Consider the following 57671-nt stretch of genomic DNA (forward strand, 5'->3'; position numbering starts at 1 on the left):
GCCCGCCGGGGATTTTGGTGGCGTGCATGAACACGGCTCCAATCATGATGATAATGAGGCCCATGGCTGCTAGGCGCACCGTGCGCGGTACCAGCAGCCCAATGCCGCCGAGTACCTCGGCCCCACCGATGAGGCCGGCAAACCAGCCCGGCATGCCCAGGCCTTCGAACATTTTCATGGTGCCGGGCAGGTCCAGCAGCTTGTGGGCGCCCGAGAAGATGAACATGGCGGCCAGCAAGGCCTGCAAAATCCAGGCAATGATGTTGCGTACGGAAGGGCTCATAGTGAAACGGGAAAAAGTGAAAAAGGTGATTGAGATGGTTTTGGGCAGCCAATGCTTCGCGCTAGCGCCGGCCCCGCCGCCAAGGTCGGCAGAATGGAGACGGTTAGCGGGAAAAGATATTTTGGCTAGCCTGGGATTGAACGGAATTTTCGCACTGGTTGATTGTATAGAAAATTAAAGATATTATATATTATTTTTGATGTACTATTCGCTCTTGCGCTGAAGGGCGAGGCAATGAGCGAGGCAAAGGGTAAATAATGGAATTTATCCCAACGATAGTATAAGTATTTATACATAGTAAAACCCGTATTTTAAGCCTGTTGTTGTTTTCTGTCATCGGCGAAATTTGTATCAACATTATGCGATGAGCTGCCGCTTGATAGTGGAATATATCGTTTTTGTCTGTTTTACTACTACCTAAGTGCTATTTGCGATGCACGTTATATACCATGAACTGCTGCCGGAGAGCTATCTGCTCATCCTGGCACCTGGCCGGCACAGCAAGTCGGAAGCGGTGCTGGCGCGCTGGCTGCGCCGGGCGCAGCGTAGCGGCAAACACTCCGTATGGGTCGATTGCGGCATGTTGGAATCGTTGTCGGCCGAAGCCGCCCGGCTGTTGTGGAACTCGCACTTCCAGCTTCAGGAACAACGCGCGCAGCTGGTGCTGGTGCACGTGCCCGAGCGGGTGAAGCGCGAACTGCTGGAGCAGGAGCTTGGCCCCGCGCCCTGCATCGTGCCCACGCTGCTGGACGCCGCCCGCCAGGCCAACTGGCACGACTGGAGCCTGGAGGCCTAAGCCTGCCCACCCCTCGCCAACCCACTCACCTACGTGCCCTTAGTCTTCGGGCGTGGCAGCGGTGCTGGAGCCAGTGCCATTGAGCAGAAATTCGCGCAGGCGGTTGATGTGCTTTTTGATTTCGTCCAGCTTCTCTTCCTGTTGAATGGAGTAGGTGCCCGCGCCGCGCACGGCCATGCCGGTGAGCAGGTTTTTGCGTTCCTCCATCATGCGCAGGGCCACCCAGAGGGTTTCTTCCAATTGCTGTTGCGAATTATGCAGCAGACTTTCGGCGTTGAAGGCGTGGCCGGTGTGGCAGCGGTAGCGCAGCACTTTGCCTTGGTCCACTTCCCAGAGGTTGCCGCCGCAGTCGGGGCAGGTGAGGGGCACGGGGTGGCCCAGGCTGGCAACAGCCATGCTGTCTCCCACCACTCTTTCCGCAATAGCGGCCTCCTGTTTCAGGTCCTCGGGAATATCGGGCTGGCGCTGAGGCGGGGGGGTATGGGTAATTTCGTCGAGCAGGAAGGCCATCTGGCTCAGGGGGACTACGTAGTCCACATCCACGTTTTGCAAGGCCGACTCCGGCATGCTCGGAAACTCCGCTTCTTGCGGGTCCTGCACGATGGCAATGCCGCCGCAGCGCTTGATAAACTCCAGACCGGCCGTGCCATCGTGCAGCATGCCGGTGAGCACCACGCCCACCACGCGCGTCCCGTAGGCCACGGCCGCCGAGCGGAACAGGGCGTCGGCAGCGGGGCGGTAGTGGTTTTCGCGCGGGCCTTTGGTTACCAGCAGGTGGGGCACGCTGCCGTCCTTGGCCAGCAGGTGGCGGTCGGGCGGGGCCAGGTAGAGGGTGCCGGCCATCAGGTGTTCGCCGTCGGTGGGCAGGCGGCAGGGCAGGGCGGTGTGGCGGGCCAGCCGTTCCACGAGCTGCTGGCCGTTGGAGTCGGGCGCGAAATGCTGCACTACCAGAACGGCGGCGGGTAGCGTGGCGGGCAGGTGGGCCACAAATTCGGCCAGGGCGGGCATGCCCCCGGCCGAAGTGCCAACTACAATGAGATAAGCCGGAGCGGACATAAGCAGTGCGGTAATGTAGAATTTACTACGGCAAATCCGGCGGAACGGCGAAGGCCCCGGGCTTTTTCCGGTAAATTTGCTTCGGACCCGCCCGGTTGGGGTAGGAGGCCGTTTTATTCCGTTGCCCTATGACCTCCTCTGATTCGGCCCCGGCCGCGCCCGATGCACCCGGCATCCCCGTCACGCCGCCCGCCGAAACGCCCCGCGACGGCGATGAGCCCATCACCGGAACCCTGGCCCCCGAGGCCCGGCAGCCGGACTATTCAAACGACAAGTTTCCGATGGTGGCGCTGGGGGGCTCAGCAGGGTCGTTGGCAGCGTTCGAGGGTTTTTTTCGGGCCATGCCGGCCGATAGCGGGATGGCCTTTATGGTGGTGACGCACCTCATGCCCGACCAGCCGTCGGAGCTGGCGCAGGTGCTCCAGCACTTCACCAAAATGCCGGTGTGCGAGGCTACCGATGGTCTTCGGGTGCGCCCCAACCGCGTGTATGTGATTCCGCCCAACCGCGACATGAGCATCCTGCACGGGATGCTGCTGCTGTTTGCGCCCACCCAGCCGGCGGGGCATCGGCTGCCCATCGACTTCTTTTTCCAGAGCCTGGCTAAGGATGCGCGCGACCGAGCGGTGTGCATTATCTGTTCCGGGCTGGGCTCGGATGGCACGCTGGGCCTGAAAATGGTGATGGAAAACTTTGGGATGGTGATGGTGCAGGACCCCGAAACGGCCGAGTTCGACTCGATGCCGCGCTCGGCGCTAGCCACCGAGTTTGTGGATTTTGTGCTGCCTGCCGAACAGCTGCCGGCCAAGCTGCTGGACTACGTGCGCCACCCCGACACCCGCCCCCGCCGCGAGGAAGCCGACAACAGCGCCCGCCCGGCCCACGCCCTGCAAAAGATTTTCCACCTCATCCGGGCCAAAACCGGGCACGACTTTAGCTTCTACAAGCGCAACACGGTGTTCCGGCGCATCGACCGGCGCATGAACTCGCACCAGATTCGGGAGTTTACGCAGTACGTGCGCTACCTGCAGGAAAACCCGGCCGAAGTGGAGGCCCTGTTCAAGGAGCTGCTCATTGGCGTGACCAAGTTTTTCCGCGACCGCGACGCGTTTGAGCAGCTCAAGGTGCGCCTGCTGCCGCTGCTGCGCCAGAAGCCCGCCGACAGCACCGTGCGGGCGTGGGCCCCGGGCTGCTCCACGGGCGAGGAGGCCTACAGCCTGGCCATGACCCTGCTCGAATGCCTGGACGGGGTGGAACCGACCAACTACCTCAAGCTCCAGGTTTTTGCCACCGACATCAACCCCGACGCCATCGACTTTGCCCGCGTGGGGCTGTACCCGGAAAACGTAGCGGCCGATGTGAGCCCCGAGCGGCTGCGGCGCTTTTTCACCAAGGACGAGAATGGCTACCGCATCCGCAAGGAGGTGCGCGACGTGGTGGTGTTTGCCGTGCACGACCTGAACAAGGACGCGCCCTTTACCAAGCTCGACCTGCTGGTGTGCCGCAACCTGCTTATTTACCTGAGCGCCGAGCTCCAGAAAAACCTCATCCCCATCTTCCACTATGCCCTGAATCCGGGCGGGCTGCTGTTTCTGGGGCCCAGCGAAAACCTCGCCGGCTTCCAGGACCTGTTTCTGCCGCTGGACGTGAAATGGAAGATTTCGCGCCGCACCGATGTGCCGTCGTCGCTCACGCGGCTGGCCAACTTCCCCTTTGCGCTGGCCCGGCGGCACGCCCAGTCCGCACCTGTTTCTACCACTGGTCCCATGATGTCCCTCGCTTCCCGCAAAGAAGGCCCGTTTGCCGCGCTGGTCCAGCGCGTGCTGCTGCGCCAGTACACGCCGCCCGCCGTGGTTATCAACCCCAAGGGCGAAATCCTGTACGTGAACGGCCGCACCGGCCGCTACCTGGAGCCCGCCCCCGGCCTGGGGGCCATGAACGTGTTTGAAATGGCCCGCGAAGAGCTCAACTACGAGCTGAGCGAGGCCGTGCACAAGGCCGTGGCCAGCCGCCAGGACGTGGTGACCGACGGCGTGAAGCTGCGCCTCGACACCGGCGTGCAGCTGCTGCGCGTGACGGTGAAGGTGCTGGAAGAAGGCGAGCCACTGGCCGGCCTGCTACTGGTGGTGTTTGAGGAGCAGCCCACGCCCCGCAAGGTGCGCCTGGGCAAGGCCACCCTGGCCCCCGACCACGACGCCCAGGTGCACGTCCTGGAAAAGGAGCTGCAGTACACCAAGCACCGTCTCCAAACCACCATCGAGGAGATGGAAAGCAGCGTGGAAGAGCTCAAAAGCACCAACGAGGAGCTGCAAAGTGCCAACGAGGAGCTGCAAAGCACCAACGAGGAGGCCATGACCAACAAGGAGGAAATGCAGAGCCTGAACGAGGAGCTCATGACCCTCAACATGCAGTACCTCTCCAAAACCGAGGAGCTGAGCCAGGCCGCCAACGACATGAAGAACCTGCTCGACGCCACGGAAATTGCTACCATCTTCCTGGATAACGACATGGTGATAAAGCGGTTTACGCCGCCCGTGCACCGCATCGTGAACCTGCTGCCCAGCGACGTGGGCCGTCCCATTCTGCACTTTGCCACCACCCTGCGCCACGAAACCCTGGCCCGGGACGTGCGCCAGGTGCTCGACAAGCTGGTGACCGTGGAGGCCAACATCCAGACCACCGAGGGCCAGTGGTACGTGATGCGCATCTTGCCCTACCGTACCCTCGACAACTACATCAGCGGGGCCGTCATCACCTTCACCGACATCACCGACCTCAAGGCCCTCGAAGCCCAGCTCCAGGAAAGCGCCCGCTTTGCCGAAAGCATTGTGGAAACCTTGCGCGAGCCCCTGCTCGTGCTCGATGCCGAGCAGCGCGTGCTGGCCGTCAGCCAGGCCTTTGCCCAGTTGTTTGGGCTCGATGGCGACCGCAGCAAGGGCCTGCTGCTGCGCGAGCTCGATGGCGGCGCCTGGCAGCAGGCCGCCCTGCGCGAGCGCCTCGAAACCACCCTGCGCCACCCGGAGCAGCCCTTTGCCGACTTTCCCTACGCGGCCGACTTTCCCGGGGCCGGCCCGCGCACGCTGCGCCTGTTTGGGCGGGCCATCACTAGCGGCGGGGCGCGCACGGGCCGCCTGCTGCTGGGCGTGGAGGTGGTGCCGGCGTAGGAAAGGCCGGACGCGCTGAGGAGAAATATACTTGCTTAGCTATATTGGGCCATGGAAGTTCTGCCTGTCATCTCCACGCCCACCTATTCGCTGGCCTACCACCAGCGGCTGAACACCATCGTTTTGTGCTGGCTGGGCCCTTACACCCCGGCCGAGGCCCGCCGCGCGTACCGGGCGGCCCTGGTGCTGGCCCGCCGCCACGGCTGCGCCCGCTGGCTGCTCGATGCCCGCCGTACCGGTCCGCTCAGCGTGGAGGTGACGGAGTGGCTCAGCCACGAGTTCTTTCCGGTGGCGGCGGCTCGGCTGGCCCCGCAACCGCTCCGGCTGGCCGTCGTCAGCTCGCCCGACCGCATCAACCAGATGTATACCGACCCCGTGCTAGCTCCCGTCGTGGGGGCCGCCCTGGCGGCCGAGCACCCCTACCAGGCCGGCATCTTCTACGACGAGGGGGCGGCGGTGGCCTGGCTCATGGGCGTGCCCGCGTAGGCGGCCAGCTGGTCAAGCTGTTGGCGCAGGGACGTAAAGACCGCCGTGCCGGCGGTGTCCTGCTTCAGCGCGGCCACGTCCACGAAGGCAGGGCTGGTAATGAAGTAATCGGTGGTTTTTTGCGTAGGGATAGCCTAGGTCCTGGCATGCCGGAGAAGGGGTGCTTATCTTCACCGTTCATCCTGCCTTTTCGCCATGCCGCCCGACCCTTCCCCGCCGCCCCCCGACCTGCACGCCTCGCTGCTGGAGCTGCGCACCCGCGCCGAACAGCGCCGGCAACTGGTGACGCAGGCCACCGAGCAGCACACGCCCCAGGAAATACAGCGCTTGGTGCAGGAGCTGCAAGTGCAGCAGATAGAGCTGGAAATGCAGTGCGAAGAGCTGCTGCTGACCCAAACCGAGGCCCAGGCCGCCCGCAGCCAGTACGTCGACCTCTACGACTACGCCCCGGTAGGCTACTTCACCCTCACCGAGGCCGGCCTCATCGCGCAGCTCAATTTCTGTGGGGCCAAGCTGCTGGGCACCGTGCGCCAGCGGCTGGCGCAGCGGCGCTTCGCCCTGTTTGTGGTGCCGGCTCAACGGCTGGTGTTCGGGCAGTTTCTGGCCCGGGTGTTCGGCACCGATAGCACCCAGAGTCTGGAGCTGCAGCTGCAGCAGGAAGACGGCACCCCGTTTTTTGGCCAGCTCGAAGGCCTGCGGGTCGACACGCCCGCCGGCCCCCAGTGCCGCCTGGCCGTGCTCGACACCACTGCCCGCCAGCAGGCCACAGCCGCGCTGGCCGCCAGCGAGGCCCGCTTCCGCAAGCTTTTTAGCGACAGCTACACGGCCATGGCGCTGCTGCAAGGCTACCACTTCGTGGATTGCAACACCGCCGCCCTGCGCCTGCTAGGCCTTACCAACCAACAGGAGTTGGTGGGCCACCCCGCCTGGGTCCACACCCCCGAATACCAGCCCGACGGCCGCCGCACCATCGACCTGTTTCACCAAACCATGGCCGATGCGCTGCGTACCGGCTCGAAGTGCTGCGAGGCCGTGCTGCTGCGCGCCCCGGGCGAGGAAATCTGGGTCGAGGCCGTGCTCACACCCATTGAGCTGGGCGGGCCCACGCCGGTGGTGCACATTGTGTGGCGCGACATCACAGCTGCCAAGCAGGCCCAGCAGCAGGTCCAGCGCAGCAAGGAATTCACCGAAAGCCTCCTCGACAATACCGTCGACGGCATTGTCGCCGTCGACGACAACCTGCGCATCACGGCCTGGAATGCCCAGGCCACCATCTATTTTGGGCACGAAGCCGCCGAAGTGCTGGGCCGCCCCCTCGCCGAAGTGCTGCCTTCCCTGAACGATGATGTCCACCACCTCGTGGGCCGGGCACTGACCGGCGAGCGCATCGACCTGTTCAGCCGCGAATTTCAGCAGCGCCCCGGCCGCTACGATGCCCACGTGGTGCCCCTCTACCACAACGGCGAAGGCCGGCCCAGCGGCGTGCTCGCGGTGGTGCGCGACGTGACCGAGCGCGAACGCCTGGCCGAGGAAGCCACCCAGCAGCGCCTGCGCCAGCAGCAGGAAGTGCTGGCCGCCATCCTGGCCACGCAGGAAACCGAGCGCAAGCGCATTGCCGAAGCCCTGCACAACGGACTGGGCCAGCTGCTCTACGCCACCAAGCTCAGCCTGGCGGGCCGGGCCGGGGTGCCGGAGGCACTGCCCCGCGAGTCGCTGAAGCTGCTGGAGGAAGCCATCCGGGCCACGCGCACCATCTCCTTCGAGCTCACGCCCGGCGTGCTGGAAGACTTTGGCCTGCAAACGGCCCTGCAGGAGTTGGTAAAGCGCATTGCGCCGGCGGGCCTGCCTATTCGCCTGCACCTGTCCGGCCTGGACCACCGCTTCAGCCCGCAGGTCGAAATTGGGGTGTACCGCACGGTGCAGGAGCTGCTCAACAACGTGATGAAGCACGCCCACGCCACCGAGGCCGTGGTGCACGTGGCCCACGAAAACGGCCGCCTCGAAGTGAGCGTGGAAGACAACGGCCGCGGCTTCGAACCGGCTGCGCTGGCGGGGCAGCCGCTGGCGGGCATTGGCTTAGCCGGGGTGCGCAACCGCGTGGCCCTGCTGGGCGGCCGGCTGGCCATCAACTCGCGCCTGGGCCGGGGCACCATCGTGAGCTTTGAGCTGGACGTGTGAGGCGGCCTTCGGCCTGATTATTGCGTGGCTGGCCGCCAGCTGCCGCATTTTCGGGCGACCCGGAACCTATGCGCGGCTTCCGCGCTTCTGCAAACAACCCTTGTATATGATGAACACCTTACCCCGCAAGAAGATGAAATCCTCCACGCTTACCCACTTGCTGCTGGCCCCGCTGCTGGCGGCCACCGTGCTGGGCAGCTGCGGCAAAAAAACGGTGGAGCCTGCCGAGCCCACCAGCAGCTTCGCCATTCAGCTGGAGCCCGTGGTGGGCCCCGCCGACCTGGAGCTCAACACCAAAACCTACACCAAGGCCGACGGCCAGGCCTTCACCGTGTCGAAGTTTATGGTGATGCTCTCGAACGTGAAGCTGACCAAAGCCGACGGCTCCACCTACGCCGTGCCCGACGGCTACTACCTCTTCGACGCCACCGACCCCAAGTCGTACCAGATTCTGATTGACAAAGTGCCCTTGGGCGACTACACCGGCATCAGCTTCGCGGTGGGCGTCGACGATGCCCACAACAACGCCACCGCCAAGGGCGGGGCCCTGGTGCACACCAACGAGATGTACTGGGATTGGGGCGGCGAATACGTATTCCTGAAAATGGCCGGCACTTCGCCCCAGGCCCCGGCCAGCAGCAGCCATTTCATTACCTATGACATCAACGGGAGCAAATCATTGCGTGTGGTGACGCCCGCGTTTGGTAAGGGCGTGGTGCTGCCCGTAGTGGCCGGCCACGTGCCCGCCATCCACCTGAGCATGGACGTGCAGAGCTTGTTTGAAAACACTACCCCGGCCAAAAACATCGACTTTTCCACCACCTACATCGTGGACACGAGCAGCCCCTGGAACCCGGTGATGGCCGACAACTACGCGGCCGGCATGTTCACGGTCGAGCACATTCACGCCAACTAAGCGCCGGTATGCGGAGGATTCCGAAAACGACATTGGCCTGGCTGGGGGCCGGCCTGCTGGCCCTGGCCGGCTGCAAGCACGACAGCGACACCGTGAGCACCGTGGACCCGGAAGGCCCGGTAGTAGCGCCCACGGCTTACAACCTGGTAGTGCCCGCCAACTTTCCGCCCCTGCCCGCCCAGCCCGCCGACAACCCCCTGACGGTGGAAGGCGTGGCGCTGGGCCGGCAGCTGTTCTACGAAAAAGCCCTGTCGGTGAACAGCACGATATCCTGCGCCAGCTGCCACCGCCAGGAGCTGGCCTTCACCGACGGGCTGGCCCACGCCCAGGGCGTGAACGGCAGCACCACGCCGCGCAGCGCCATGTCGTTGGCCAACCTTGCTTGGGAGCCCAAGCTTACCTGGGACGGGGCCGCCAGCAGCCTCGAAGCCCAGGCCCGTATTCCCATCGAAAACCCGGTGGAGATGCACCAGACGCTGGCCGCCGGCGTGGCCCGCCTGCAAGCCACCAGCACGTACCCGCCGCTGTTTCGCAAGGCTTTCGGCAGCAGCACCATCACCGAGAACAATACTCTTAAGGCCCTGGCCCAGTTCGAGCGCACCCTGGTTTCCAGCAACTCGCGCTACGATAAATTCCTGGCTGGCAACCGGGCCGCCCTCAGCAGCTACGAGCAGCAGGGCCTGGTGCTGTTCGTGACGCACCCCGACGGGCCGGCCGGCATCCGGGGCGGCAACTGCAAGGACTGCCACGACGGCAGCCTGCAAACCGATAACGCCTTCCGAAACAACGGCCTTGATGCTACGCTCACCGACCTGGGCCTGGGCTTGCAAACCGGCAAGCCCACCGATAACGGCAAGTTTCGAGTGCCCTCGCTGCGCAACATCGCCCTCACGGCTCCCTACATGCACGACGGCCGCTTCCCCAACCTCGACAGCGTGCTGAACCATTATAATGAGCACATTGCCACAGCCAGCCCCAACCTCGACCCGCTGATACTGAACGGCAGCAACAACAAGCTCGGGGCCGGCCATCCGCTGGGCCTGACCAAAGACGAGAAGGCCAAAATCGTAGCCTTCCTGCAAACCCTGACCGATACCACTTTTACCCACGACCGGCGCTTCGCCAAGCCGTAGCACGGGCCTGATTGCAAAAACGCTGAGCCGGCGCGCCTGCGAAAATTCGTAGCCGCGCCGGCCTTCTGTTGCTGCCAAAAGCCGGCAGGGCACAGAATTACCACAGGTTCGTGCTGCAATTTTGTGTCGAAAGCAAGCAGCCAGGGCAGGGAAGTGGTGTCGTTTGTGCTCGTGAATTGATGATTTTCCAGGGATATGAAATTTCTACTCACCGCCTTCGTGCGGTTTTTTAGTGTCCGCACCATCGGATTGGGGCAGAAGCAACTATTGGGCGGGGTAATGTTGATGACCGGACTGGCCGGCCCGCTGGCGGCGCAGGCGCAGACCAGCGGCAACGTGAGCGGAAAGCTGCTCGACGCGGCCAACAATGAGCCGTTGCCCTTTGCGGGCGTGGTGCTGTTGCGGGCCACGGACTCAAGCTTCGTGGCCGGCGCGCAGACACTGGAAACCGGCGCATTTACTATCGAGAAAGTGCCGTTTGGCAACTACGTGCTGCGGGCCTCGGTGGTGGGCTACCGCACTGGGCAGCGCGCCGTGGCCCTCACGGCCGCCGCGCCCACGCTCCAGATGGGCGCGCTGCGGCTGCGCGTGGCCGCCACCAAGCTGGCCGAAGTGGTGGTGAAAGGCCAGCGCGCCATCGTGACCGACAACCTCGACAAGAAAGTCATTGACGTGACCAAGGACCTGACCGCCACCGGCGGCACGGCCGTGGACGTGCTCCAGAACGTGCCCTCCGTGACGGTGGACCAAAGCGGCGCGGTGAGCCTGCGCGGCTCGACCAACGTGAAAATTTTCGTGGACGGCAAGCCCACCGGCGTCACGCTGGACCAGTTGCCGGCCAGCTCCATCCAGAACATTGAGGTGGTGACCAACCCGTCGTCGCGCTATGACGCCGAGGGTTCGGCGGGCATCATCAACATCGTGCTGAAAAAAGAGCGTCAGGACGGCTGGAACGGCCAGGCCAATGCCACCGCCGGCACCGGCGAGAAGTACAACACCTCACTGAACCTGAACTACCACAAGGGCAAGTTCAACGTGTTCGGCTCCTATGATTTCCGCGACGACCGGCGCACGGGCTACGGCTCGGTACGCCAGCGCACCACCCGCCTCGATACCACCGTGGTGCTGAACCAGGACCGCACCGGCGTATTCCAGGGCACCTCGCACGCCCTGCGCCTGGGCCTGGACTACGCCCTCACGCCCGACCAGACCCTGACGCTGACCGTGCAGCCGCGCTACAACAGCCAGAGCAACTGGGAGAACATCATCTCGACCCAGACCAACCAGATAACCGGCGCCACGCCGCCGCTGGGCAACAGCACCCGCTACGTCACCAACGCCGGCAGCTCCAAGCAGGCCGATTTTAGCCTGGATTACCGCCACCTCTGGCCCGCCCAAAAGGGCCGCGAGCTGACCGCCAACGTCATTTACACGCCCGTGCAGTACAACGTCGGGGTGAACTCGAACGTGAATTACCGCGACAACACCGCCGGCAACCAGCACCAGCAGTTCGACACGCAGAATGACCTGGCTTCGGCCCAAATCGACTACGTGATGCCGGTGGGGGAGAAGGGCCGCTACGAGCTGGGCGCCAAAAGCATTTCGCGCCGCTCCGACAACGACTACAAATACACCAGCCAACCTGCGCTGGCCTTCGACCCCTCCAACCGCTTCATTTACCACGAGTTCATTCAGGCGGCCTACGGCACGTATGCCAACGCGGCCGGCGCGTTCAGCTACCAGTTTGGCCTGCGCCTGGAGCAAACCAACACCCGCGGCGACCAATCGACGGACGTGCCCAATGCCCATTTCACGCGCAGCTACCTGAGTCTGTTCCCCAGCGCCGTGCTGGCCTACGACGTGAGCAAAGAAAACCGGGTGCAGCTCAGCTACTCGCGCCGCGTGCAGCGCCCCAGCGCCGACGAGCTAAACCCCTTCACCGACCGCTCGGACCCGCTGAACCTGCGCACCGGCAATCCGCTGCTGTTCCCTGAGTTCGTGCACTCGCTGGAGCTGGGCGACCAGCGGTATTTTGGGGCCAGCAGCTCGGTGAGCGCCACGGCGTTTTACCGGCTTGAGGAAAATACGATTACCAACATCCGCGACCCGTTTTTCCGCGACCCCGTCACCAACGCCCTCGTCACGAACACCACCCGCCTCAACGTGGGCCAGGAAACCAACTACGGCCTGGAACTGGTGGCCTCGGCCCCGGTCACCAGCATCTGGAAGCTGAGTGCCAATGCCTCGGCCTTCCGGCGCATCATCAAGGGCTCGGTGCCGACGAACCTGGATTTCAACAACAGCAATATCGTGTACACGGGCCGGCTCAACACCACGGTGTCGCCCACCAAAAAGCTTGATTTACAGCTGTCGGCCAACTACCGCTCGCCGGTGGTATCGGCTCAGGGCCAGCGCCTCACGCAGTTCAGCGCCGACTTTGCCGCCAAGCAAAGCGTGCTCAAGGACAAGGGCAATATCACGCTGCGGGTGTCCGATATTTTCAACACCCTGCAATTCAATTTTAACGCCTACGGTCCCGGTTTTGAGTCGCTTGCCCGCAACAAGCGCGAGTCGCGCATCGTGTACCTGGGCTTCACCTACCGCTTCGGCAACGCGGGCGACTCGTCCCGTAGCAAGCGCAAAGACGAGCAGCCCGACGATACCCGCGGTGGCGGCTTCGATTAAGCCGCCACCGGCGCAAGCGCGCCATCTGGAACCTTCGGCGTTAAATTTGCCGTTCGGCTGCCGCCACCGGCGCAGCGGGTGCTCCATTGCTTCTTCTTTTCGTTTGCTCATGTTCTCAAAAATTTCCGCCTTCCTGCTGACTACCCTGTGCACCGCCACGCTGTTGCTAAGCAGCTGCGAAGGCCAGAAGCCCGCTGCCACCACCGCGCCCGCCGCCACGCCCGTGGCCGAAGCCCGCTACGAATGCCCGATGGGCTGTGCCGGCAGCCAAAGCAGCAAGCCCGGCAAGTGCCCCACCTGCGAGATGGATTTGGTGAAGAAATCGTAGATAAAGCCCTTTCAAGCCGGAATTCTGCAGCTTTGCGCACGAATTCTGTGCCGGCCGGTAGTGGGCGCGGTAGTAATTTTACTTAGTCGCCGCCACATCAGGCATTGGGCGCATTCCAACTACTTCACTGGTCAATTCCATGTCAACGCTTCGTTTCAAAACCACCATCAACTGCGGCGGCTGCATCAAGGCCGTTACGCCCGCGCTCAACCAAGAAGTTGGGGCCAATAACTGGCAGGTCGACACCGCCAACGCCGACAAAATCCTGACCGTGAGCTTGCCCACCGCCACCGCTGCCCAGGTAGTGAAAGCGGTACAGGAAGCCGGCTTTGAGATTCAGCCGCTGGCGGCTTAATTCATTCAACCAAAAGCCAGTAAAAAAGGCGGCTCCACACCGGAGCCGCCTTTTTTACTGGCTTTTAAGTGTGGCTACCGCTATTGCACGATGACTTTTCGGCTGGTGAGCTGGTCGCCGATTTGGAGCTTGAGCAGATAAGCGCCGGCGGGCAGGCTGCCCAGGGCCAGCTGCTGGGTGCCGGCCTGCTCGGCGCTGGCCCACGCGCGCACGCGCTGGCCCAGGGCGTTGTAGACGGCCAGCGCGACGGGCTGCCGGCCGGCCGGCACGGTGTAGGCCACCGTGGCCGAGGCCGAGGCCGGGTTGGGGTACACCTGGAAGTCGAGCCCGCTGGCCACGGCGCTGCGGCTGGCCAGCACGCCCGTGCCCAACTGAAACGTCAGGAACTGGTTGCCCGGGATGGCCGAGAGGTCGGGGTCGCTGCCCAGCGTAGTGGTGCGCCCAGCAATCTGGGGCAGCAAGTCGCTGAAAAATACGCCGTCGCCGTCGGTGTAGGCCGCCACCATTTCCAGGTTGGTTCCCGTCGTAATCGGGACCGTCGCCGTGCTCAGTGCTGCTAATGGAATCTCAAATTCGAACCCGGAATTGGTGGTATTGGCGGTGAGGGTGGCCGTATTGTTGTAGGCAAATTTACTGCCGGCCAAATCCAGCGTAGTAGGGGCTACTACCTGCCCGCCGGTCTTGGTGCCAGCTGCAATAAACGTGTCGGTTCCGGGCGTCACGGCCGTGCCGGCTACGTAGGATACCCGGCTGAAATAAACATCGTTGGCCGTGGCGGAGGCCGGGCCTACCGATACCCGAAAGCCATAGTCCGTCGGGTTGTCCATGGTGGGGTGGTGCTTGAGTGGCGACTGCGTGTCGCTGCCGCCGGGTAGGGGCGAGCCCGCGGCTGCGCCTGGCCGGGCCGGCGTATTCAGGTACACGATGAGGGAACGATACCCGCCCGATGGCGTGGTAGCCGCCGACTCAGCCGAGCCCACCAGCATGATATTCAGCGTGGTGGCCGTGTATCCCACGTAGAGCGCTTGGAGACCCCGGGCGGCTTCGAGATGGTTGCCACTGTAGGTAGCGGCCAGCTGGTACTTGCCCATGCCGGTACCAATTTCGGCGGCTGTGGCCCTGCCATCAACTACAAACTGAGCCCTGGCAGTGAGCGAGGCGATGGTGAGGATACCAATCGCAGCGAGCATAGAGAAATGTTTCATGAGGTGGGAGATTAAAGGATTTAATTGTACATTAAATATAGATTAAATTTGATTGTTGATAATGAATTTTTAATTAAGATATGCAGAAATATCATTGCATATTACAAAAAAGCCATATTGCCGCGAAAAAAAAGGCGGCTCCACATCGGAGCCGCCCTTTTGAGCAGGGGCTAAGAACAGGCTATTGCACGATGACTTTCCGGCTGGTGAGCTGGTCGCCGATTTGGAGCTTGAGCAGGTAAGCGCCGGCGGGCAGGCTGCCCAGGGCCAGCTGCTGGGTGCCGGCCTGCTCGGCGCTGGCCCACGCGCGCACGCGCTGGCCCAGGGCGTTGTAGACGGCCAGCGCGACGGGCTGCCGGCCCCCTGGCACGGTGTAGGCCACCGTGGCCGAGGCCGTGGCCGTGGCCGGGTTGGGGTACACCTGGAAGTCGAGCCCGCTGGCCACGGCGCTGCGGCTGGCCAGCACCCCCGTCCCAAGCGAGAAGGCCACCGACTGCGTGCCGGGAATGGTGGTGAAGTTGGGGTCGGTCCCCAGGGCGGTGGTACGGCCGGTAATTTGCGGAATCACATCGGAGTAGAAAATGCCGTCGCCGTCGGTAAAGGCGGCAAACAGGTCGAGGCGGCTGCCAGCTGTGAGCAGCGGCGTGCCCAAGGCCGCGAGCGGAATCTCAATCTCCAAGCCCGCATTGCCGGTGTTGGCCGTGAGGTTGGCCGTGTTCAGATAAGCAAAGCGGGTACCGGGGAGTGTGGTAGCCGTGAGCGGAGAAGTCACCACGGTACCGCTCTTGTTGCCCTGCCCAACGTAGGTGTCGGTGCCGGCAGTGGGGGCACCGGTGCCGGTCACGTACGAGACGTTGCTGAAATACACGTCTGTAGCCGTGGGGCCCACCGACACGCGGAAGCCGTAGTCCGTTTGCATGTCCAGCGTGGGGCGGTGTTTCAGGGGCGACTGGTTGTCACCCCCGCCCAACTGCACCCCGGCCGGCGCACCGGTGCGCACCGGCGTGTTCAGGTACAGCACCAGGGCGCGGTAGTTGCCCGAGGTAGCTGCCTCGGCCGAGCCCGCCACCAGAATGTTCAGGGTAGTGGCCGTGTAGCCCACGTACAGGGCTTTCAGGCCCCGGTCGGTGTCGAGGTGGTTGCCGCTGTAAGTGCCGGCCAACTGGTATTTGCCAATGCCAGTGCCAATTTCTGCGGCCGTAGCCTGGCCGTCGAGGGTGAACTGCGCGTGGGCAGTGAGCGAGGCGACCGTCAGGGCGCCCATCGCTGCAAGCGTAAAGATTTTCATGGTGATGGGAATTTGGAAAAAGGTTTAGAAAAATGATGGGAATGATGGGAACAATTGGAGTTCGTTACAGCTGCACGTATTGATGCATCGCTACCTGGTCGCCGTGACTGATTTTCAGAAGGTAAGTGCCGGGCGCGATGCCGGTTTGCTCGGTCAAAATCTGGTGCGCGCCCCGCGTCAGGCGCTGGGCCGGCGTCAGGGTGCGCACCAGCTGTCCCGTGAGGGTGTACAGAGTGAGCTGTACAGTTTCGTCGCGGTCAAGCACCAGGGCCACAGTGCGGGCCCCCGTGGCGGGGTTCGGGAATAGCTGGGCCGTAAAGTCTGGTACGGCAGCGCCAGACACAGAAGAAGTTGCAGATGAAGATACGAATTCTACGTCATCAATGCTAGCGGTTTCGCCGGCGTGGGCGTTGGAGCGCAGCCCGATTTCGCACTGCCCGTTGCTCACCACAATGCCGCTCACCTGCACCCGTGTCCAGGTGCTGGTGGTGGGCAGGGTGGTGGCCAGCTCGGTGCCGCCAAAACCGTTGGCATACAGCTGGCACTGGGTCTGGCCGCCGCTGCTTTGGGCCCAGGCGCGCAGGGTGTAGGTGCCGTTGGGCACGTTGGCAAGCAGCTGGTAGGTGCGCACCTGGTAGGCGGTGGCCTTTTGGTGGGCCAGCTGGTAAGAACTGGCGTAGCCGTAATACTGCGTCAGGTCGGCATCCGCATCGGCGGTGGAAGCGGTGCTCCAGCCCAGCGGCGTTTGGGTGGCGGCAGTATACTCGAAGCCGGGGTTGTAGACCAGGCCGGGATTGGGTGGGTTGTTCAGGAAGGCGTTGATGGCCACCGTGGGCCGGCCGTTGCTGTCCCAGATGCCCAGGCCGTAGCCCATCCAGTTGTAGGCCTGCGGCTCCCAGTAGAGCACGCCGAGGCCCTTGTTGTTGGGCACGGCGCGGGTTTTGGCCATCAGGTCGAGCAGCATTTGCTGAGCGGGGATGGGCGCGTTGGCCGCAATGCCGGTTTCCACCACCATTACTTCCTTGCCGGGGTAGCGGCTCACCATGTCGTTCATGTTGGCCTGGCACTGGGTCGTGAGGGTGGGCCAGTTAGCTGTCGTGGGGTAGAGCGACATACCAATGACATCGTACCGGGCGCCGTTGGTCCGCAGTCCATCAAACAGGTAGCGAAACAGGCTGTTGTTGAAGCCATTGGAGACGTGCACAATGACTTTGCTGGTCGGGTTCACCGCCTTCACCGCCGCGTAGCCGCGGTCCACGAGACTGGCAAAATTGGCCATGTTGGTTGAGGCGCGGCCTTCGGGCCAGAGCATGCCGTCGTTGGTTTCGTTGCCCACCTGCACCCATTCGGGCACGATGTTGTTGTCTTTCAGCGAGTCGAGGACGTCGTAGGTATGGTTGTACACGTCGGTTTGCAACTGGGCCAGGGTGTGGCCCGCCCAGGCAGCGGGCTTGGTCTGCTGGCCGGGGTCGGCCCAGGAGTCGCTGTAGTGGAAGTCAATCATGAGCCGAAAGCCCAGGTTGTGCGCCCGAATGGCCTTGGCAATGACGTCGTTTTTGCCATTCCAGCCGCCCGCCGGGTTCACCCACACCCGCAGCCGGATGGTGTTCATGTCGTGGTCGTGCAACAGCTGAAACAGGTCCTGCTGCGCGCCAGCCTCGTTATAGAAGCGGTAGTTGGAGGCCTCCATCTGGGTCACCCAGCTCACATCGGCCCCTTTGGCAAAGGGCGCAGTGCTTTGGGCTGCGGCGCGATGCGGCAGCCCCAGGAAGGCACCCGTTATCAGCAGCAATAGTAAACTTCTCAGCATATCGGGAAGGGAGGGCAGCAGTCGCATTGGCTAATTAGGAGATTTTACGGAGTTTTTTGAAAAAGTATTCGGTCAAAGCCTTTAATTTCAGGGCAGACGCAAAGTGTGGCTGGCCAAATGGCTGGCGCAAAATCGGGCCCGGGTTGGAGTAAGCGCGACTTTATCATGGTTGGAATGGCTGAAAATCGACAACGAAGAACCGGTCATGCGGCCAGCAACTCAGGGCAAATCCAGCGGGCTGTACCGGCCGGCTATTGCAGCGAAATCGACTCGATATCCACGCTCAGTAGGCTACTCGGAGCGTTGGCAGCTTCCCAGGTGAGGTGCAGCACTTCGGCCTCCGAAATTTTCAGACTGCCCGCATTGGGCGCCTGATACTGCAGAGGCAGAAACCCAGGGTAAGGCCGGGGCATCAGTAGCAGCGCCGCTGGCCGAAAGGCGCTGAGCGGCAGGCGAATTTCCCGTACCTCTGCGCTTAACGCCAGCGGCGCGGAGTAAGCTACGGCGTCCTTCGTGGTTAGGGTGAGGCTCACTTTGGCATCGGGCTGGCCGCTGCGCGCCCGCACAACCACGGTGGTAAATCCGGACAAATCAGTGGCGCGGCCGGCCACCTTATCGCTGAAAAATGCCCGCAGGCTGGCAGCCGGGCCGGTGGCGACGGGCTGGCCCGGCCGGGACGGGCCCTGCACGAGGCGCAGGGCGAGCGCGCCATCGGGCAGGGTCACGTAGTCGGTCCAAGTGTTGGGGGCCAGGCCGTGGGCTTCGGTGAGGTCCTGGTCGCGGCTGGCTTGGAAGAGGGGCAGCGGCGCGCTGGCTGCCACGATGGGCACTTCGTAGTGCTCGGCGTGGGCAAAGTCCCAGTCGCGCGGCTGGCCGCTGAAGCCGCCGGGGAACGTGAGGGTTTGCGCGCCTTTTTTCAGCACTAGCCAGTAGCGGAGCTGGCCGGGATAGAGCAGTTCGGCGGGCACGGTGGCTTCCAGCGTGGCGTAGCTGCGGGTGGCCATGGGCAGGGTGCGCGTCTGGCCGTAGTAGTGCTGCGCCACCAGAAACACGCTGTCCGTAGGTGCGAGGCCGCTAATAGTGGCGCTGATGCGTAGCGGCTGGCCGGCAGTGGCCTGTGCCGGCGCGGTGTGCCGCACCTGCGGGCCCAGGTCGGTTGGCTTAGGGGCTACAAATTCGCCCAGCTTGATGTGACTAAAGGCTGTTTGGGCCGTGAAAGCGGCCGTGGATTTGCCGGCTGCGGCCAGCAGATACACGCCGGGGCGCACGGTGGCGCGGCCGTTGGCGGCCTGGGCTTGGGCGGTGTTGCCTTCGTTCAGGCCTTTGATGGAAAAGCTGCGGCCCAGGTCGCTCAACGACACTAACAGCGGCTGGTCGTTCCACAAAATCTGGGTCACGGGCTTGCTCAGCGACGCTTTTTCGAACGGGTCGCGGATGGCCACGGCGTCGGGCATTACCTCCAGCCGCCACACGCCGGGTGCCAGCTTATCGAGAAAATATGCACCGGTGCCGCCGTAGCTCACGGCCGGCGAGGAACCCACGCCCGCCAGGTGCTGCAGCTTGGCCGGCTGCCGGGGTGCAGTGCGGGTGTTGGCGGTGTAGTAAAATTCTTCGGGCGAGTTCATCTCGCTCAGCCCTAGCCGGTAGCTGACGTGGAAATTGCCAAAAACCGAGTCCTGCGGGTAGCGTCCGAACGACTGCCCGCGCCCTACCGTCCGAAACGCCTTGCCCGCGATGAGCAGGCTTATTGCCTTAGCCGGCGTGTAGGCCAGGTTTAGGTAATGGGTCTGATATTCTGTATTAGCGTAGGCAATAGCTAAGGGGTCGTAGGCAAATTGGGTGGCCCACTGAAAACCGGCTTCGCGGAAGCTGCGGGCCATGAACGGGTACATCACCGGCTGAATAATGTCGGCCGATTCGAACTCGTACACCATCTTCGCCTTGCTCAGAAAGCGAGCATCCGTGCGGTACGGAATGGGGTACTGGTCCACGTAGGGCAGGAAATTGCCGCGCAGCATGTGGTTGCTCACCAGCCCCTGCGGGTACCACTGGTAGGTCAGACCATCAACTTTGGCGTTGAGAATGGCCTGGTACACGTCGGGGTTTTCCGACACGTTGTAGAACACCGGCTTGCGGCAGCCCGTGGCTCGGATGGCGGCGGCCATGCGGTCGGCAAAGCTAGTGACCTGAGCCTCGGGCTGGTGGTATTTCGGCTCGTTACATACTTCAAAAGCCAAAATGTCCGGGTCTTCGCGGTTGAGGCTTTTGGTGTAGGGGTTGCGGTGGTTGAGGAACTGCGTGAGGTAGCGCTCCTGCGCCGCGATGGCGCGCGGGTTGGTATAGGCCTCGCCTTTGGAATAGATGCTGGAAAAGCCGGTACCGCTGTCCTTCTCGGGGTAGCCATTATTCCAATAGGCAATGGGTGTGAGGATGAGCTTGATGCCGCGCTGCTTCAGCTCATTCACCAGGAAATCGAACAAGCGCAGGTGCTCATTTTCGAGCAGATTGCCAGTAGTGTCGGTAATCTCTACGTCCCAGACGTGCACCCGAAACGCATCGACGCCCAACCGCGCCAGGTGGTACACGTCCTGCCGGATGGCCTGCTCCAGGTTCACGCCCAGCTTCTGGTGTGCCCGGTAGGAGTAGGCGAAAGGCGCGGTGTAGTTTACCCCGAACAGGGCCACTTCCTGCTGGGTCTTCTGCCAGCGCAACACGCCTTTTTTATCTACAAACACGTCACCGATGGGTTCTTTAATGGTTTTTTGAGCATAGGCATCGGAAGCACTACAAACCTGAAAACAGAAGCTCAGCAACAGCAGAAACGAATAGCGTAAGGGCATACTTATGGAAGAGGAAAAGCGAAATGGATACGGGTGTAACGGCCGACGGTCGAAGTCAGACCATCGTTTATCTAAACTTCGGTTGTGAACTGCTGCGTACCGCCACGGTTTGTTGTCACAACCAGCGTAATTAGCGAAATCTGAATGTTATATTTAAGACAAACGATTGCGCAAATGTAACTCGTTCGCCGTACTTTTCGGGCCGCAAATGCGATGGATTGGCCATCTGGCCTGAAGTTGCGTAGTGTTGTTGCGCCGTTTGCGGCTGCTTTTCGCCCGGTTATTTCCCTTCTGATTTTCTATGCCCACTCCGCTAATCCAAGCCGTTCAGGCTGATTTTCAACAACGCTTTGGCTATGCGCCGCTGCTGGTGCGCGCGCCGGGCCGCGTCAACCTCATCGGCGAGCACACCGACTACAACGCCGGCTTCGTGTTGCCGGCCGCCGTGGATAAGGAAATGAGCTTTGCCGTGGGCCTGAACGGGGGCGAGAAAATTCGCCTCGTAGCCTTTGATTTAGGCGAGGAGTTTGAGCTGGCCAACGCCGCTGAAATCAGCCCCAGCGCCACACACTGGGCCAATTATCTGCTGGGCGTGGCGGCCCAGTTCCAGCTGCGCGGCCACGCCGTGCCGGGCTTCGACTGCGTGTTTGCCGGCACCGTGCCCATGGGCGCGGGCATGTCGTCGTCGGCCGCCGTGGAGTGCGGCCTGGCCTTCGCGCTCAATCATTTCCTGGGCACCAACCTCGATAAGATGGAGCTGACTCGCATCGCGCAGCTGGCCGAGCATACGTATGCCGGCGTGCAGTGCGGCATTATGGACCAGTTTGCCAGCACGTTTGGGCGGCCCGGCCACGTCGTGCGCCTCGACTGCCGCTCGCTTGATTACGAATACTTTCCCTTCGATACCACGGCCTGCCGCATCGTGCTTTGCAACTCGGGCGTGAAGCACAGCCTGGCCAGCTCAGCCTACAACACCCGCCGCCAGGAGTGCGAGCGCGGCGTGGCGGTGCTCCAGCAGCATTACCCCCACATCGCGGCCCTGCGCGATGCCACACTGGCCCAGCTCGAAGCCCACCGCGACCAGCTCGGCCCCACGGTGTTCCGCCGCTGCGCCTACGTGGTGCAGGAAAACACGCGCGTAGTGGACGCCTGCCGCCACCTCGAAGCCGGCGACCTGGCTGCCTTTGGCAAAGAAATGTACGCCAGCCACGCCGGCCTGCGCGACGACTACGAAGTAAGCTGCGTCGAGCTAGATGTACTGGTAGAAGCGGCCCAGAAAGTGCCCGGCGTATTCGGCTCGCGCATGATGGGCGGCGGCTTCGGCGGCTGCACCATCAACTTAGTCGCGCCCGATAAGGTAGAGGACTTCATCGCCAGCGTGAGCGCGGCGTATCAGGAGAAGTTCGGGATGAAGCTGGAGACCTACCAGACCACGATTGTGGGCGGGGTAGGAGCGGTAGCTGTTTAACTATCCGACAATAACGAAACGGCTGTCATGCTTCGCTGCGCGCTGCATGACGGACAATTAATAGCCTTCAAATAACCTCCAATGCCCTCCACTTTCGATTCCACCGAACACCCGCACCGCCGTTTCAATGCCCTTTCGGGCGAGTGGGTGCTGGTGTCGCCGCACCGCTCCAAGCGCCCCTGGCAGGGCCAGCAGGAGGAAACCGAGCAGGACCAGCGCCCCGCCTACGACCCCACCTGCTACCTCTGCCCCGGCAACGTGCGCGTGGGCGGCGAGGTGAACCCCAAGTACACCGATACCTTCGTTTTCAACAACGATTTCGGCGCGTTGACCGCCGACGTGCCCACCGGCGGCATCAACGAAGGGGGCCTGCTGCGGGCCGAGGCTGAGTCGGGCGTGTGCCGCGTCATCTGCTTCTCGCCGCGCCACGATTTGACTTTGCCGCAGATGACCACGCCCGCCATCCGCAAGGTGGTGGACCTGTGGGTAGAAGAATTCACAACCCTCGGGGCACGGCCGGACATCAACTACGTGCAGATTTTCGAAAACAAAGGCCCGATGATGGGCTGCTCGAACCCGCACCCGCACGGCCAGATTTGGGCGCAGCGCACCGTGCCCGGCGAGCCCGCCAAGGAAACGGTGCAGCAACTAGCCTACTTCCAGGAGCACGGCCGCACGCTGCTGAGCGACTACCTGAAAATCGAGCTGGAGAAAAAGGAGCGGGTGGTCATCGAAAACGAGCATTTTGTGGTGCTGGTGCCGTTCTGGGCGGTGTGGCCGTTCGAGACCATCGTCATTGCCCGCCGCCCGGTGCAGGACGTGACCCAGCTCACCAGCGAGGAGCGCGACGCGCTGGCCGACATTCTGCGCCGCCTCACCATTCGCTACGACAACCTGTTCAGCACCTCGTTCCCGTACTCGGCCGGCCTGCACCAGCGGCCCACCGATGGCCAGGCGCACCCGGAATGGCATCTGCACATGCACTTTTACCCGCCGCTGCTGCGCTCGGCCACGGTGCGCAAATTCATGGTGGGCTACGAGATGCTGGGCGACCCGCAGCGCGACATCACGCCCGAATTCAGCGCCGGGCGGCTGCGCGAGCAGTCGGAGGTGCATTACAAATCGGCCCAGTAGCTGGGCCAGGGCCGGAAATAATAATTGCGGCCAACGTTCCGCACTTCACTGGTGTTATAGGCGCACGGGGTTACATTTAGCTCCGCACTCACTAATTTATTTCCGCTTTGGCTCAAAAACGCGCCTCTATTTCGGACATTGCCAAGGAGCTTAACCTGGCCGTTTCTACTGTTTCGCGGGCGCTGAGCGGCCATTCGCGCATCAGCGAAGCCACCCGCAAGCGCGTGTGGAAACTGGCCGAACAGCTCAATTACCAACCCAATGCTCTGGCCGCCGCCCTGCGCAAGGGGCGCAGCAACACGCTGGGCGTCATTGTGCCGCACATCGACGGGCACTTCTTTTCGCAGGTGATGAAGGGCGCGGAGGCCGTGGCCAACCGCGCCGGCTTCAACGTGCTGCTGTGCCAGTCGAACGAGGACTACGGCCAGGAGCAGAAGAACGTGGACACGATGATTAACGCGCAGGTCGACGGCATCATGGTGTCGGTGGCCCGCACCACGCACGACTACAAGCACTTCGACAAGATTAAGAAGCGCGACATTCCGCTGGTGTTCTTCGACCGCATTCTGGACAGCCCGGAAGTGAATGCCGTGGAGCTCGACGACTTCCAGGGCGGCTACCAGTCCACCAAGCACTTGCTGGAGCAGGGCTGCCGCCGCATTGCCCACTTCGGCGGGCCGCAGCATTTGAACATCTACATCAACCGCTTCGGCGGCTACCGGCAGGCCTTGCAGGAATACGGCATTCCGATTGAAGATGAATTAGTGTTGTTCAGCGACATGTGGGAGGCCGACGGTCGCGTCGGCATGGAGCAACTGCTGGCCCTGCCCAACCCGCCCGAGGCCGTGTTTTCGGCCAGCGACTTTTCCATTGTGGGGGCCATGCGTGTGCTCAAGGAGCGCAAGCTGCGCATCCCGGAGGACATCGCGCTGTCGGGTTTCAGCAACGAAAGCTTCTGTTCGCTCACCGAGCCCAACCTGAGCTCGGTGGACCAGTGCTGCGAGGAAATGGGCTTGGCTGCCATGCGCCTGCTGCTGGAAATGGTGCAGGAACACGAGCAGGCCCCCCGCAAAATTGTGATTCAGCCCCGGCTGATGAAGCGCGAGTCGTCGCTCTGGCACCAGCAGCCCTAACGCTGCGCCCATCCCCGTGAACGAGTACCTGCTGTTCGTCGATACCGAAACGTCGGGTATCCCGCGCGACTGGACGCAGCCGTACGCCAGCCGCGACAATTGGCCGCACATCGTGCAGCTGGCCTGGGTGGTGTGCACGCCCGATGGCCAGGAAGTGAAGGCCGAAAACCACTACATCCGCCCCAACGACTACGACCTGAGCCCGGAGTCGGGCAAAATCCACGGCCTTACGGCGGAGTTTTTGCAGGCCAACGGCCGCTCGCGCCACGCCGTGATGCAGCGCCTGCACCGCGACCTGCTGCATTACAAGCCCCGGGTGGTGGCCCATTTCATGCAGCTCGATTTTCACATGCTGGGTGTGGGCTTCCACCGGGCCGGGCTGAAAAACCCGCTGCCCGGGCTGCCGCAGTTTTGCACCATGCGGGCCACGGGGCCGCTGCTGCGCCACAGCACGCAGGGCTTTTTGCGGCTGGGCGAGCTGCACCAGCGCCTGTTTCAGGAGCCGCTGCTGCGCGAGCATGATGCTTTGGTAGACGCCCGCGCCACGGCGCGCTGCTACTTCCGAATGCGGGAGCAGGGCGTGATTACCGACGAAACCATCGCTCAGCAGGTACCCATCGGGCTGCCCACGCCGCAGGCCCGGCTGGCACGCCGTCGGCGGCGTAAGCTGCGCATTGGGGTGGCGCCGTGGCTGCTGCTGGCCGCCGTGGCACTGGTGCTGCTGGCGGTGTTTTTACTAAGGTGAAAGATTTTAAAGACTGTCATGCAGAGCGCAGCGAAGCATCTTTACCGCACAATGCAATCAATTACTATTGAGGTAAAGATGCTTCGCTGCGCTCTGCATGACGGACTACTTTTGCCCGTTGCCGCCCAATACCAGATAACCCTTCGACACCCCGCCCCATGAGCGAAAAACTCGATTTTCTCCGCACCGTGAAGCCCTTCGACCGCCTGCCCGAAGACGTGCTGGCCGAAGTGGCCGAGGGCCTGGAAGAAGTGCGCCACCCCCGCGAGGGCGTCATCTACTACCAGGACGAGACGAAGCTGCGGGGCCTCGACATCATTGTGGAGGGCGAGTACGAAACGTTTTTCTACGACAGCCAGCAGAACCGGCGCGTGGTGGAACTCACCCGGCGCGGCGAATGCTACGGCGGTATCTCGCTGCTGCTCAATAAGAAAAAGTCACTACGCACGGTGGTGGCCAAGCGTAATACCCGCGTGTACTTCCTGCACCGGCGCGAGTTTCTGGCGCTGTGCCAGGGCTACGAGAGCTTCTTCCACTTTTTCACCACGCGCTACGGGCAGCGCATGTTGAACGAGGAATACGCCCACTTTGTGCGGCCCGCCACCAGCGCCGGCTCCAGCTACCTGGCCTCCGACCAGCTGTTTTCGCGCCGCATCGAAACGCTGGAATTGCGCCCACTCGACGTGTGCGCCGCCTACACGCCCATCCACGAAGTAGCCCGGCGCATGGCCGCCGCCCGCACCAGCTGCTACTTTATCACCAACGCCGACGTGGACGGCCACATCATCGGCTACGTGACCGACATCACCCTGCGCGACAAGGTGGTGGCTGCCTGCGCCGACGCTAACCTGCCCGTCGAAACCATCGTGGACGCGCCGGTGGTGAGCATCAGCTCGCGGGCGTTTGTGTACGAGGCTATTTTGCTGATGTTCAGGACGAAGACCCGGTATTTGCTGGTGGAAACCGATGGCGAGTACGTAGGCTTCCTGAGCCGCAACAAGCTGCTGACCGACGACCAGGCGCAGTCGCCGTTCATCTTCATTCAATCGGTGAAGCAGGCCCAGGCGGTGCCCGAGCTCAAGCGCCGCTGGGAGCAAGTGCCCGAAATGGTGTACCAGCTCCTGAACCGTGGCGTGAAGCCCGAAATCGTGAACCAGGTCATCACCACCGTATCGGATGCCATTGCGCTGAAGCTGATTGAGGGTGCCATTGCCGAGCTGGGGCCGCCGCCGGCCAAGTTCGTGTACATGGTGCTGGGCAGCGAGGGCCGCAAGGAGCAAACCCTGCTCACGGACCAGGACAACGCCATTATCTACGAAGACAAGGCCAACGAGCAGCGCGAGCTGGTGCGTGACTACTTCCTGAAATTTGCCGAGATGGTGAGCGACCAGCTCAACGAAATCGGGTTCAGCTACTGCGAGGGCGGCTTCATGGCCAAAAACCCGAAGTGGACGCACTCGCTCTCGCACTGGAAGCGCAACTACGTGGAATGGATGACCGACTCAAACCCCGAAACGGGCATGCAGTTCGCCGCCTCGTTCGACTGCCGCTACATCTACGGCGACCCCGCCATCATGGGCGAGCTGCACGATTTCCTGGCCGTGGAGCTACAAAAGCCGGTGGAGCGTTTCTTCCACCACATGGCTGTGAACGCGCTGCAATACGAGCCGCCGCTCACGTTTTTCAACAACATCCGCACCTTCGCCCACGGCGCGCACAAGGTGTTCAACCTCAAGAAAACCATGTCGCCCATCGTCGATTTGGTGCGGATGTACGCCCTCAAACACCGCATTTTTGCCACCAACACCGGCGAGCGGCTGGAGGCCCTCAAAGCCTTGGGCGTGTTCACCGAGCGCGAGGCCCACGAGCTGCTGCAATCCTACTACTACCTGATGGGCGTGCGTCTGAAAAAGCAGGCCGCCCAGATTATCAACGACAACGTGACGCCGGATAACTACCTCGACCCGAAGACGCTGACCAAGGTGGAGCAGGTGACGCTGAAGGAGATTTTCAAGGTCATTGCCGATTTCCAGCTGAAGATTAAGGTCGGGTTTACGAAGTCGTTGGGGTAGTGCCAAATTGCTTCCCGAATCTTGCCGAAAACAGGCCGACATCGCCATAAAAAAAGCCCTGACCAAAAGGGTCAGGGCCTTTTCAATAATTAAAACCGACGAGCTTATTCTTTAATAACGCGGCGGGTATCGAGGCTGCCGGCGGTTTTTACGCGCAGCAGATACACGCCTGAGGTCAGCTGGGTTAGGTTCACGGCCTGTGTGGCAGTGCCAGCCGAGGCGGGAACCGTGGCGGCAAAAACCACTTGTCCTAGAGTATTAATTACCGTCAGCTCGGCGGCGGCGTGGTAGCCGGTTAGCTCCACACGGAAGTTGCCGTCCGGGGTAGGGTTGGGGTACACGCTTAGCGAGGTGCCGGTCAGTGCTTTCAGGCTGGACGTAACCACCAGCGGAGCCGAAGGCAGCGAGATGCAGCCGTTGGCATTGGTGGTTTGCACGGTGTAGGTGCCGAACTGGGATGGCGTGCCGTTCACCACGTAGGTCTGGCCGGTAGCGCCGGGAATCAGCCCATTATTGAGGTAGAACTGGTTGCCGGTAGCCGCGCTCGATGTCAATGTAGTGGTCGAACCGTTGTACTGGACCGAGATGGTCGGGGTGGCGGGCCGGGCGTTGATGGTAACCGTCGTGGTGGCCGAGGTAGCCGTGCAGCCGCTGGCAGCGGCTACAGTGTTGGTGACGGTGTAAGTGCCGGGCGTGCTGGTGGCCACGGCAATGGCTCCCGTTGTGGCGTCAATGCTCAGGCCGGTAGTAGACGAGAACGTACCCGTCGTGCTGGTGGCCGGTACCACGGCCGGCGCATTGCTGCCCGAAGTACAGTAAGCGGCGTTGGCGTAGGTGAACGTAGCCACCGGCGCGGCCGTGATGGTCACCGAAGCCGTAGCCGACGACGGGCAGCTGCCCCCCACGCTGTAAGTGACGGTGTAGGTGCCGGGCGTGCTGGCAGCAGGATTCACGGTGCCCGTGGTAGCATTCAGGCTAAGGCCGGTGGGGGCGGAGAAGGTGCCGCCGGCCGTGCCCGTTACCGTAGGCGCGGGGGCGGTGGCGCTCTGGCAGTACGTCGAACCCGCGTAGGCGAACGTGGCCGAGGTGGCCGGATTCACCGTCACGGCAACCGGGGTGGCCGCGCCCGAGCAGCCGGCCGCGTTGGTGGCCGTCACGCCATACGAGCCGCTGGCCGAAACCGTGATGCTGGCCGTGGTGGCGCCGGTGCTCCAGCGGTAGCTGCTGCCGCCGCTGGCCGTGAGCGTGACGGTTCCGCCCGCGCAAAACGTGGTGGCCCCGCTGGCCGTGATGCTTGCTACAGGCGCGGCATTGATAACCACTTGGGCCGTGGCCGTGGCGGCCGCACATCCACCCGCAGCGGCAATGGTGTTGGTAACCGTATAGGTGCCGGGCTGGCTGCCGGTCAGCGTCACAACGCCGGTGCTGGCGTTGATATTAAGGCCGGCTGGGGAGGCAGTGAAAGTGCCCGCCGCTGCGTTGGTGCCCAGGGTAGGGGCGGCCGTGGTACCGGCATTGGCGCAGTAGGCCGTGGTGCCGTAGCTGAACGTGGCCACCGGCGGCCGGGCGATGGTGAGCTGGGCCGAAACCGTCGTCGGGCAGTTCACGATGTCGGCGTTGTAGCTCACGGTGTAGGTGCCGGGCGTGGATGTGGCCACGTTCACGCTGCCCGTGGCAGCGTCGATGCTCAGGCCGGTGCCCGCGCTGAAGCTGCCGCCGGTGGGACCGGTGATGCTGGGCGTGGGGTTGGTGCCGGACTGGCAGTAGCTGGCCGCGCCGTACGCCACTGCCACAGCCGTGGGGCAGTTGAAGGCGTAGGTGAGGGCCTGCCGGCCTGGCAATTGGTTAAAGTCAACGCCCGTCGACACGCCCAGGTTGGTGGCCCCGTTGCCGGGAATGGCCGGAATCATGTCCGACGACAGGTAGTTGCCGTTGCCGTTGTTCTGCACCAGAAAGGCCTGGATGGTGGTATTGGCTAAGGTAGCCGGTACGCCCAGGGCGGCGCGGTCGATTTCCATTTCCCAGCCATAGTTGCCGGGGTTGCCCGACAGCAAGCCCGTGGGCGAGTTGCGGTAGGCCACCAGCGCGCCATCGAACTGCGTGACGGCGGTGGAATTCAGCGTGCTGGGCGCGCCGGCGGTCGAGAGGCTCGGGAGCGAATACTGGTCGACGACGCCGCCCGCGTAGCGCGCTACCTGCACCGTGTAGCCGGGCGTGCTGCCCTGCAGGGCCAAGCCGAGGTCGGTTTCCAGGTCCAGTTTGGCCTTCATCTGCTCGAAGCTGGTGCCTGAGTTGGGATTGCCGCCCGGTAGGGCCGTGCCCCGGGGCACGCCCGTGAGGCCGGGTACGTTGAAATAGAGCTGGAACGTGTTGCCGTTATTTTCCAGCGTGCCCACCACAAACAGGTAGAGCTTGGTGGCGGTGTTGGCCATGTAGAACTTGGTGAGGCCGTAGTCGCCGAAGCCCGCCGGGTGTGGGGTGGTGTACTCACCCACCAGCTGGTAGAGGCCCTGGGTGCCGGTCCCGATTTCGTTGGCATCGAGGCGGCCGTCGATGGTGAGGGCATTGACGCGGATGGACTGCGTGCCGGCGATGGTGCCGAAGTTGGGGTCGGCCCCCAGCGGCGTGTTCAGCCCGGCTACCTGCGGAAATAAATCGGTCGTGAAGTCGCCGTAGCTGGTGGTGAAGGCGCCAAAAAGGTCGAGCGGGGTGCCGCCTTGCGCCCCAATGGCAGTCAGCGGAATTTCGATTTCCCAACCGGTGGCGGTGTTAGCCGCAATGCTGGCGGTGTTGAAGTAAGCAAACCTGGCCCCGTTCAGGCCGCCGCTGGCCACGGCCAGCGGGCCTCCCTGGTTAGTGGCCGCGCCGAGGAAATTGTCCACGTTGCGGCCGCCCACGGTGGCCGGTGTGGTGTAGTCGACGTAGCTGTAATACACGCTGTCGCGGTTGACGCCGGTGGCGGAAGTGGTCAGGCGCAGCGCGTAGTCGGTTTCCTGGTCGAGGGTGGGCCGATGGTAGAGGGGCGACTCGATGCGCGAGCTGCCCGCCAGGCGCGTGCCGGCCGGCACCCCCGCGCGGCCCGCCGCGTTCAGGTAGAGCACCAGCGAGCTGTAGTCGGTGGCCAGCGTGGGCGAGGCCACCATCATGATGTTGAGCGTGGTGGCGGTGCGGGCCACGTACAGGCTTTTCAGGCCCCGGTCGGCCACCGAGTGGGGGCCGGTGTAGGAGGCCACCAGCTGGTATTTGCCCGGCCCGATTTCGCTGGCCGAAGCGCGGCCGTCGACTACAAATTGCGCCTGCACCGGCCCGGCCAGCAGCAACGTGAGTAAAAACGCCAGCATAAGCCGGAGGCGGCCCGTGGTGATGGTTCTGAAATACAGTGGTAGAAGCTGCATCATAAAAAAACGACTTGGAAAAATGTGGGTGAAAAGGCGAAAAAACTTGGTTAATTATTGAGGGAAATGCAGAAAAATCCCGGCAAAGGTCAGCCTTTAGACCTGGGCTTTCCAATAGCTCAGAAAGTTCTTTTTTGAGCCGGCGCGGCTCTCGGCGCAGGGCCGCTGGGGAGGCGGTGGCCCGCCCCAGTTTCCGGCGTGTTGAGGGCGGAAGCATTGGCCCGCCAGTAGTGCCTATTCATCTGCCTGCGTTCAACGCTACCAGCCCGTACCAAAGACTCCGTAATTTGCGCCTCCCCGCCACTTTCGCCGCTCCTTCCCCTAATGAACCCTACCGCCCTCGCCGCTGGCTTCCTGCTCACCCTGGGCCTGCTCCCGGCCTGCCAGACCACCAAGCCGGCCGCTCCTGCCACCGCAACCGCCCCCGCCGTGCAAACTCCCATCTGGCAATCCGACGCTTATAGCCTGTACCGCGACCACGTGACGCAGGGCCCGCACGAGGCCCGCGCCCTCTCCGCCACGGAATTGGTGTCGAACTACGTGAGCCCCGCCAACGACCGGCAAAACCCGCGCATCGAGTTCAAATTCAGCATCAACGGCAAGGATAATGAGATGGCGCCCGGCCTGAACCACCTGCTGGTGGCCTTGCCCCGGTCCGGTGGCGGGGCCATCGAAACGCCGCCCATCGTGTTCGGGCAGCGCTACGTGGATGCCACACCGGCTGCTTCCGATACTTATCTGGCTCCGAATACGCCGGTACGCATCCGGCTGGATTTGCGGCCGGTGCTGGCGGCGTTCAAAAAGCAGGGTTTCTACACCACGTTCAAGGGTGAGAAGCTGTGCCAGCAGGATTTCAAGCGCGTGTACGTGGCCGGAGGCACCGCGCCGCTAAGCTGGGATTTCGACAACCTGACCAACAAGCCGGAGCTGGAAATGAAGGACCCGGACGGCGACGGCATCTACGAAGCCACGCTGACCCTGAACCAGCCCACCGCCGCCAAAACCACTGCCGCGAGCTGGAAAAAGACCATCAACACCGACGATTTTCCGCAGTATTCTTCCAATTACCCGCTGGCCGATGCCCTCTACAACCTGGCCCTGGAGGAAGCCCGCCGCGCCGTGGAGCCGGACAGCACCTTCCGCACCGGCAAGGAGTGGGCCGGCGTCTGGACGCGCGATGTGAGCTACAGCATCATCCTCGCGCAGGCTTCTTTGCAGCCAAAAGTGGCCATGAACAGCCTCCTGCGCAAGGTGAGCCCCAGCGGCCGCATCATTCAGGACACCGGCACGGGCGGGGCCTACCCGTGCTCGACGGACCGCATTATTTGGGCCACGGCGGCCTGGGAAGTGTACCAGGCCACCGGCGACGAAGCCTGGCTGCGCAAGGTGTACCCCATCATCAAGCAAAGCATTGCCGACGACGTGCAGAACGCCTACGACCCCGCCACCGGCCTGGTGCGCGGCGAGTCGTCGTTCCTGGACTGGCGCGAGCAGACTTATCCGCGCTGGATGCAGCCGGTCGACATCTACCAGTCCGAAAACCTGGGTACCAACGCCGTACATTACCAGGCCAACATGGTGCTGGCCCGGATGGCTGCCCGCCTCGGCGACCCCGGCATGGCGGCCCAGCACCAGCGCCAGGCCGCCGGCATCAAAGCTGCCATCAACGAGCACCTGTGGCAGGCCGATAAGGGCTACTACGGTCAGTTCCTGTATGGCCGCACTGCCCTTACACTTTCGCCCAGGGCCGAGGCGCTGGGGGAGGCGCTGTGCGTGCTCTTCGGCGTGGCCGATGGCGAGCGGGCGCAGCAGGTGGTAGCCAGCACGCCCACCGTGCCCTTCGGTATCCCGTGCATTTACCCGCAGATTCCGGGCATCCCGCCGTACCATAATGATGCCGTGTGGCCCTTCGTGCAGAGTTTCTGGGCGCTGGCGGCCGCGCAAGTCGGCAACGAGGCGTCGCTCACCGAGAGCATGGCCGCCATCTACCGGCCGGCGGCGCTGTTTCTTACCAACAAGGAAAACTTCGTGGCCCACAACGGCGACTACGCCGGCACCCAAATCAACTCCAGCAACATGCTCTGGAGCCTTTCCGGCAGCCTGAGCCTGGTGTATAAGGTACTGTTTGGGCTGCGGTATGAGGATGAGCGGCTGGTGTTCCGGCCCTTCGTGCCACAGTCGTTTCAGGGGCAGCGCCGGCTCACTGGCTTCAAATACCGGAAAGCCGTGCTCGATGTGGAAATGACGGGCTTCGGCAACGCCATCAAAAGCATTACGCTCGATGGCCAGCCACTGGCCGATGCCGCTATTCCGGCTGGCCTGAGCGGGCGGCACGCGGTCAGCATCGTGCTCAGCAGCAAAGCCCCGGCCGCCCAGCCGGTGAACCGCGTGGCCGATGCCGTGGCTCCGGAAACGCCTGCCGTTGCATTTGAATTTGGATGGAGTGACAGTTTAACGTGGGCACCAGTGGCTGGTGCTGAAAAGTATCTGGTGCTGAAAAATGGCGTGCCCAGTACAACAACCAGTGCCAATGGGTATCGCATGCAAATGGATGCATTTAGTAGTGAAAGCCGTTTTGCTGTATGGCAAATTATGGCCGTGAATGCCATAGGAAGTCAATCCTTTGCCAGTGAGCCTTTAGAAACCGGCCCTAAATCTTATGTTAAGGCAGTACAGCTCGAAACCATAGCCCCCAAATCCCCCCAGCCCTACAAAGGCTACTCCGGCAAGGGCTTCGTCGAAATCTCGACTACCAAAAACCCGGTCCTCACCATCCCCGTCACCGTGCCCGAAAGCGGCGTGTACGCCCTCGATTTCCGCTACGCCAACGGCAACGGGCCCATCAACACCAACAATCAGTGCGCCATCCGCACACTGCGGCGCGGGGGCGAGTTGCTGGGCACGGTGGTGCTGCCGCAGCGCGGCGTGGCCGAATGGAGCAACTGGGGCTTCTCAAACCCCATTCTGGTGCGCCTCGAAAAAGGCCCCCACGCCCTCACCCTAGCCTACGAGCCCGCCAACCAGAACATGAACGGCGCCGTGAACCAGGCCATGCTGGACTACCTGCGCCTGCGCCGGGTAGAGTAGAGGCGGGAACTGCGGCTAGCGCTGCCGGGGCAACACTCTTTCGATAGCTGCTCAGTGTCTTTTGCCGTATGCTGACTAACCGAGCCGGAGCGCCGGCCGGCTATTTCTGTTATCCTGTTTTATGAAAAAACCACTCCTCATTGGCCTGGTCCTGTTATTAATCGTGGGAGCCATCGTGGGCCGCCGCTGGTGGTGGAAATCCACCGACGAAGTGGCGGCTCTGGCCGCTGGCCCCGCGCCCGCTGCCGTCATCCCCGATTCGTCGGTCATCGTGCTCACGGGGCGCGTGGAGGCCGGCGGCACCGAGCCGGTGCTGGCCAAAAAGCGCGGCCGCATTCGCAGCGTGTACTTCAGTCCCGGCGAGTACATCCGCCGCGGGGCCGTCATTGCCAAGCTGGCCGATTATAACTTCGTGGTAGCCCCGCACGACGGCTTCCTGGGCGAGCGACAGGTAACCGTAGGCCAGTACGTGACGCCCACCACCGTGGTCAGCACCATTTCGAAGCAGGGCTACTTGCTGGTGCCAGTAGGCGTGGTAGCCAAAAAGCAGGCCCACGTCCAGCCCGGCGATTCGGTGCGGGTGTGGGCCGCCAGCCGTCCCACCCGCGTGGTGACCGGCGTGGCCGCGCCCGCCACCGACACTACCGGCGGCATAACCCTCGAAGTCCGGCTGCCCTCGCGCGCCCCGCTGCGCCTGGGCGAAGTGGCCAGCGTGCAGTTGAAGCGCTAGCGATGCGCCATCAGGACTTGCCAAATAACAGGTAAGCCACCGAAGCCTGAAACGCGCTGTTGTGGTAAACAGACGCGGAAATAGTGACGGTGGCAGCGTTGCCACTCAGGACTTGCTCTTTGCCCAGGTTGCGCAGCCCTAGGCTATAGCCGATGTGAAGCAGCGCCCGACCGTACCCATAGCCCAGCCCGCCCTGCACGCCGGCATCGAAGCGCTGGGTGTAGAAAACGTCCCGGCTGACGGTGTTGGGCCACGGGGCGTCGTATGCCGCAACGGTTCCGCTGGTTTGCGAAGAGCTGCCGCCGCCGGAATGGGGCGTTCGGTAAGCGTAGCCCAGCGCGGAGGTGTAATGCCCGCCCAGCAACAAGCTCACATAAGGCCCAGCAAATACCTGGAAGCCCTGGCCATCGGCCCGTTGGGTGTAGGCTAGGTTGAGCGGCAAGGTTAAGTAGTTGAAGCAGTAATCGTTTTTGGTGCTATTCCAGCTGTAATTGCCGTTGCTCTCCTGGGTGTACTCATCGTCGATTCTGAAGCCCTTTTGCGAGAAGAGCAACGCGGGCTGCAAGGCCCAGTGCCCCGTGCTGATGGAAGCCAGTGCGCCCACCTCAACGCCGGTGCGAGCCGTGGTGTGATAGCCGTCGGGGCGGTAGTAAGTAGCGTAGGGCGTAGCCGAAATATTGCCCCCCAGCTGGGGGCCAACGCTAACGCGAACCTGGGCCTGGACCGTGCCGGCCAGCAGCGCGCCGGCTGCAACGACGGCAGCCACAGAAGGTAGAAAATGCTTCATGGCGTGGCAGAAATGAAGTCCCAGGTTATACCGGCATGTGTTGTGGGTACACTCCGGCATTCCAAGGTAAGCCACCGACGCAGTAGCCGGCAAACTTCCCCGGCCTTAGCGGGCCGCCAGCTTGAAAGTAGCCGTCTGCACGTCGCGCGAGTTGCCGCCCACCATCACCTGGAAGTCGCCGGGCTCGGCCACGAATTTCAGGTCGTTGTTGTAGAATTTCAGCGCATCGGGGGCGAGGCGGAAGGTCAGGGTTTTGCTCTCGCCTTTCTTGAGCATGACTTTTTGGAACCCTTTCAGCTCCGCAACCGGGCGCGAGATGGAACCCACCAGGTCGCGGATGTACAGCTGGGCCACTTCTTCGCCGTCCATTTGGCCGGTGTTCTGCACGGTCACACTCACGGTCAGGGTTTCGGCAGGGCCAATGGTAGCTTTGCTCACCGTGGGCTTGCCGTAGGTGAAGCTGGTGTAGCTCAGGCCGAAGCCGAAGGGGTAGAGCGGCTCATTGGGCGCGTCCAAGTAACGCGATTTGTACTTGTCGAGCTTCACGCCGCCGTAGGGCCGGCCGGTGTTTTTGTGGTTGTAATAGATGGGTTCCTGGCCCACAGTCACGGGGAAAGTGGCAGTGATTTTGCCGCTCGGGTTGTAGTCGCCAAACAGCACGTCGGCGATGGCACTGCCTGCCTGCGTGCCCGCAAACCACGTTTCGAGGATGGCGTCGGCGTTCTGGTTTTCCCAGGGCAGGGCCAGCGGGCGGCCGTTCATCAGCACCAGCACCAGCGGCTTGCCGGTTGCTTTCAGCGCCTTCAGCAAGGCCAGCTGCTGGCCGGGCAGGCCGATGTCGGCGCGGGCGGCGGCCTCGCCGGTCATGCCCTGGCTTTCGCCCACCACGGCCACGACTACGTCGGCGCTTTGGGCCACCTGCACGGCTTCTTTTATCATGTCTTCGGCGCTGCGTTTGTCCAGCTCCAGCTCGCCGCCGTGGGCTTGCAGGCGGTCCAGCATCTGTTGGTCGTCGGCAATGTTGGCCCCCTTGGCGTAGGTGATTTTGAGGCCGGGCGCGGCGGCGCGCAGGCCCTGCTCTACCGATACGGCCTGGTGCCAGTCGCCGGCCCCGCTCCAACTGCCGATGACGTCGCGCTGCCGGTTGGCCAGCGGGCCGATGAGGGCGATGCTGCCGGTTTTCTTCAGCGGCAATGCGCTCCGCTCGTTTTTTAGTAGCACCATACTCTTGCGGGCAATGTCGCGGGCGGCGACGATGAACTCCGGCTTCATCAGGGTGCTGGTGGCGCGCTCGGCGCTCACCTTGCGGTAGGGGTCCGTGAACAGGCCGAGCTTGTACTTGGCTTCCAGAATGCGGCGGCAGGCGGCATCCAGCTGGGCCTTGCTCACAGCCCCGGACTGAATGTTTTTGGCGGTGTATTTCAGAAATTCCTCGCCCACCATGTCCTGGTCGATGCCCGCGTTCAGGGCCAGGGCGGCTACCTGTTCGGCGTTGCCCATGCCGTGTTCAATCAGCTCGGGAATGGCGGTGTAGTCCGTGACCACGAAGCCTTGGAAGCCCCACTGCTTGCGCAGAAGGTCGGTCATCAGCCACTTGTTGGCGGTAGCGGGCGTGCCGTTCACGTCGTTGAAGGACGACATGACGGAGCCCACGCCGGCATCCACGGCCGCTTTGTAGGGCGGCAGGTACTCGTTGTACATGCGCTGCTTGCTCATGTCGGTGGTGTTGTATTCGCGGCCGGCCTCGGCGGCCCCGTAGAGGGCAAAGTGCTTGAGGCAGGCCATGACGCTGGTGGGGTTGGTCAGGTCGTTGCCGGGGCCCTGGTAGCCGCGCACCATGGCCTCGGCAATGCGCGAGCCGAGGTAGGGGTCTTCGCCGGCGCCTTCCGAAATGCGGCCCCAGCGGGCATCGCGGGCAATGTCGACCATTGGCGAAAACACCCAATCCAGCCCATCGGCCGAAGCTTCTTCGCCTGCAATGCGGGCGCTCTGCTCAATGGCTTTCAAATCCCAGCTCGCCGAAAGGCCCAGCGCAATCGGGAAAATGGTGCGGTGCCCGTGAATTACATCGTACCCAAACATGAGCGGAATGTGCAGCCGCGACTCCTTTATGGCCATTTCCTGGAGCTTGCGCACCGCCACCGGCGTGTAGGTATTGAACACGCCGCCCACCAGCCCCTTGCGGATGTTGGCGTCGACGTCCTTGCTCACCACCGGCCCGGTGACATCAAACCCGACGGAAACGAGGTTGAGCTGGCCGATTTTCTCTTCCTGGGTCATTTTCGCCATCAGGCCGTCGATGTACTGCTTCATCTTCTGGTCGGAAGTGGCGGCAGTTAGCACGGGCTTTTTCTGGGCGCGGGCGGCGGGAGTAAGGGCAAGGGCGAGGAGGAGCAGGGGTAAGCGTTTCATGCGGGAGGGTATGTTGTAAGTTGGAGGCTGGACCGTCATACAGAGCGCAGCGAAGCATCTTTACCACAATAGTAAAATCAATTACTTGCGGCGGGCAAGATGCTTCGCTGCGCTCTGCATGACGTGCTGTGAGAATTTTAACAGTTGCTGCTTGAGTGTTGGGAGTTACTTCTTCAGTGCCGGACTTTCAAAGCCCAGCTTGCCCAGGCCGCGCTGCACGTCGGGCGAGCTCATGAACAGCTTCCACAAAAGTCCCGTCCGGTAGTTCTCAATCATGCCCACAATCGGGCCTTGGTCGATGGCCAGGTAGGATTTCGCCTGCCAGTTGTGCTCCTCGCTAAAGCCGTCGACGAAGCCGTACTCGCCCCAGATTTTATCGCCGAGGTCGAAGTAAAAGTGCTTCAGCGCCCGCATCGACTGCTCGGGCGTGTAGGGGAAGGCCGAGAGGGCGGCGGTGGGCGAAATCACGCTCAAATCCTCCTTGGGATTGTGGGCGGCGTAGCCCTGGTAGCTGTCGGAGGCGGTGAGGCCCCAGGTGTTGGGGCCGTAGCCTTTGAAATGCTTGGGGTTTTCGACGCAGTACTGGTAGTTGATGAGGGTGTGGTTCTGATTTTGCTGCCAGTAGTCGGCGTATTGGTCCTTGAGGCCGTGGGGGTTCAGGCCCAGGAAGGAGTAGTGCGTGAAGAACAGCGGCCCGCCGAAATCCGGCCCCAGCGGCAGCTTGATGCCGTAGTATTCCTTGCCGTTTTTAAACTCCGGCCCCACGGCCCAGCCCTGGTCATACACGGGCTTGTCGATGGCGTATTTGGGGGAGGATGCGGCCAGCACGTAAGTTATCAGGCACTCGTTCCAGCCGTGAATCTGGTGGTTCATGCTCCAGCCGTTGTTGGGGCTCCAGTGCCAGTAGAGCACGTTTTGGCCGCCCTGGGTTTGCCAGTTCCACTCCACGTTTTCCCACATCCAGAGAATGTGGTTGCGCAGGTCGCGCTCCAGGGGCGTGTCGGCGGTGAAATACTGGCGGGCGCAAATCAGGCCTTCCATCAGGAAGGAAGTTTCCACAATATCGCCGCCGTCGTCCTTCGCCCCGAACTTGATGACCTTGCCGGTTTCGCCGTTCAGCCAATGCGGGAAGACGCCGTGGTAACAGTCGGCTTTCTCCAGCCAGCGCACCATTTTGTAGAGGCGCGTGGCGGCCTGCTCGCGGGTTATCCACTTGCGGTCGGCCGCCACCACAATGGCCATGATGCCGAAGCCCGTGCCGCCGGTGGTCACCACCTCGTTGCCGTAGTCGTAGGCCACGTTGCTGCGCTCGCGCGCCATGCCCGAAACCGGGTGGCCGAAATCCCAGAAATAGCGGAAGGTCTGCTTTTGCACCAGGTCCAGCAGCTGGTCGTCGGTGAGGTTGCGGGGGCGCTGGCGCGGGTCAAATTTGACGGTGGAGGCGGGGGCTTTTTTCGGCGCGGCCTTCTGCTGGGCTTGTGCGAAGCCGGGCAGCAGGAGTAGCGCAAGGAGCAAGGGTTTTGCGTTCATTCGTTTGGTTTTGAACGTCATAAATAATACGCCGTCATGCAGAGCGCAGCGAAGCATCTCTACCGCAGTAAGTAATTCAATCGAAAGAATTAGTGGTGGCGGGCAAGATGCTTCGCTGCGCTCTGCATGACGGTCTTTTTGAGAAAAACGTCAGTACCCGCTAGTACCCCGGGTTCTGCGTCAGCAGGCCGCCGCTGAGGTCAATCTGGGGCTGCGGAATGGGGAACAACTCGTGTTTGCCCTTCACAAACGTCTTGCCCTGGGCCGCGAAAATGGGCACAATGCGGCCCGGCGTCACACTTTCCTGGCGCACAAGGTCGAAGAACCGGTCGTGCTCCAGGGCCAGCTCCACGCGGCGCTCTTTCCAGATGTTGGTCACCGTGGGGGCCGTGGGGGCGAGGCCGGCGCGGCTGCGCACGGCGTCCAGGTCGGCCTGGGCCGCGGCGGCATTGCCGAGCTGGGCGGCGGCTTCGGCGTGGATGAGCAGGATTTCGGCGTAGCGCAGCACCCGGATGTTCTTCGGCAAATAGTCGTTGTTGCCGCAGTTGGCCTCTTTGGTGCGGCTGTGGTAGGCCTTATAGCTGTAGCGCGAGTTCTCCACCGAGTCCTGGCCCGGCACGCGGAAGCCGTCCCAGAGCACCGTGGGGCCTTTGGGCTTGATGAAGATGATGCTGCCGTCTTTGCGCACGTCGTTGGGCTCGTAGGCATTCACCAGGTCGGTGGTGGGGTTGTTGAAGCCAAAGCCCAGGTCGGCCCAGCCGCGCAGGCCGCCCGCGCGGGGGCCCTGGCTCACGGTGTAGAGCTGCACCGCCGAGTTGTCGCAGGAGGCATTGGTGCCGGCCTGCACCTCAAAAATGGACTCCACGCTGTTGGCCCCGGCCGTGCGCCAGATGTCGGCGTAGGGCCGGAACAGGCCGTAGGTGCCCGAGCGGCCCTTCACGATTTCATCGGTCAGGTCGTAGGCTTTCTGGTAGTTTTTCTGGTAGAGGTACACCTTGGCCAACAGGCCCTGGGCGGCGGCTTTGGTGGCGCGGCCGGTTTCGGTGGCCCCTTTCAGCGGCAGGTTGTCCACGGCAAACTGCAGGTCGCTGATGATGAAGGCGTAGATGTCGGCCGCCGAGGCGCGCTGCTGGAGTTGGGGGCTACTGATTTCGGACACCTGCGGCACCCGGTCGAGCTTGGGCACGCCGCCAAACAGGCGCACGAGGTTGAAGTAAAAGTAGCCGCGCAGGAAGCGTACCTGGCCCAGCAGGTTGTTTTTGGTGGCCTCGGGCACGGTGGTGAGGGCAATTTTGTCGAGCGCCTGGTTGGCGCGCGAAATGCCCTGGTAGTAGCCGGTCCACGCATTGTTGACGGTGCCGTTGCTGGGCGTCAGCGTGAAGTTGTCAATCGTGAGGGCGTCGTTGTAGTCGGTCGGGGTGCTGCCCTTGTCGGCATCGTCCGAGGCAATGTCGGTGAGAATGACGAACTGCAGGCCGTGAATATCGGGACCGAAACCGCCCAGGTACATGGCATTATACACGCCATCGACGAGCTTCTGAGCGATGCCCGGGTCGTTGCGGATGGCATCTTCGCTGAGCTGGCCCTGGGGGGCCACGTCGAGGAAGCCGTTGCAGCCGCTGGCCAGGGCCAGGGTGAGCGCCAGCGCGGCCGTGCCGGCGCGGCGGGGAAAGGCGGAAAAAGTAGGTTTCATCGGCGTAGCTTATTTGAAGTTGACGTTCAGCCCCAGGGTCACGGTGCGGCTGGTGGGGTAGGTGTTGAGCTCGATGCCCGAGTCGAGCGGCCCGCCGGCCAGCTCCGGCGTGAAGCCGGTGTACTTGGTGGCCGTGAACACGTTCTGGGCGGCCGCAAACACGCGTACCGAGGCCAGGTGGGCCTTTTCGAGGGCGGTGCCGGGTACGGTGTAGCCCAGCACCAGATTGGTGAGGCGCAGGTAGGAGCCCGATTCGAGGAAGTACGTCGAGTTGGGCATGCTGGGCGTGAGGGCGCGCGGGTTGGTGTTGGAGGGGTTGCTGGTCGTCCAGCGGTCGGCTGCAAAGCTGGCTTCCACGTTGTTGGTGGCCTGGCTAATGGCTTGCTTTTTGGCGTTGTACACCTTGTTATTCAGATTGCCCGAAAACACGAAGGAGAAGTCCACGTTGCGGAAATTCAGCCCGCCGTTGATGCCGAAGTACACCGGCGGCTGGTACGAGCCGAAGTAGCTGCGGTCCTTGGCGTCAATCACGCCGTCGCCGTTGGTGTCGGCGTATTTGAGGTCGCCGGGGATGGTGGTGCCGCCGGGCCCGGTGCCGTAGGGCGATTTCGGCGAGCTTTTGATTTCGTCGGCGGTCTGGTACACGCCAATGGCATCGAGCAGGAAGAAGCTGCCGGCGGCCACGCCGTTGTCCGATTTGGTCACGTCGTTCGGCCCGCCGGGCAGGGCCTGGCCGCCGTTGAGGTTGGCAATGCGGTTTTTGTTGAAGGTTGCATTCACGCCGATGTTATAGGTCCAGTCGGTGCTGGTGCCAATGGCGGCGCGCCAGTTCAGGGCCGCTTCCACGCCCCGGTTGGTGATGGTGGCGGCGTTGGTGATGAGCTGGTTGTCGGGGTCGCCGAAAAAGCCCGGGATTTTGATGGGAATCAGTGCATCGGTGGTGCGCTTGTCGTAATAGGTCACCTCGCCGGTCAGGCGGTTATCGAGGAAGCCAAATTCCAGGGCCGCATCGTATTCTGTGGTGGTTTCCCAGCGCAGGTTCCGGTCCTTGATTTGGGTGATGGTGTTGCCCAGCACGGGCTGGCCATTGAACACGTAGGGAATGTTGGCGTTGGCCGTGAGGATGTAGGAGCTGGCCGGAATCTGGTCGTTGCCGAGCTGGCCGTAGCTGGCGCGCAGCTTCAGGAAGCTCAGGGTCTTATTTCCCTTCAAAAATTCCTCTTCCGAAAGCACCCAGCCCAGGCCCAACGACGGAAAAAAGCCGTTGCGCCGGTCCGCGTTAAACTTCGACGTAGCGTCGTGGCGCAGGTTGGTCGTGAGCAGGTAGCGGTTCTTGTAGGCGTAGTTGATGCGGCCCAGGAAGGAAATGCGGCGGTCTTTCGAAGGCAGGCCGGGGTCGGGGTTGTTGGGGTCCACGGCGTTGTTCACGGCCGACGTGGGGTCGCCGGTGTTCAGGTACCACTGGTTGGGGTCGGCGGGCACGTCCTTGCGCGAGCCCGAGAGCGGCGTGGTCATGCCTTCCTCGGTCACGGTGCCGGCCAGCACGGTCAGGTTGTGGTCCTCATTGAAAGTGCGCTGAAACGTGGCCGTATTTTCCCAGAGGTAGCGGTAGCCGTTGAGCTGGCTCACGCCCAGGTTGCTGCGCAGGTTTTGCTGGCTGCCGCCCGCCGCCAGAAACGTGTTGTTGTCGTTGCGGTATTGGTAGTCGTAGGTGCGGCTGTTGTTGGAAATCAAATCCACGTTGATGGCCGAGCGCAGCGTAAGCCACTCCACGGGCCGCACATCAACGCCAATGTTGCCCTGCAAGCGGTTGTCGAGGGCTTTATTGTCGTTTTTCTCGATGTCGAGCACCGGGTTGCCCACGTTGCCAAAGGCCGAGGTGTTACCGTACAAGCCATTCTGTTTGGCCGGAATCACCGGCGCGGCGCGGTAGGCGTTGTTGTAGGCCGCGCCCAGGTTCACCGACCGCGTATCGGCGTGGCTGAACGAGGCCTGCGAACTGATGGTCACCGCGTCCGAGAGCCGGAACGAGGTGTTGGAGCGCACCGTCAGCCGCTGAAACTTGTTGTTGATGACCGTGCCATCGTCCTGCAGCAGGTTGCCCGAGAAGTAGTACTTCACGTTATCCGTGGCGCCCGACACGGCCAGGTTGTGGTTCTGGTAGGTGCCGCGCTTCAGAATCTCGTCGTACCAGTTGGTCGAGGCCCCGTAGGTGGGCAGCACCGTGGTCGGCGACGTGTCCTTGATGTAGCTGGTATACTGCCCGGCATCGGCCATTTTCACCAGATGCGCCGCCTGCTTAAATCCGGCCGTGCCGCTGTAGCTCAGCACCGGCTTGCCCAGCTTGCCCTGCTTCGTGGTCACGATAATTACGCCGTTGGCCCCGCGCACGCCATAAATAGCAGCGGCCGAGGCATCTTTCAGTACGTCAATCGAGGCGATGTCGGCATTGCTCAGGTTACGGATGTCGGTGGTTTGCACGCCGTCCACTACGTACAGCGGCTCGGCCCCGCCCAGCAGCGTGCCCGTGCCCCGGATGCGCACCTTCGGCTGGGCATTCGGCGTGCCGTCGCTGATGATTTGCACGCCGGCCACCTTGCCCTGCAGGGCCTGGGTAGGCGTTTGCACCGGCTGGTTTACCACTTCGGCCCCGTCCACGCGGGCCACGGCCCCGGTCAGGTCCTGCCGGCGCTGGGTGCCGTAGCCAACGACGACGACCTCGCTCAGCGCTTTGGTATCAGGCACCAGCGCCACGTTGATGCTGGTCTGGCTGCCCACCACCACTTCCTGCGCCACGTAGCCCACAAAGCTAAATACCAGCGTGGAGCCCTCAGGAACAGCCAGCGTAAACTTGCCGTCCATGTCGGTCTGGGTGCCGTTGGTGCCGCCCTTGATGACGACGTTCACGCCGGGCAGGCCCGCGCCTTTCTCGTCCACCACGCGGCCCGTCACCGTGGCATCGGCCCGGATTTCCTCCACCGTAGCCGCGAGTGCTGGCCGCAGAATAATGCCGTCGTCAATCACCTTGTAGCTGATTTTCAATGGTTCCAGCAGTTGATTCAACAGCTGGGCCAGCGGCTGCCCCACGGCATCAACCGACACCCGCCGACTGGCACCGATGAGCTGCCGGCTGTATTGAAAATGCACGTTGGCCTGCGTCTCAATCTTGCTGAGCACCGTGGCCATGCGCTCGCCGCGGGCCTGCAGCGTAATGGGCTGCTCCATAAAGGGCTGCCCCGCCGAAGCCTGCGCGGGGCCAACATTTGCCAGCAGGCACAGCGCCAGCCCGGGCACCAGCGCAAACCGTTGGCAGCGCCTCAGCAGCGGTGGGAATTGTAAGGGAGTGGACATAAAGGGAAGTGGTTTGGTGGGAATGATTTTGAATGGGGGTTCGGCCGCGTCAGTACAATTGTTCCGTCGCAGCCCTGGAATCGATTGCGGAAGGTGAAATCATAGGCAGCTGATTTGGAGAACGATAAATTGGCTACTCGGCCTGGCAGGCCGGGCTGTGGAAGCGGAGGTGGTCGCCGGCCTTTTCGTAGGTCGCGCCCAGTGTTTCGCAGATGATGTCGAGCTTCGCAAACAAGGGTTCGTTGCCCAGGCTCAGATTCAAAGTGCAGTTGCGCACCGCCGCCGCATCGTACTCAATGCGCACGCCATACGCTTTTTCCAGGGCCGCCAGCACCTCGGCTACCGGCCGGTCCTTGAACACGAACGACTGCGGGGCCAGCAGCGCCGGCTGCGCCACCAGCTCGCGGCGCAATTGCTGCCCGCCCGCCGCGTACACAGCCTGCTGGTTGGGCAGTACCACCACGCTGGCTGCAGCCGCGCCGGCCGGGGCGCGGCGCTGGCTCACGCGCACAGCTCCGGTGCGCACCTGCACCTGCACATCGGCCGGCCCGGCATACGCCTGCACCTGGAAGCTGGTGCCCAGCACAGTGGTCACTACCTTATCGGTAAACACCGAAAACGGGTGCTGCTTGTCATGAAAAACATCGAAAAAAGCCGCGCCTGTGAGGTAGGCCTCGCGGCGGCTGCCGTGCAGCCCGCGCCGGTAGCGGAGCGTACTGGCTGGGGCTAGCGTCACGGCGCTGCCGTCGGGCAGGGCCACGTGGGTTTCGTAAGCCGAAGTATTCGCGTAAACCTGCCACATGGCTTGTTCAGAAGGAGCTGACGGGGCCATGGCGGTCCACTTTAAGGGGGCGTGCGCTACCTGCAAGCCTATTAAGCTTGCGCCCAGCACCACTGCGGCCGCCGCCGCCCAGCGCACACTGGTGGGCCACGATTTCCACCCGTTCGGCCGCGCCGCCTGCGGGCCCGCGCTCGGGGCCGTTTGCCGACTGATGCGCTGCCACACCGTGGCCATCAATGCCTCTTTTTCGGTGGGGGAGAGGTTGAATTGCTGCTCGGCCCCAAGGTGGCGGTACCACGCCTCAATGCGCTGCACTTCCGCCGGGGTGCAGTTGCCCTCCTGGTAGCGTTGCAGTAGCTGGCGAAATTCGGATTTGTCGGTGGCCATGCCTCGAAAGTGGTGCTTGAATTAGTAGTCAACGAACCAGCCCGCATCCCTAACCCCACCAGCAAAAAATCCTCCGTACGGGTAGCCGTTCGCCTTAGTGCTTTGCGCTACTCAATGTACACTAAATTGACAAACAATTGCTTACTTAAGCATCAGCAATGCCAGCAGCACCAAAAAATCTTTCAGCGAAACGCGCAGCTGCTTCAGGGCGCGGGTGAGGTGGTACTCTACGGCTTTGGGAGAGAGCTTGAGCCGGCCGGCAATTTCCGGTACCGTCTGGTGCTCCAGGCGGCTAAGCTGAAAAATCTCGCGGGTGTGGGCCGGTAGGCGCGTCAGGCCCCGGCGCAGGGCTCCGGCCAGGTCGGCAGCGGCCAGCTCCTGCTCAGTGTGGTGGTCGGCGTGTGCCGCCTGGGTGCGGCAGTAGAGCAGGTAGTCGGCGTGGGTGAGCCTGGTTTTGATGAGGTTGATGACGCGGTATTTTACGGCCGTGCCCAGGTATTCGGGCAGCTTCTGAATCTCGATTCCATCGCGCTTGTGCCAAAGGGAGGCAAATAAATCCTGCACAATTTCCTCGGCGGCCTCGCGCGAACCCACTTTGCGGTACGCATGCTCAATGAGACCAAAGCCGTAGCGGTGGTATATCTCGGCAAAAGCCGGCTCGCTCCCGTCGCGCAAGGCCTGCACCAGGGCCGCATCGTCCCAGCTGGCGCAGGATTTTGGCTTTGAAGACGCTTGATTAGCAGTGGATTGCATCGTTAGGAGATAAACGTAACAGCGCTGCCAAAGGCCCGCGCTGCCTTGACAGCAACCTCTGATACGAGCAAAGCGCCCCCAACGATAAACGTGGCGCCTGATAAAGCCAGCCCGGACGGAATATTAGTGATTTGTCTGCCAATTGAGGCAACGTCTGCCGCCGGGTTTGGTAGCTGAGAGCTGTGCAAGCCTGCTGTGCCCGCCAAGTTATTTTCCAGTCACTGACTTGCCCCAACCGACCAACGTAGCCCGAACATGTGCGGGACGACCAGGTTATGGCTTCGGTTTTTGGTAGCGGCTATTGTCACTGCGCCTCCTTTTGCTGAAACCATCCGTTAACAACGCTCTCACCTAACCGGCAGAAAAACGATGAAATTCACCCTTCTCCTTACGGCTGCGCTGGCAGCTTTTGCGGTGCAGGCCCCGGCCCAAACAGCCCCTGCTGCAGCCAACGCAATGCGCGCGGCCCCCGACCAGATTGCGACCACCAAAGGCCCCCTCACGGTGCAGCCCATCACGCACGGCAGCGTGGTATTTACCTGGAATGGCAAGACAATTTACGTGGACCCCTACGGCGGGGCCGCGGCCTACACCGGGCTGGCCGCTCCCAACGTCATCCTGATTACCGATATTCACGGCGACCACCTGGACCCGCAAACGCTGGCGGGCCTTTCCGTGGGCAAGGCCCTAATGGTGGTGCCCCCGGCAGTGGCCGAGAAGCTGCCCGCACAGTACAAGGCGCAGGTTCGCATCCTGCGCAACGGCCAGCGGCTCGACACGCTGGGCCTGAGCGTGTCGGCCATTCCGATGTACAACCTGCCCGAAGCGCCCGATGCGCCGCACCCCAAAGGCCGGGGCAATGGCTACGTGCTGAACCTGGGCGGCAAAAACGTGTACCTGTCCGGCGACACCGAAGACACGCCCGAAATGCGCGCCCTCAAAAACATCGACGTGGCCTTCGTGTGCATGAACCTGCCCTACACCATGGACGTGAACCAAGCCGCGCAGGGCGTCCTGGCCTTCAAGCCGCGCATCGTATACCCCTACCACTACCGGGGCCAGAACGGCCTGAGCGACGTGGCCAGCTTCAAGAAGCAGGTGAACGCGGCCAACTCGAAAATTGACGTGCGATTGCGCAACTGGTACCCGGCCGCCAAGTAAGGCGGTTCGGCCCTGTTGAATGGCCGGTGGCGTACCGGGCTGCGGAGCCTGATATCGGCCAAAGTGCCACCAACCGAAACGAGCGGACCGTCTGGCCCGCTCGTTTCGTGTTTACGCTGCCCCGCAAAACGGGACCGGCTCTTGGCTACAATGCGCCCATTGGACCCTATATCAGCTTATCGGGCGTAATGGGCAACTCGCGCACCCGCTTGCCGGTGGCATTGAACACGGCATTGGCAATGGCCGGGGCCACGCCAATGGTGGCAATTTCGCCAATGCCTTTCGTGCCCAGCGCATTCACATGCGGGTCGGGCTGGTTCACGAAGGCCACCTGGATATCCGGCGCGTCGGCGTGCACGGGCACATGGTAATCGGCGAAGTCCTTGGTGACGTAGCGGCCGTACCGGTCGTCGATGACAGCGTGCTCCATCAGGGCCATGCCAATGCCGCCCACGGCACCGCCCTTCATCTGGTTGCCAGCCGTTTTTTCATTGATGATGGTGCCCGCATCGGCGCAGGAAACCAGCTTGCTCACCCGCACCTCGCCTGTAAGCACGTGCACCCGCACCTCGGCAAAATGCACTGAGAAAGAGTACATGGAGTACTTGTGGCCCGCGTCGTCGGGCTTGGCTTCCACTGCCACGGCTGTGCCGCCGGCCTGCTTCAACAGGTCGGCGTAGGGCACGCGGGCGGCGTTGCCGGCCAGCGCGAGGTAACCGTCCGTCAGGCTCACATCTTCTTTTTGGGCCGAGGCGAAGGCTGCGTTGCTGGTGCCGGCCAGCTGGCGCAGCTTGTCTTTCAGGGCCAGGCAGGCCTGCTGGGTGGCCGGACCCACGCTGTTCACAGTAGAGGAACCGCCCTGCGTGCCCGCCTTGGGAAAGGAGGAATTGCCCAGCTCAAACCGGATTTTATCGGGTGAGAGGCCCAGGGTGTCGGCCGCAATCTGCGTCATCACCGTGCCGGTGCCGGGGCCGATATCGGTGGTGGCGCATTGCAGCAGCACGGTGCCATTGGGCAGCAGCTGCGCGCCCACAGTGGCCGCGCCCCGGTGCGCCCCAAAGGTGCCCACGCCCATGCCATAGCCCACCAGCCAGTCGCCGTCGCGCACGGAGCCGGGCTGTAGCTGGCGTTTGTTCCAGCCAATGCGGTCAGCACCCAATTTATAGCACTCCTTCAGAAACTTGGTGCTCCAGGGCTTGCCGTTTTCGGGGTCGGTGTTGGTGTAGTTGCGCAGCCGGAACTCCAGCGGGTCGAGCTTCAGCTGGTGCGCCATCTCGTCCATAGCCGACTCCAGGGCAAAAGCGCCGGTGGCCTCGCCCGGTCCGCGCATCCAGATGGGCGAGTTAATGTCGAGCGAAGCCAGGCGGTAACGGGTGGTCAGGTTGGGCGACTGGTACATCATGCGCGTCTGGGCCAGCGTCGACTCCGTAAACTCCTCAAAGGAAGAGGTTTGCCCGATGCTCTCGTGCGTGATGGCCGTGATTTTACCATCGGCCGTGGCGCTCATCCCGATTTTCTGCCAGGTGTAGGGCCGGTAGCCCACCATCGTAAACATCTGCTCGCGGGTCAGCATCAGCTTCACCGGGCGGTTCACCACCTTGGCGGCAATGATGGCGGCTGACTCGTGCGGCCAGCTGTGCAAGGCGTTGCCAAACGCGCCGCCCACGAAGGTGGCAATGACTTTCACATTCTGCTCGGGCAGGCCCCATTCCCTGGCAAAATCGCGCCGGGTGGCCATGGTGCCCTGGGTCTTGTCGTAAATCGTGAGGCGGTCGGGCGCTTCCCAGTGCGCCGTGATGGCTTGCAGCTCCATCGGGTGGTGCACCTCCGTCGGAATCACGTATTCCTGCTCCAGCTTGATGGCCCCGGTTTTATACGCATCGGCTTGCCCACGCTGGTAGTCGTTCATCGGGTGCTTCGGGTTCTTCTTGGCCTGGGTCGGCAAAAAGGCCTGTGCGGCACCGGCTTCCATGTTGGTTTGGTGCTTTTCCGCCGCGTACAGGCCCTTTACCAGCCGCGCGGCAAAGCGGGCGCGCTCCAACGTATCGGCCACCACAATGGCAATGGGCTGGTCGTTGAAGCGGATTTTATCATCGTTAAAAATCTTGATGGGCCCGCCCACCGTGGGCGGCTGCGAGGGGTCCTTGCCCGCCGTATCGAAGCCCGGCACCTTGGGCGAGTTGAAATGGGTGATGACGGCCAGCACGCCGGGCGCGCCAGCGGCGGCCTTGGTATCGATGCCCGTAATGCGGCCCTTGGCGATGGTGCTGCCCACCAGCACGGCGTAGGTGATGCCCGGCAGCTCGTACTCGGCCGAGTAGGTGGCCGCACCGGTCACTTTCAGGCGGCCGTCTACCCGGTTCATCGGCGCTCCGATTTGCTTTTCTGGCGTTTTCATAACGAATGGAATGTAGCGTGGACTCTGCGAGTCCGCGCGTGGCGGGTGTCGTTCGGGCAAGCGCGGACTCGCAGAGTCCACGCTACAGTTCTTTAAGCCGCGGCAGCAGTTTTCAGGGCTTGCACAATGGCGTTGGGCCCGAGCCTCAACTTATAAGCATTGTGCTTGAATGCCTTGGCGCCCTGCATGGCCACGGCGGCCGCTTGCCGGAACGTTTCTTCCGTGGCCGGCTTGCCCACCAGCGCCTGCTCGGCAGCGGTGAGGCGCCAGGGCTTGTGGGCCACGCCGCCCATCGCCAGCCGCGCCGCTTTGATGGTGTTGCTGCCGTCGAGGTCCAGCGCCGCCGCTACGGAGATTAGCGCGAAGGCGTAGCTGGCCCGCTCGCGCACTTTCTGGTAATGCACATGCTTGGTGAAGGGGCCGTCAGGCACTTCCACGGCAGTTATCAGCTCGCCGGGTTCCAGGTTGGTGTCCTTTTCGGGGGTGTCGCCGGGCAGGCGGTGGAAGTCGGCGAAGGGGATGCTGCGGTTGCCTTTGGGGCCGCTCACCTGCACCACGGCATCCAGCGCCACCAGCGCCACGCTCATATCGGAGGGGTGCACGGCAATGCACTTCTCCGAAAAGCCGAAGATGGCGTGCATGCGGTTCACGCCTTCCAATGCGCCGCAGCCGGAGCCGGGCTCGCGCTTGTTGCAGGGCATGGTGGTGTCGTAGAAATAGGTGCAGCGGGTGCGCTGGAGCATGTTGCCGCCCACGGTAGCCATGTTGCGCAGCTGCGGGCTGGCGCCGGCGTTCAGGGCCAGGGCCAGCAGCGGCTGCTTCTCGCGCACTTGCCGGTCCTCGGCCACGGCCGAGTTCAGGGCCAGCGCGCCGATGCGCAGGGCGTTGGCTGAGTGCTCAATCTTGTTCAGCGGCAGGCGGTTGATGTCGACCAGCTTTTGGGGCGTCATCACGCCGCGCTTCATCAAATCGACCAAGTTGGTGCCGCCGGCGATGAACTTGGCGTTCGGGTCCTTCGCCACCGCCTCAATGGCGGCCTGCTGCTTGGTGGGGCGCACGTACTGGAACTGGTTCATACCTTCTGTCCTCCCTTTTTCACTTCCTGAATGGCCGCCACAATGTTCGAATAAGCGCCGCAGCGGCAGATGTTGCCGCTCATAAACTCCCGGATTTCACCTTCCGAGCCGGCGTGGCCCTCGCGCACGCAGGCCACGGCGCTCATAATCTGGCCCGGCGTGCAATAGCCGCACTGGAAACCGTCGTGCTTCACAAACGCCTCCTGCATGGGGTGCAGCTTGTCGCCATCGGCCAGGCCTTCAATGGTGGTGATTTCCTTGCCGTCGTGCATCACCGCGAAGCTCAGGCAGGAGTTCACGCGCTGGCCATCGACGTGCACCGTGCAGGCGCCGCACTGGCCGTAGTCGCAGCCCTTCTTGGTGCCGGTGAGGTGGAGGTTTTCGCGCAATAAATCCAGCAGCGTGGTGCGGGGCTCGACGGAAAGCTTAAGCTTTTTGCCGTTGACTTTCAGGCTCAACGGCACTTGCTCAATGGATTCCGCCACCCGCTCGTCCAGCTTGGCTTCGGCGGCCGAAACGACCGGGCCCGGCACCAGGGCCAGCGCCGTGAGCAGCGACGACTGTTTGAGAAAGGTGCGCCGCGAGTCGTCGAGGGGACTTCCGGGTTCGGGTTCAGCATTCATAGCAGTAGAAATAAGTGGGGCGCGCAGCTGCGGCAATAGCCCGCGCGTGCTCGGTTGACAAGTTAAATCTTCTTCACCACTCGGGCCGGCACGCCCGCCACAATCGTGTTGGCCGGCACGTCTTTGGTAACCACCGCGCCGGCCGCTACAATGGCGTTTTCGCCAATGGTCACGCCCGGCATTATCGTAGCATTGGCCCCAATCCAGGCCATTTTTTTGATGAGAATGGGCTTGGAATAGGTGCTCTTGCGTTGGGAGGGCTCCAGCGGATGATTCGTCGTGATGAGGTTCACCTTCGGGCCAACGGCCACGCCGTCTTCCAGCGTGATGCCACCGCGGTCCATAAATGTGCAGGCATGGTTCACGAATACATTTTTGCCTATCTGAATGTTGTGGCCGAAGTCCGAATAAAAGGGCGGAATCAGAAAAAAAGTGTCATCGACCCGGTGGTTGATAAGCTCGCTGAACACCCGGCGCACTTCGTCCTCGTCATCTACAAGCATGGTGTTGAGCTGCGAGGTGATGCGGATGGCCTTGCGAATGACGGCGTAAATCTGGTGGTAGTCCGGGTCATCCAGGCTAATGATTTCGCCGGCCAGGTCTCGTTCAAAAATCGTTTTGGGCTGTGGCTCCATGTGTGCGGGTGGTTGAGGGGAGTCTTGAAAAGGCAATTGGTAAATTTTCCGCTGCTGACTGAAATGGCTGTTCCTGGCCCTGCCACCATTGGCCGGATTCAGGCAGTAACCCGCAACAGGAGGGAGGCGCGCAAAAGTATCGGCCCGCTACCAGCGCTGGTGAGCAGGTTTCAAACAGCTTTCAATACAAGTCAAACCGGGTGGCGGAAGGCCAGCGGCGTGTGGCCCGTGTGCTGCTTGAAAAAGCGGGTGAAGTACGTGGCGTATTCGGAACCGAGGCGTTCGGCAATGTCGGCCACGCTCCAGTCGGTGTGGTGCAGCAGCGTTTTGGCTTCGTTCACCACGCGCTCGGCAATGTGTGTGGTCGTGGACTTGCCCGTCACTTCCTTCACGGCCCGGTTCAGGCTATTGACGTGCACGGCCAGCCGGTCGGCGTAGTCCTGCGCGTTTTTCAGGATGGGTCCGTCGGTTTGGGCCGTCACCGGGAATTGTACGTCCAGCAGCGTCAGGAACAGGTTGGTGATGCGCTCGGCTGCGTTGGTGGCCACGGCCGGGTAGCCGCTGGCCGGCGTCATCTGGGCCGCTTCGTGGATAATCATCGAGAGCTGATTGCGCAGCAGGTCGTACTTGTGCGGGTAGTCGGTGGCTTGGTCCCGACGCATGCGCTCAAACACGTCCGTCAGGTAGCGCAACTGCTCGTCGGTGAGAAAGTACACGGGGTTGCCGTCGACTTTGTAGAGCACCGATTCTTTCAGGCTCACGCCGCGCATGGCCGATTGCAGGAAGGGTTCGGTGAAGCCGCAGATGTAGCCCTGCTGCTCTCCGCCGCCTTCCACGGGTTCCCAAGAATAGGGCACCAGCCGGTTGGTAAACACCAGCGCGGGCCGGTCCACGGCGTAACTGCGGGTGGCGTAGTGCAGCTCGTTGGCGCCTTCCACCACCAGCACCACCTTGAAATGGTCGCGCCGGCTGAAGGCCCCCATCACCCGGCGCGATTCCTCCATGGTCACCACATCGATTTCCCCCACCAACGGCGGATTTCCCGTGCGGGTAGTGGACGGAGCAAGGAGGTGCGGTTGCGGCATCGGATTAGACAGCTCCTGCGTGAGGCGGCGCTGCCTATATAAACTCCGAATGGACGCAAGTGGTTGAGTATTCGGGGCGGACATGGGCGCAAATGGGTTCAGATAAGATATAGGATGCGGCGGTTTCGGTAGTGGGGCACTACAGCACCAGCTCCAGCTTCACGGCCACCGGGCCGCGACCGGCTTATTTGATTTTCAATTCCGGAATCAGCGGGTCGGTATCGAGCAGTTCCAGTGCCTGAACCATCGCCGCGGTGGCCTGCTTGTACTTCAAAAAATGCGGAGTTTTCACATGCGCCTGGTACGCGGCCTCGGTGGCGTACATCTCAAGAATGGTCAGATGATTCGGCCGCTGCTTTTCAAACACCGCGTACAAGGTCAACACACCCGGTTCTTTCTGCATAGAAGCCTCAATTTCCTCTTTCAGCAAGGCCTTGTAGCGGCCCAGTTGCGTGGAGCTGACCACAATACGGGAAAGCCGGACCTTCTGCGGCGCGATGGCCGCCGGTTTTGCATTCCAGCTGGCCACGGCCAGCGCCGCACCAACCAGCAGCACGGCCTTTAAGAGGGGGTGGGAGGCATTCATATGCTTAGGAATTTATAGATGAAGACGTTTCTACGTACGCAGCATTCCGTTTGAACCGCAATAAACCGTGAACGATGCCGCCCAGGCCGGTCACAGGGGCCATAAAGCCTGCCGCCCGGAATTATTTCTTTCGGGATTCCAGTGCCTTCGCTAGTACCGCGCGGGCCGCCTCGGCTTCCTTTATGCCAATGGTGGCTTCTTCCAGCGCAATTACCTGCCGTAGCTGCGCCTCGCTAAGGCCCGTGTTCATGCCCATGCCCAGGTGCGCCTGTAGCATCGGCTCGACCCCGCCCAAGCTCACGAGCGCCGACACGGTGGCCAGCTCCCGCTCCTGAAACGTGAGCACGTCCCGCTCAAAAATGTCGGCAAACAGGTGCTCTTTCAGAAATACATCGATTTCGGGACTGAAGGCATTGGCCCCGGTTCGGGGACCCGTTTCGGGCTTGCCGGTGAGGATTTCCAGGTTCTGCTTGCCGCGTTCGTACTTCGGCGCAGTGCTGCGAATGGGCGTGGCGGCTTTGCCCGCCACATCCTGTTTGCCTTCGGCCTTGCGCTCGTCGAGCACCTTCATCAGCGTATTGATGCCTTGCAAGCTGCGCGGAAAGCCGCAGTATGCGTACAGTTGCACCAGCACTTCCTTCACCTCGTTCACGGTCAGCCCGGCCTCGAGGCCCTGGCCTAGCGCATCGTGCAGGTGGGGCAAGTCGCCCTTGGCCGTGAGCGCCGAAATGGTGACAATGGCTTGTTGACGGCTCGTGAGCGGCCCGGGTTGGGGAGCCTGGTTTTGGGCGTGCATAGTAGTTGAAACAAATAGAAGCAGGCCGGTGAAAGCCGCGGTGAGAAACGGGGTTTTATTCATTGGAAGGCCCCGAATAAGTGCAGATGGCAGGCCCCGTTAGTCATGCGCCGCCTGGTATTCCTCGTCCGTGACGGGCACGCCCCAATCGGCAATGCCCCGGCTGGCGTTGGGGGTAATGGAATAGTGGGCAAAGACGCTAGTGGCCGTGGCCCCGTGCCAGTGCACCACGCCGGGCGCGATGCTCACCGCATCGCCGGCGCGCAGCCGCCGGGCGGGCTGCCCTTTCTCCTGGTAAAAACCCGCTCCGTTCGTCACCAGCAGGACTTGGCCGGCGGGGTGCGAGTGCCAGTTATTGCGGGCGCCGGGCTCGAAAAGTACGTCGCCTACTACGCAGTCCGTGGGGTCGTTCGTCGGTACAAGAATCGTGGCGAAGGCCACCCCGGTAAATTGTTCAGCGGAGGCCCGCTTGGCTTCGGCCAGAACGGCCTGATTAGCTGTTTGCTCGCTCATGGATATTGACGCTTGGTAAGTGGCCGTAATGCGCGTTGCAGTACGCCATACAAAGTTCCCTCATCCTTTTTTCGGCTGAAACCAGAAATCAAACAGCTTTCTATACAATTCAAACAGCACGCACCAACGGCTCCGGCACCTGGCTCACATGACATGCCCAGGAATTAATTTGCTCCCACCGCGTCGTCTTTCCCGTCGTACGCTGGCTGTAAACCAAAACGAGCGGACCAATTGGCTCGCTCGTTTCCATTGCACTATACCTCTGGACCAATCGGGCTTTGCCGTGGCCGGCATCGTGCACGAGGACGAGTACGTGGTGCCGAAGTGGATGCGCCAGGACCCGCAGGTGGCGGCCGTCGAGCAGTGGCTGGAGGCCAAGCGCCTGCGCGGCTACGCCGAGGGCGGGGCCACCGGTGGGGCCACGCTGCCGGCGGCCAGTGCCGCGCCGGCCACCGATGGCGAGCTTACCTACGCCGTGCTCGTGCAGCTGCTGGAGCAGTCGAAGGTGCAGACCGCACAGCTGGCGGATGTGAAGGAGTGGAAGGACAAGCTCACGGTGCTGCTGCACCTGGGCGAGTTGGACGAGGGCCTGGCCGAGCGCAAGCAGGTGCAGCTGGAGAACGGCATCCGGGGATAAATCCGGTGTTCAAATTACTCCCTGAAAAAAAGGCCCCAAAAACACTGTTTTTGGGGCCTTCTGATGGGTGCCGAAAAGTGTTCAAAAAAGAAATCTAATTTGAACGCAGTGGATATCGTTAATTTTAATCACAGTTTGGCTGAATGCAGATTCAAGGTGTGGGAGGCCCCTCCAGGCGTTCCTCGACCTGTTCCAGCGTCAACTCGCTGCACACAAAGCGGTCCAGCCGGTGAACGGGGTGCCTGGAACGGCCAGCCGGCTCACGATGCCCTCGCTTTTCCCGCTTTTAGCAGCGTGCTGGTCGTTACCTGAACAATGAGTCTCTTTTATCCAGTAGCGGATGAACGTCGAAATGAAATTCGGTGGATTTCCTTTTTTGTTCATAAGCCGTATTCAACTCGCCAATAAATCGGTCCATCTCCAAGGAAATGGTATGATAATAGTGTGAGAATTGCTTGATTTCTTCCCCGCTAAGTTCGCGCTTCGTAATCAGGGCGGATAGGCCCAGCAGGTTGGAAACAGGCCGCCGAAGGACGTGCCCAACGTCAAAAATCATCTGCTCAATCGCGGTCAGGTAATCCACCAGCGGGGTGATGTCGCTGGTCGCCCCGTACCAAATGGTGTTGCCGGCCTTATTTATTTCGGGCACGGCCTGCATCCACCGCCACCGGATTGCCTGGTCGACCACAATCCGGTATTGAAAACTGATGGGGGCCCCGGACCGGCCAGCGGCTTTCATGACCTCGTTGAACCGGTCCTTATCTTCTTCGTGCAATACCTCCCTCAACAGTTCCGGGTGTGCCTGTAAGGTGTCGAGGTCGTAGGCATGATTGAATATGTCGGTCCCGCGGTTGATGAACAGCAGGGCCGTTCGGCCGTCCTCCTCAATTTCAAACATGTACGAATTCCCGGGCGACCGGCTGGTGATTTTTCGTAGCAAGTGCTCGCTTTCTTTTAGCTTATCAGCGGCCTGCTTGCGCGCGGTGATGTCGTAACTGATGGAAAGCGTTTGGTACACGCGCCCGTTTTCATCCACGAAAGGCACAATCACGGCATCTACCCAATACATTTGGCCATCTTTGGCCGTGCTGCACAGTTCCCCCCGATACGGGTTTCCTTGCTGCCGGGCCTGCGTGAAGGCCTCCTGATGGGCGGGGTCTTGTAGCCCGGCCCATAGCAGGTTCTGGTCCGTTCCCAGCAATTCCGTCGCCGTATACTGGTTTCGCGCGCAAAGGTTCTCGTTCACAAACGTTAAGCAGCCCTTCGCGTCTGCAATACTCACCATGGAGCCGGCGTCCAGGGCATGCCGGTAATCGGTGAGTTCCGTCCGGCGTTCCCGCCACTCCAAATTGGTTTTAATCATTTCGGCCAGCGCCCCCAGCAGGCTGCGTTCTTGCAGTAAAAAGGAAACATCGCCGGCCGCCCCGGTTGGTTCCGGATAAGCGACCTCCAGGGTCAGCGAGGTGCCCCGTTTCGTTTTGGTGGCGGCCCGCAGGCAGTTTTGGGAGGGCATGTAGTTGCGGGTGGCGTACGCCAGCTCGCCCAACGAAATGTGAACGGCCGTTATTTCCGGGTATTGCCAACCGCCCGGTAGCACCTCCGCGATGGTCCGAATCAGGTCTTGGATGGCCAGTTCTTCGTCCTGCAAAATGCGGCTGACCGCGTACAAGGTGTTCAATTCTTTCACGCGCTCTTGCAAATCGAGCAGCGTTTGGGCAACAACCCGTTCAGCAGCCTCCCGTTGTTTGATTTGGCGTTGCAGCGCGCGTAAAGCGGTTCGCAGGTGATTGGTCGCGTAGTATTGCAACGCGAGGAGGGTCCCAAACGCAATGAAGCTGACAAGCCACCGGCTGAAGGGGGTATGAGGCACCACGGGTTTCGGCAAATAGCCGTGCATCTCCAGGTAAACGAATACGTAATCCGCGCCAAGGGTGAACGCGCCAACGGCCATGCCGCCCCGCCCGCCCAGTAAAAAACCGGCCGTCAGGATGACACTCATTTGGTGTAAAATACCGGGCGCAAAGATGCCGCCGGCGGTATAGCAGGGGACGGTCATTAGTAACCACAGCAGCGCCACCAACGCCACACTTGCCACGCGGGGGGGGCCCGCGTGATTGACGGAAAGACAAATAAGGGCGATGGCGAGCGACCCCCCAATCATCGCGGTCCACCGCCCCCAT

At 62.3% G+C, this 57671-nt stretch carries 42 protein-coding genes (2 of these 42 running past the window's edge); 18 read left to right on the forward strand and 24 right to left on the reverse strand.

The annotated features are described in order from the left end of the window. On the reverse strand, window positions 1-283 hold the 5' portion of the coding sequence (locus tag ACYU7Q_RS15785) for a DoxX family protein (protein WP_460610402.1). The gene continues 89 nt to the left of window position 1, outside the view; the window shows 283 of its 372 coding nt (coding positions 1-283); its start codon is at window positions 281-283; its stop codon lies beyond the left edge, outside the window. A gap of 433 nt (window positions 284-716) precedes the next feature. On the opposite strand from ACYU7Q_RS15785, the gene ACYU7Q_RS15790 reads away from it, so the two are divergent. Beyond that, the gene (locus ACYU7Q_RS15790; RefSeq protein WP_460610403.1) at window positions 717-1079 is read left to right on the forward strand and encodes an STAS domain-containing protein; all 363 of its coding nucleotides are present in this window, start codon (window positions 717-719) and stop codon (window positions 1077-1079) included. A gap of 39 nt (window positions 1080-1118) precedes the next feature. Here the strand turns inward: ACYU7Q_RS15790 and ACYU7Q_RS15795 are convergent, their stop codons facing one another. Further along, a complete protein-coding gene (locus tag ACYU7Q_RS15795) occupies window positions 1119-2135 on the reverse strand; it encodes a chemotaxis protein CheB (protein ID WP_460610404.1) in 1017 nt (338 codons plus the stop codon). A gap of 128 nt (window positions 2136-2263) precedes the next feature. On the opposite strand from ACYU7Q_RS15795, the gene ACYU7Q_RS15800 reads away from it, so the two are divergent. Together ACYU7Q_RS15800 and ACYU7Q_RS15805 are read left to right on the forward strand one after the other, a co-directional pair. Continuing rightward, entirely contained in the window at window positions 2264-5299 is a 3036-nt protein-coding gene (locus tag ACYU7Q_RS15800; protein ID WP_460610405.1) for a CheR family methyltransferase, read from the forward strand. Between the two features lie 51 nt (window positions 5300-5350). Further along, entirely contained in the window at window positions 5351-5785 is a 435-nt protein-coding gene (locus tag ACYU7Q_RS15805) for a hypothetical protein (protein ID WP_460610406.1), read from the forward strand. Here ACYU7Q_RS15805 and ACYU7Q_RS15810 read toward each other — a convergent pair. Further along, window positions 5737-5868: a hypothetical protein gene (locus ACYU7Q_RS15810; protein WP_460610407.1), complete on the reverse strand. Its 132-nt coding sequence runs from the start codon at window positions 5866-5868 to the stop codon at window positions 5737-5739. The two genes, ACYU7Q_RS15805 and ACYU7Q_RS15810, sit on opposite strands and share 49 nt — an antisense overlap. 112 nt (window positions 5869-5980) lie before the next feature. Here ACYU7Q_RS15810 and ACYU7Q_RS15815 point away from each other — a divergent pair, with 112 nt between their 5' ends. The 6 genes from ACYU7Q_RS15815 to ACYU7Q_RS15840 all read left to right on the forward strand — a co-directional run bounded on the left by ACYU7Q_RS15815 (window position 5981) and on the right by ACYU7Q_RS15840 (window position 13380). Next, a complete protein-coding gene (locus tag ACYU7Q_RS15815; protein ID WP_460610408.1) occupies window positions 5981-7963 on the forward strand; it encodes a sensor histidine kinase in 1983 nt (660 codons plus the stop codon). Window positions 7964-8072: 109 nt separating this feature from the next. Then, the gene (locus tag ACYU7Q_RS15820) at window positions 8073-8879 is read left to right on the forward strand and encodes an MbnP family protein (protein WP_460610409.1); all 807 of its coding nucleotides are present in this window, start codon (window positions 8073-8075) and stop codon (window positions 8877-8879) included. 8 nt (window positions 8880-8887) lie between these two features. After that, window positions 8888-10012: a cytochrome-c peroxidase gene (locus tag ACYU7Q_RS15825; protein WP_460610410.1), complete on the forward strand. Its 1125-nt coding sequence runs from the start codon at window positions 8888-8890 to the stop codon at window positions 10010-10012. 195 nt (window positions 10013-10207) lie between these two features. Beyond that, window positions 10208-12697, forward strand: coding sequence for a TonB-dependent receptor (locus tag ACYU7Q_RS15830; RefSeq protein WP_460610411.1), 2490 nt, complete (start codon window positions 10208-10210; stop codon window positions 12695-12697). A 109-nt stretch (window positions 12698-12806) separates the two neighbouring features. Further along, window positions 12807-13025 carry a heavy metal-binding domain-containing protein gene (locus tag ACYU7Q_RS15835; RefSeq protein ID WP_460610412.1) on the forward strand — a complete coding sequence of 73 codons (219 nt, stop codon included), beginning with the start codon at window positions 12807-12809 and terminating at the stop codon, window positions 13023-13025. Between the two features lie 139 nt (window positions 13026-13164). Beyond that, entirely contained in the window at window positions 13165-13380 is a 216-nt protein-coding gene (locus ACYU7Q_RS15840; RefSeq protein WP_460610413.1) for a heavy-metal-associated domain-containing protein, read from the forward strand. 80 nt (window positions 13381-13460) lie between these two features. On the opposite strand, the gene ACYU7Q_RS15845 is transcribed toward ACYU7Q_RS15840, so the two are convergent. The 4 genes from ACYU7Q_RS15845 to ACYU7Q_RS15860 all read right to left on the reverse strand — a co-directional run bounded on the left by ACYU7Q_RS15845 (window position 13461) and on the right by ACYU7Q_RS15860 (window position 20523). Beyond that, window positions 13461-14585: a T9SS type A sorting domain-containing protein gene (locus ACYU7Q_RS15845; protein ID WP_460610414.1), complete on the reverse strand. Its 1125-nt coding sequence runs from the start codon at window positions 14583-14585 to the stop codon at window positions 13461-13463. A 181-nt stretch (window positions 14586-14766) separates the two neighbouring features. After that, a complete protein-coding gene (locus ACYU7Q_RS15850) occupies window positions 14767-15873 on the reverse strand; it encodes a T9SS type A sorting domain-containing protein (protein ID WP_460610415.1) in 1107 nt (368 codons plus the stop codon). 64 nt (window positions 15874-15937) lie between these two features. Then, complete coding sequence (locus ACYU7Q_RS15855; RefSeq protein WP_460610416.1) at window positions 15938-17683, reverse strand: glycosyl hydrolase 53 family protein; 1746 nt, start codon at window positions 17681-17683, stop codon at window positions 15938-15940. A gap of 251 nt (window positions 17684-17934) precedes the next feature. Further along, a complete protein-coding gene (locus tag ACYU7Q_RS15860; RefSeq protein ID WP_460610417.1) occupies window positions 17935-20523 on the reverse strand; it encodes a glycoside hydrolase family 5 protein in 2589 nt (862 codons plus the stop codon). A gap of 301 nt (window positions 20524-20824) precedes the next feature. Here ACYU7Q_RS15860 and galK point away from each other — a divergent pair, with 301 nt between their 5' ends. The 5 genes from galK to ACYU7Q_RS15885 all read left to right on the forward strand — a co-directional run bounded on the left by galK (window position 20825) and on the right by ACYU7Q_RS15885 (window position 27075). Next, on the forward strand, window positions 20825-21991 hold the full coding sequence (galK, locus tag ACYU7Q_RS15865) for a galactokinase (RefSeq protein WP_460610418.1): 1167 nt from the start codon (window positions 20825-20827) through the stop codon (window positions 21989-21991). A gap of 81 nt (window positions 21992-22072) precedes the next feature. Beyond that, window positions 22073-23125, forward strand: a complete 1053-nt coding sequence (locus ACYU7Q_RS15870) for a galactose-1-phosphate uridylyltransferase (protein WP_460610419.1) — start codon at window positions 22073-22075, stop codon at window positions 23123-23125. 107 nt (window positions 23126-23232) lie between these two features. Next, entirely contained in the window at window positions 23233-24258 is a 1026-nt protein-coding gene (locus ACYU7Q_RS15875; protein ID WP_460610420.1) for a LacI family DNA-binding transcriptional regulator, read from the forward strand. A 16-nt stretch (window positions 24259-24274) separates the two neighbouring features. Then, on the forward strand, window positions 24275-25003 hold the full coding sequence (locus ACYU7Q_RS15880) for a 3'-5' exonuclease (protein ID WP_460610421.1): 729 nt from the start codon (window positions 24275-24277) through the stop codon (window positions 25001-25003). A 158-nt stretch (window positions 25004-25161) separates the two neighbouring features. Further along, window positions 25162-27075, forward strand: coding sequence for a DUF294 nucleotidyltransferase-like domain-containing protein (locus tag ACYU7Q_RS15885; protein WP_460610422.1), 1914 nt, complete (start codon window positions 25162-25164; stop codon window positions 27073-27075). Window positions 27076-27179: 104 nt separating this feature from the next. Here ACYU7Q_RS15885 and ACYU7Q_RS15890 read toward each other — a convergent pair whose 3' ends face one another. Next, the gene (locus ACYU7Q_RS15890) at window positions 27180-30473 is read right to left on the reverse strand and encodes a T9SS type A sorting domain-containing protein (protein ID WP_460610423.1); all 3294 of its coding nucleotides are present in this window, start codon (window positions 30471-30473) and stop codon (window positions 27180-27182) included. Window positions 30474-30794: 321 nt separating this feature from the next. Between ACYU7Q_RS15890 and ACYU7Q_RS15895 the strand changes: the two genes are divergently transcribed. Next, window positions 30795-33557: an MGH1-like glycoside hydrolase domain-containing protein gene (locus ACYU7Q_RS15895; protein ID WP_460610424.1), complete on the forward strand. Its 2763-nt coding sequence runs from the start codon at window positions 30795-30797 to the stop codon at window positions 33555-33557. Between the two features lie 121 nt (window positions 33558-33678). Continuing rightward, window positions 33679-34287 (forward strand): efflux RND transporter periplasmic adaptor subunit, encoded by a 609-nt coding sequence (locus ACYU7Q_RS15900; RefSeq protein WP_460610425.1) that lies wholly within the window; start codon window positions 33679-33681, stop codon window positions 34285-34287. A 10-nt stretch (window positions 34288-34297) separates the two neighbouring features. Here ACYU7Q_RS15900 and ACYU7Q_RS15905 read toward each other — a convergent pair whose 3' ends face one another. From ACYU7Q_RS15905 to ACYU7Q_RS15935, 7 genes are all read right to left on the reverse strand, one after another. Next, the gene (locus tag ACYU7Q_RS15905) at window positions 34298-35074 is read right to left on the reverse strand and encodes a porin family protein (protein WP_460610426.1); all 777 of its coding nucleotides are present in this window, start codon (window positions 35072-35074) and stop codon (window positions 34298-34300) included. A 105-nt stretch (window positions 35075-35179) separates the two neighbouring features. Beyond that, window positions 35180-37486 carry a beta-glucosidase BglX gene (bglX, locus tag ACYU7Q_RS15910; protein ID WP_460610427.1) on the reverse strand — a complete coding sequence of 769 codons (2307 nt, stop codon included), beginning with the start codon at window positions 37484-37486 and terminating at the stop codon, window positions 35180-35182. 165 nt (window positions 37487-37651) lie between these two features. Continuing rightward, a complete protein-coding gene (locus tag ACYU7Q_RS15915; protein ID WP_460610428.1) occupies window positions 37652-39016 on the reverse strand; it encodes a glucoamylase family protein in 1365 nt (454 codons plus the stop codon). A 160-nt stretch (window positions 39017-39176) separates the two neighbouring features. Further along, window positions 39177-40709 carry a RagB/SusD family nutrient uptake outer membrane protein gene (locus tag ACYU7Q_RS15920; RefSeq protein ID WP_460610429.1) on the reverse strand — a complete coding sequence of 511 codons (1533 nt, stop codon included), beginning with the start codon at window positions 40707-40709 and terminating at the stop codon, window positions 39177-39179. Window positions 40710-40718: 9 nt separating this feature from the next. Further along, a complete protein-coding gene (locus tag ACYU7Q_RS15925) occupies window positions 40719-44060 on the reverse strand; it encodes a TonB-dependent receptor (protein ID WP_460610430.1) in 3342 nt (1113 codons plus the stop codon). A 133-nt stretch (window positions 44061-44193) separates the two neighbouring features. Next, a complete protein-coding gene (locus ACYU7Q_RS15930) occupies window positions 44194-45228 on the reverse strand; it encodes a FecR family protein (RefSeq protein ID WP_460610431.1) in 1035 nt (344 codons plus the stop codon). A 141-nt stretch (window positions 45229-45369) separates the two neighbouring features. After that, window positions 45370-45981 (reverse strand): sigma-70 family RNA polymerase sigma factor, encoded by a 612-nt coding sequence (locus tag ACYU7Q_RS15935; protein WP_460610432.1) that lies wholly within the window; start codon window positions 45979-45981, stop codon window positions 45370-45372. Window positions 45982-46350: 369 nt separating this feature from the next. On the opposite strand from ACYU7Q_RS15935, the gene ACYU7Q_RS15940 reads away from it, so the two are divergent. After that, window positions 46351-47142 (forward strand): MBL fold metallo-hydrolase, encoded by a 792-nt coding sequence (locus ACYU7Q_RS15940; protein ID WP_460610433.1) that lies wholly within the window; start codon window positions 46351-46353, stop codon window positions 47140-47142. Between the two features lie 166 nt (window positions 47143-47308). Here the strand turns inward: ACYU7Q_RS15940 and ACYU7Q_RS15945 are convergent, their stop codons facing one another. The 8 genes from ACYU7Q_RS15945 to ACYU7Q_RS15980 all read right to left on the reverse strand — a co-directional run bounded on the left by ACYU7Q_RS15945 (window position 47309) and on the right by ACYU7Q_RS15980 (window position 54854). Further along, complete coding sequence (locus ACYU7Q_RS15945; protein WP_460610434.1) at window positions 47309-49540, reverse strand: xanthine dehydrogenase family protein molybdopterin-binding subunit; 2232 nt, start codon at window positions 49538-49540, stop codon at window positions 47309-47311. A gap of 92 nt (window positions 49541-49632) precedes the next feature. Then, window positions 49633-50616, reverse strand: coding sequence for an FAD binding domain-containing protein (locus tag ACYU7Q_RS15950; RefSeq protein ID WP_460610435.1), 984 nt, complete (start codon window positions 50614-50616; stop codon window positions 49633-49635). Further along, window positions 50613-51239, reverse strand: a complete 627-nt coding sequence (locus ACYU7Q_RS15955) for a (2Fe-2S)-binding protein (protein ID WP_460610436.1) — start codon at window positions 51237-51239, stop codon at window positions 50613-50615. The genes ACYU7Q_RS15950 and ACYU7Q_RS15955 overlap by 4 nt, the downstream gene beginning before the upstream one ends. Before the next feature lie 62 nt (window positions 51240-51301). Beyond that, on the reverse strand, window positions 51302-51874 hold the full coding sequence (locus ACYU7Q_RS15960; protein WP_460610437.1) for a sugar O-acetyltransferase: 573 nt from the start codon (window positions 51872-51874) through the stop codon (window positions 51302-51304). A 191-nt stretch (window positions 51875-52065) separates the two neighbouring features. After that, window positions 52066-53043 carry a helix-turn-helix domain-containing protein gene (locus ACYU7Q_RS15965; protein WP_460610438.1) on the reverse strand — a complete coding sequence of 326 codons (978 nt, stop codon included), beginning with the start codon at window positions 53041-53043 and terminating at the stop codon, window positions 52066-52068. 100 nt (window positions 53044-53143) lie between these two features. After that, entirely contained in the window at window positions 53144-53545 is a 402-nt protein-coding gene (locus ACYU7Q_RS15970) for a putative quinol monooxygenase (protein WP_460610439.1), read from the reverse strand. A gap of 121 nt (window positions 53546-53666) precedes the next feature. After that, on the reverse strand, window positions 53667-54404 hold the full coding sequence (locus ACYU7Q_RS15975; RefSeq protein WP_460610440.1) for a carboxymuconolactone decarboxylase family protein: 738 nt from the start codon (window positions 54402-54404) through the stop codon (window positions 53667-53669). A 36-nt stretch (window positions 54405-54440) separates the two neighbouring features. Further along, window positions 54441-54854 carry a cupin domain-containing protein gene (locus ACYU7Q_RS15980; protein ID WP_460610441.1) on the reverse strand — a complete coding sequence of 138 codons (414 nt, stop codon included), beginning with the start codon at window positions 54852-54854 and terminating at the stop codon, window positions 54441-54443. A gap of 283 nt (window positions 54855-55137) precedes the next feature. On the opposite strand from ACYU7Q_RS15980, the gene ACYU7Q_RS15985 reads away from it, so the two are divergent. Next, window positions 55138-55491 (forward strand): hypothetical protein, encoded by a 354-nt coding sequence (locus ACYU7Q_RS15985; protein WP_460610442.1) that lies wholly within the window; start codon window positions 55138-55140, stop codon window positions 55489-55491. 304 nt (window positions 55492-55795) lie between these two features. Here the strand turns inward: ACYU7Q_RS15985 and ACYU7Q_RS15990 are convergent, their stop codons facing one another. Then, window positions 55796-57671 carry the 3' portion of a PAS domain-containing protein gene (locus ACYU7Q_RS15990; protein WP_460610443.1) on the reverse strand. 131 nt of this gene lie beyond the right edge of the window, so only the last 1876 of its 2007 coding nucleotides appear in the window; the start codon falls outside the window, past its right edge; its stop codon occupies window positions 55796-55798.

This window comes from Hymenobacter terrigena (assembly GCF_054776515.1).

Coding starts and splice junctions, on each gene's coding strand:
- ACYU7Q_RS15790 (WP_460610403.1), top strand. CDS start 717: ATGCACGTTATATACCATGAACTGCTGCCGGAGAGCTATCTGCTCATC.
- ACYU7Q_RS15795 (WP_460610404.1), bottom strand. CDS start 2,135: ATGTCCGCTCCGGCTTATCTCATTGTAGTTGGCACTTCGGCCGGGGGC.
- ACYU7Q_RS15800 (WP_460610405.1), top strand. CDS start 2,264: ATGACCTCCTCTGATTCGGCCCCGGCCGCGCCCGATGCACCCGGCATC.
- ACYU7Q_RS15805 (WP_460610406.1), top strand. CDS start 5,351: ATGGAAGTTCTGCCTGTCATCTCCACGCCCACCTATTCGCTGGCCTAC.
- ACYU7Q_RS15815 (WP_460610408.1), top strand. CDS start 5,981: ATGCCGCCCGACCCTTCCCCGCCGCCCCCCGACCTGCACGCCTCGCTG.
- ACYU7Q_RS15820 (WP_460610409.1), top strand. CDS start 8,073: ATGAACACCTTACCCCGCAAGAAGATGAAATCCTCCACGCTTACCCAC.
- ACYU7Q_RS15825 (WP_460610410.1), top strand. CDS start 8,888: ATGCGGAGGATTCCGAAAACGACATTGGCCTGGCTGGGGGCCGGCCTG.
- ACYU7Q_RS15830 (WP_460610411.1), top strand. CDS start 10,208: ATGAAATTTCTACTCACCGCCTTCGTGCGGTTTTTTAGTGTCCGCACC.
- ACYU7Q_RS15835 (WP_460610412.1), top strand. CDS start 12,807: ATGTTCTCAAAAATTTCCGCCTTCCTGCTGACTACCCTGTGCACCGCC.
- ACYU7Q_RS15840 (WP_460610413.1), top strand. CDS start 13,165: ATGTCAACGCTTCGTTTCAAAACCACCATCAACTGCGGCGGCTGCATC.
- ACYU7Q_RS15845 (WP_460610414.1), bottom strand. CDS start 14,585: ATGAAACATTTCTCTATGCTCGCTGCGATTGGTATCCTCACCATCGCC.
- ACYU7Q_RS15850 (WP_460610415.1), bottom strand. CDS start 15,873: ATGAAAATCTTTACGCTTGCAGCGATGGGCGCCCTGACGGTCGCCTCG.
- ACYU7Q_RS15855 (WP_460610416.1), bottom strand. CDS start 17,683: ATGCTGAGAAGTTTACTATTGCTGCTGATAACGGGTGCCTTCCTGGGG.
- ACYU7Q_RS15860 (WP_460610417.1), bottom strand. CDS start 20,523: ATGCCCTTACGCTATTCGTTTCTGCTGTTGCTGAGCTTCTGTTTTCAG.
- galK (WP_460610418.1), top strand. CDS start 20,825: ATGCCCACTCCGCTAATCCAAGCCGTTCAGGCTGATTTTCAACAACGC.
- ACYU7Q_RS15870 (WP_460610419.1), top strand. CDS start 22,073: ATGCCCTCCACTTTCGATTCCACCGAACACCCGCACCGCCGTTTCAAT.
- ACYU7Q_RS15885 (WP_460610422.1), top strand. CDS start 25,162: ATGAGCGAAAAACTCGATTTTCTCCGCACCGTGAAGCCCTTCGACCGC.
- ACYU7Q_RS15890 (WP_460610423.1), bottom strand. CDS start 30,473: ATGATGCAGCTTCTACCACTGTATTTCAGAACCATCACCACGGGCCGC.
- ACYU7Q_RS15895 (WP_460610424.1), top strand. CDS start 30,795: ATGAACCCTACCGCCCTCGCCGCTGGCTTCCTGCTCACCCTGGGCCTG.
- ACYU7Q_RS15900 (WP_460610425.1), top strand. CDS start 33,679: ATGAAAAAACCACTCCTCATTGGCCTGGTCCTGTTATTAATCGTGGGA.
- ACYU7Q_RS15905 (WP_460610426.1), bottom strand. CDS start 35,074: ATGAAGCATTTTCTACCTTCTGTGGCTGCCGTCGTTGCAGCCGGCGCG.
- bglX (WP_460610427.1), bottom strand. CDS start 37,486: ATGAAACGCTTACCCCTGCTCCTCCTCGCCCTTGCCCTTACTCCCGCC.
- ACYU7Q_RS15915 (WP_460610428.1), bottom strand. CDS start 39,016: ATGAACGCAAAACCCTTGCTCCTTGCGCTACTCCTGCTGCCCGGCTTC.
- ACYU7Q_RS15920 (WP_460610429.1), bottom strand. CDS start 40,709: ATGAAACCTACTTTTTCCGCCTTTCCCCGCCGCGCCGGCACGGCCGCG.
- ACYU7Q_RS15925 (WP_460610430.1), bottom strand. CDS start 44,060: ATGTCCACTCCCTTACAATTCCCACCGCTGCTGAGGCGCTGCCAACGG.
- ACYU7Q_RS15930 (WP_460610431.1), bottom strand. CDS start 45,228: ATGGCCACCGACAAATCCGAATTTCGCCAGCTACTGCAACGCTACCAG.
- ACYU7Q_RS15935 (WP_460610432.1), bottom strand. CDS start 45,981: ATGCAATCCACTGCTAATCAAGCGTCTTCAAAGCCAAAATCCTGCGCC.
- ACYU7Q_RS15940 (WP_460610433.1), top strand. CDS start 46,351: ATGAAATTCACCCTTCTCCTTACGGCTGCGCTGGCAGCTTTTGCGGTG.
- ACYU7Q_RS15945 (WP_460610434.1), bottom strand. CDS start 49,540: ATGAAAACGCCAGAAAAGCAAATCGGAGCGCCGATGAACCGGGTAGAC.
- ACYU7Q_RS15950 (WP_460610435.1), bottom strand. CDS start 50,616: ATGAACCAGTTCCAGTACGTGCGCCCCACCAAGCAGCAGGCCGCCATT.
- ACYU7Q_RS15955 (WP_460610436.1), bottom strand. CDS start 51,239: ATGAATGCTGAACCCGAACCCGGAAGTCCCCTCGACGACTCGCGGCGC.
- ACYU7Q_RS15960 (WP_460610437.1), bottom strand. CDS start 51,874: ATGGAGCCACAGCCCAAAACGATTTTTGAACGAGACCTGGCCGGCGAA.
- ACYU7Q_RS15965 (WP_460610438.1), bottom strand. CDS start 53,043: ATGTCCGCCCCGAATACTCAACCACTTGCGTCCATTCGGAGTTTATAT.
- ACYU7Q_RS15970 (WP_460610439.1), bottom strand. CDS start 53,545: ATGAATGCCTCCCACCCCCTCTTAAAGGCCGTGCTGCTGGTTGGTGCG.
- ACYU7Q_RS15975 (WP_460610440.1), bottom strand. CDS start 54,404: ATGAATAAAACCCCGTTTCTCACCGCGGCTTTCACCGGCCTGCTTCTA.
- ACYU7Q_RS15980 (WP_460610441.1), bottom strand. CDS start 54,854: ATGAGCGAGCAAACAGCTAATCAGGCCGTTCTGGCCGAAGCCAAGCGG.